This is a genomic window from Photorhabdus caribbeanensis (genome assembly GCF_018448885.1).
GTDB lineage: Bacteria > Pseudomonadota > Gammaproteobacteria > Enterobacterales > Enterobacteriaceae > Photorhabdus > Photorhabdus caribbeanensis.
The window spans coordinates 1,342-59,012 of sequence record NZ_RCWB01000030.1; the positions used below are offsets into that span (position 1 = coordinate 1,342).

A 57,671-nucleotide genomic window follows, 5' to 3' on the forward strand; every position below is an offset into this window, starting at 1 on the left:
GTGCCCACCGGGGTACTCAACCCATTCACCTTTCTTAGTTACTATAACCTTCGGCATTTTAGTTTCATCCAGCTTAGGTTTAAAGGTGATTTTCCATTCCGCTCCTGGCATTAATTTCAGTCGAAAAGGAAACGAATCTACATTGCCTTGTAAGGAAATACTGTTTGGATATCCTTCGACCATGTTCAAAACCGGGTAAATAACCGGGCTGAAATTTATCGTATTCAATGCACGGGTCTCAGAGGCTTCAGAATAATTTGTTCGCGCTGCATCGTTGATAAAAGCGACTAATCCTGTCCCAAAATAGGGTTCGGCACCTTTCATCAGATGACTAACATCGGTATAACCCACCGCCACAAATGCTCGATTAATTTTCCATTTACACCAGCCTCCACCACTAAAAGGTAATTTTGCCTGAAAATAACCAGTCTCTGGATCAGCCTTTACATCCAGGCTCAATCTGTTATAGGTTGGTACTTTATAAGGCGACATACCCGCATCAAACTGATATCTTAGGCAATCTTTTGAGATATACTCTGCCGACACATACGGTTTTGTATATTTTGGCATGACGCCTTCCACCGTAATCAATTGTTCTTTCCTGTCAGATGAAAAAGGAAATAACCAGTTAAAAAAGGTATCTCCAAATACCCAGTAAATAAAATAGAGAAATAATAATGACAGCGTTATTTTCAATATTTTCATACGGACATTTCCTTTTAATAACAGTATTCTCATGTTGGCCTTTAGACAAACTGGTAATATGACCTTAGTAGAGCGTTACTTTATGTAACGGGTATCTACCATTTGGGTATTTATTTCAATATGCCCACCGGGGTACTCAACCCATTCACCTTTCTTAGTTACTATAACCTTCGGCATTTTAGTTTCATCCAGCTTAGGTTTAAAGGTGATTTTCCATTCCGCTCCTGGCATTAATTTCAGTCGAAAAGGAAATAAATCCACTACCCCCTGTAAGGAAACTCTGTTTGGACGTCCCTCAACCATTTTCAAAACAGGGTAAATAACTGGGCTGAAATTTATCGTATTCAATGCACGAGTTTCAGAGGCTTCAGTATAATTTGTTCGTGCAGCGTCGTTAATAAAGGCAGCTAATCCCGGTCCCGAAGAAGGTACAGCATCTTTCACCAAGTGACTAACATCGGTATAACCCACCGCCACAAACGCTTGATTGATTTTCCATTTACACCATCCCCCGCCATTGAAAGGCAATTTCGCCTGAAAGTAACCAGTTTGTGGATCAGCTTTTACATCCAAATCCAATCCATAATAAGTCGGCACTTGATAAGGCGACATACCTGCATCAAACTGATATCTAAGGCAGTCTTTTGAGATATATTGCGCAGACACATACGGTTTTGTGTATTTCGGCACGACACCCTCCACCGTAATCAACTGTTTCTTCTCGTCAGGTGAAAAAGGAAAAAGCCCGTCAAAAAAGGTGTCGCCAAACGCCCAGTAAATAGAATAAAGAAATAATAAGAACAGCGTTATCTTCAATATTTTCATACGGACAGTTCCTGTTTATCACAGTAATGCTGTAAGGCCAGTTCTCCCTGTTCTTCCTGCTGGCTGACCATCAGTGATTTTATTAACTGCTTATCCATATCCAGAAAATAGAGATTTCGGTAGTAAACATTGTCAGGGATAAGCATCTTATAACTGTCCATTTTCGCCTTAAATTGACGCTGACTATCCTGATAGACCGTAATCTTATCCGGTTCGCATAACTCTCTGAGGCGCTTGTCAATATAACCCGCATATTTATACGAGCTATGATTAGAGAAACCGAATCCGCCTTTCAAATCAGCACTTCTGTTTTCAACAAACAGCTTGTCTTTTTCCTGTTGACTGAGCTGATTGAACAACGCATTCTGCCGCTCACCGGCCAGAGAAAAATCCTTTTCTGTTTCCTGATTTAACTCAGGAATTAAGTAGAGTTTTGTGGTGTTATCCAATATTTTTTCAGCAACACTGGTTATCAGGGAGATATTCCGGGCGGAAATCAGCCATTCCGGGCAACTGTTGGCTTGAAAAAAATGAACCACTTTACCATGATGAAGATAAATTTCTTTACTAGCTGTCGCCTGCTTAATTGCCTGAATAATCGGTGACGGTGACAACAATTTCATGATTTCCCAGTCATACCCCGCCGGCGCCCAATAATTAAAAAAAACATTATCCATATCCTGCTCAAATGGCACAGAAGGGATTACATCATCTTCATTAACATGACGATAGTGGATAATAGAAGATAATTCCTCTACCGCACTACGGGTTAATGTTCTTGGCATCCCGTAACTGTAGAGACAAGGATTGTGTTCTTTGAGTTGTGCGCTGTGCAATAATGCCAACGCTCCTCCCAAACTATGGCCACAAATAAATAATCGCTTGCTTGTAACCAAACTGGTGATATCTTGAAGCACTGTTTCAGTTTTAGCTTTAGTTTTATCACTGGGAACGATTAACCTTCCCCCCAGATTAAATGCCTCCCAAAACCCTTTATGCACTTTACCATGATGAATAAAATCACTGCACAGAGCTTTGTCATCATCGCAACTTAAAGCCAATGGCTGGAAGGTGGCATCAGTCAGGTAATTCTCCAGACTAGCCGTTCCCCGCCAACTAACAATCACATCTTTCTTACTGGCAACATAAAACAGTTTGGTATCACCCTGCTTGTTGTTCCCCTTTTGTGAATCAATAAACTCCACCCGGGTATAACGTTCACTAAACGGTACATCGTAAACTACAGGGGTAGCCGATGCCGTTTCCACCTGATAAGGCAGCTTCGAGACATCGACCATTTGCCGGTTAAAAAAGTGTAGTACAGAGCCTTCAATATCAACATCACCATCGGCATAGGCCAGCACGCTCATCAAACACTGGTTATAAGCATTAACAATGGAGTACTCTTTCTGATGATGTAGCAGTAAAACCCAAGCCCGAAAAGGGCATACTTCCAGTACATAACGTCGATTTAACGGATGAACCTGATAACCTTTTGGTTCTGAATTCGGGAAATGGTAGGGAGGTGGAATCTTTTTAGGATCATGCCAATCCTTAATCACTGGCAACCCATCACTAATCTGTCCGATAGTCACATAACGATATTGATGGCCTTCGGTTTCTGCTTTTGGTTTCACCACCGAAGCCTCTTCACCGCGTATTTCCCGCAATGGGCGCTGTTCCATTTCATCGGCCAACGATTGGGCGTGAATATACAATGTCACGGGATGAGCTGACAGCTCTTCTTCCCTGAGCACCCCAAAACCATCCGTCTTCCCTTTGCGCACATAATTCGGTAGTCCCTTGCTTATCAGGCTATAAGGCATATTGACCAAGGGTTTCCCCTGTTCATCCACCAACTGAAATTCCACCCAGTGTTTCAACAATCTACAATCTAAACATTCTCGCGGATCTAATGTACTCATCAGTGTTGTTTCCTTTACTCGCTATTACAATAACCGGTAAATTGACAAAACTTTGCGGCTTCCATATTCCGCCAGAAAATTAAACTGATTGATTTCTCCACCAAAAAAATAAGGCAGTAAAAATCCCATTACCATAGACAAAAAGCACCGCTTATGCCGTGAGTAATAATGCGTTGAATGATAGGAAGACAGAAATGTGTTCCCATCAATTAATCCCTTTGAATAAGGGAACAGGAGTTGAAATTTCCTTCATACTGTCCATATGATGGAACTGTAGGTTATAATTATTAAATCATCACAAAATAGCAAGAAAAAATTTCCATTTTTTTCATTTACAAAAAGTAACATTTGTAAGAAAGTGTTACAAATTCAATAGGAGTTGAGTTATCGTCAATCTTATAAAAGATAAATTTATAAAAATACCCTATTCCCAGACAAAGTAATTTTCGATATATAAAGCAGTCAGGTCTTAACTGACTTTTACTCAATGACTATAAAAAAACATCAAACATCCTAATTTTTAATTAAAAAAATATCTTTAATACTACTTATCATAACAACCAATAATATCATCTATTTAATCTTTTAATTAATCGATTGATTAAGAATTCAGTCTGCATTAAATACTGGAGATATTGGCTATCTTATCTAACCCATTATACTCCTGTGTTAACCGATTTTTTGTTAAACATAGAAATATCTTGATGATTAAATAGTCGTAAAAGTCATTCTATCGATTAATAAGATATTGATTTTGGATTATTTCACTTTCTCATTCATTCTCGTAGAGAGAAAACAGATAATCTGAGATGAGTTGCCATGTAGAATACAATTTACGTCGAAAGCACCGTCGGTTTTCAAGCAGGATTAAGAAACGAATAAAAAATAAACGCCAATGAATTCTCATTACCCTATTTCACGCACAAAAACCCGAATTAAGCGGCATAGAAACGAAAAAAACCAGCTCCATGCAAGAAACACTATCTACCAATAATTTACTGTAACCATTTTACATAATTTCCGCACGGAATAGGAATTAATAGCAATTCTGGTTTTCTAACATAATTATATTAGGAAATTAAAAATAGGAATCTTTCTGTTTTATCCTAACTATTCGTTATAATTATTAAAAATCAAAAATAACCATAAATTTATTATTCCAACATTAAATTAATATTCGATAAAAAAAGTAAAAAACAAAAATAACAATATTAAAATTAACCATCGATATAAAGATTTATTGTTATTGATACAAATCACAAACGCTAATTTTCTCATTGAAACCCAGCCATGAAGAAAATAAATTATATTTTAGTCAAATATGTCAGCATGTTTGGCAAAATTTAATTCTATAAAACATAATTTCGGAGGCAATACTATGGCTGATTGGTCAGGAAGTGTTCCAGCTAACGCTGAAAACGGTAAATCCACAGGACTTATTCTCAAACAAGGAGATATAATCTCTGTTGTTGCTCATGGATGGGTGAAATATGGCCGTGATAATGTTGAATGGGCAGCGCCTGATGGTCCTGTACCTAATAATCCACAACCGCCATCAATAGCCACACTCGTCGCTAAGATCGCCAACAAGAAGTTTACAATTGGCAACGGAGTACTTCATAAAACAGTTCCTGTAGATGGCGAACTAATACTTTTATTCAATGACGTACCGGGTACTTTTAGTGATAATTCAGGTGAATTTCAAGTCGAGGTCATAATAGAATCTCAGTATTCCCCGCTAAAGGAAATAAAATAAAAACTATATAAATACGTATTGCTAATATAATAAACAGTCCCATTGATATAATGCCAAGTGAAAAATCACATCATTTCACTTGGCAGACAAGAAAAAAGCCGCATTAAACAACAGCCTCATCATTATTATTACTGTTTCCTACAAATGGATGCTTACTATGTTTTTCTTCAAACGATATATAAATATCTACATCAAATAAAGAAAAAGATTCTATTTGGTCTATCGGTAATATATGCCGGAATTGATATACTGATAATGGTTCAGAGTTTAACGTTATACCTTTTCTACTATAAATATCCGTATAATCATGCTCGACCGTAAAAGATAAGCTGTCTTTATCACGGTATCCACTTATAAATGGTATAATCGATACCATTGCATCTGAATGGGTATGGAAATTGTAAAATTTCGCTTCATCAACCATCCCAACATACACCTTTCGAGATTTGAGAGTGACCATAACGAGAAGACCGAACTCCAAGGATTCTAGTAATAATTCATTTACAGAATCTTTTTTCGCATCATTCCTAATGGCTTTAATCCGGTACGTATAGTTTTCTGATCTGTTTTTAGCGATTGAGGCTTGGCTTATACTCATAAGAACCGTAGATATAACTACAATCCATGAAAAAAAGCTTGCTGTAGCGTATCTGAGTCCATTCAAATCTGTGGCAAATGTAAATGAGTGTATTTTGCACCAAAATATGCAGGTACATTCATAATGTACATTGCTAAATATAACAGAACATCAATAAATACAGCCATGACAAAGCCAGCGATCAGAAACCCCCCACCTTTTAAAGCTACTTGAAAGTAAGCATTCCACCCTTGCGCTTTTTGTAACTCAATTTTTGATGGTATGTCACTATCAATATATTTATAGCAACAGATCAAAACAAAGGTAATAAAAACAGGCCACATATTAGTTATTTTCTCTTTGATAACGCTTTTATATTATATTCAAAAGCCGCTATCACATCGCTATTCTTCCTGTTAATCATGACAGTACCGTCATTTCTGATCAACAACCTCTGAGAACAGTCTTCAGTAGCGGCACTTTCAGGTTTCATCAGTTTGGCAGTTTCCCTAATAATTTTATCAGGAGAAACATATGCCTTATCTATGAGTTTTGTAAATGATGACATAACCCCCTCTCCTTACTCTCTGTATTATTAATACATAATTTAATCATAACGACCAATAAACACTCAGTTTCTATACTAAGTTTACTTGCAAGTGATACTTGTATCAATCTGATAACATCATGTATGCACCAAGCAAAACACAATATTGATATACCCGTTATCTTCCAAGTTGCCTCTTTGTTGACTGCATTCGCTCACCCCGGTAACAGAGTTACCTATGCTCCCAGGGATTCACTCCCTTGCCGTCGCGATCCATCTTGAAATCCATAGGGTATATTTTTCTACCCAAGACCATATACAATCAATTGCATTAAAACTGTATATAACAACAGTATCACCTATGAGATCAACTGAAAAGAAGGTTTTGCCTATCAATAAAACAGGCCACGCAATGCGCAGCCGTTAATAAATGACACTACTGAGTTAAGTAATCAGCTTATTACTTTTCCCGAATGCCTTCGACAGAGATCAGTAATTCTGCTTCCTGTGATTTAGGCCCCAAATCTTTTTGGAAATTAAAATCTTTCAGTTTGATTTTACCGTAAGCGTCAAAACCTGCGCGGTAGCCGCCCCACGGATCTTTACCTTCACCCAGTAGTTCGGCATTTAGCACTACTGGCTTTGTCACACCATTTAAAGTCAGATCACCTGTAACAAGATATTTATTCCCCTCTTTTTTCACTGCTGTTGAAGTGAATTTTGCTTCAGGATATTTATCCGTATTAAAGAAATCTTTACCACGCAGATGCTTATCACGTTCAGCGTGGTTAGTATCCAAGCTGGCTATTTTGATCGTCACATCAACTTTATCCGCAGCCGGGTTTTTCTCATCAAATGTGAAAGAACCCTCAAAATCTTTAAATGTCCCATATAGCCAGCTGTACCCTAAATGCTGAATACGAAATTGAATAAAGGCGTGCTGACCTGGTATATCAATTTTATAATTGGCAGCTAATGCCGAACTTGCATTCAGTAACAGTGCGCCTGCTGTCAAGCCAAGTAATGTTTTCTTCAACATATTCTTCTCCATAATCGTCTTTTGTATTATTCAGGACGGAAACCTAGCATCCGCTTTAAGGTTGAATCACGGTCAATAAAATGGTGTTTTAATGCCGCAACCGCATGTAATAGCGATAAAATCACCACCGCCCAAGCAAGGTAAAGATGAATCATTCCAGCAATATCTGCCTGTTTGCCCTGACCAATTAATGTGGCCGGCACAGTAAACCAGTCAAAGACAGCAATTGACTGTCCATCAGCGGTCGAAATTAAATATCCACTAATCAAAATGCTAAACAGTAAGATATACAACAAAATATGCATTAAAACAGCACTGACTCTGATTAAGCGGCTATAACTGGCTAATGGCTTGGGTGGTGGAGAAACAAAACGCCAGATAACACGCACAACCATTACTATCAGCAGTATTATTCCAATGCTTTTATGAATTTCAGGCGCCTTGTGATACCACGTATCGTAATACCCCAATGTCACCATCCACAGCCCTAGCGCAAACATGCCGTACACAGCCAATGCAACCAACCAGTGTAGCAGGACAGATAAATGACCAAATTGGTTAGAAGTATTCTTCCAAAGCATAGTCGTTCCTTTTTAGATCAATGCTGATGAGCTTTTTGGGATTAATTAAATCATAAACGATATCAATTTCTTTTTTATTAAAAATTTCAACAAATAATTTGCAAAAGATTTTCAATTTTAATCAATAAAATTCGTTTAAAACAAAAAACATTAAATAACAATAAGATAGAAATAAATCACATTGGGAATAATGCCCAAAAAACATATAATATATATTTTTTTATTATATTTAATTTTGAATTTAACTAATGTAAAAATCAATTATCCTATTTTTTTATTTCTTTATAATTTTCCGTTTATAAGAAAAATAATCTGATGTGCTCGTACCTGAGGAGTCTAACGCAAACCTCAGTAGTCAGAAACGCCGAGTCCCGCCGCCTTTGAATCTATTATGCTTTTATGTCGTATGTTCATTATTGGAACAATAAAAGTGAATAAAACATGAGGAACATCACTATTTACGGTAAAAAATCTTACAGCATTAATCATGTAATAGTGGTAAAAATAACACCAATAAATTATCAAAAATGAGGTTTTTTATGTCAAATAGCATTTTACAAGCACTCACTTTATTGAAGTCAAAAAAATGGGTCGACTTGACGCATAGCTTCGATAAAGATTCTCCACATTTTTTTATGCTTAATTCAGCAGAGTTTAAAACACTGTTTGATTACAAAGATGGCTTTTTTGTTCAGCAATTTTCTTTTCCCGGCCAATATGGGACTCACATTGATGCTCCCTGCCACTTTGTTCCTAATGCCCGTTATGTTGATGAACTGGAATTAAAAGAATTGGTTTTACCTCTAATCGTGCTTGATCAATCAGAAAGAGCAAAACAGGACCCTAACTTTTCACTTTCTAAAGAAGATATTCTTAAGTTTGAAGAAGAATATGGCATTATTGAGGCAGGTACTTTCGTTGCGCTCCGAACTGATTGGAGTAAACGCTGGCCATCTCAGGAAAAAATGGATAATAAAGATGACTCGGGCAATAACCAAATACCTGGATGGGGGGTAGATGCCCTTAAATTTTTATTTGAGGAGCGTCATGTTAAAGCTATTGGGCATGAAACATTTGATACCGACTCCGCTAAAGATTTTAGAAAGAATAATGCCTTGTTGGGCGAAGATTATGTCTTAAAGCAAGATACTTATCAGATAGAGCTTTTGGCTAATTTGGACCAAGTACCTGTACGTGGCGCAGTCATTTTTAATATCGTGGCTAAACCTAAAAAAGCCTCTGGTTTTCCTGTTCGTTCATTTGCCATACTTCCATAACTACTGCTCCTTCCCTTATGCCGTATATTCGTTACGGCATGATAGCCACGATCATGATTTTTCGAGGAAATGCGTTTTTTATCTTCGTAACGTGGCGCAAAGCAACAGTAAAGTGGTATGTCATGTGTTGAATATGGTATAAAACCTGTCGTTTCTTCTTATGAATCATTTTGCAGAGGGTATTGTTTGCTACAATAATACCTATTCTCATTCGTCATTTAAGGTAACTAGGTGAATATTCAGGCGATTCTTTCAGAAAAAGTCAGCCAAGCGCTGATTTCAGCAGGCGCTCCAGCCGACAGCGAAGCTCACATCCGCCAATCCGCAAAAGCGCAATTTGGCGACTATCAGGCCAATGGAGTGATGGCCGCCGCGAAAAAAGTGGGTATGCCCCCCCGACAACTGGCAGAAAAAGTTGTTAACCTGCTAGATCTGCAAGGTATCGCCAGTAAAGTTGAAATCGCCGGCCCCGGCTTTATCAATATTTTCCTTGATAAAACGTGGATTGCAGCGAATATCGAAACTGCCCTGAAAGATGAGAAACTGGGCGTTACTCCAGCCGAATCACAAACTATTGTTGTCGATTATTCCGCCCCTAATGTCGCGAAACAGATGCACGTTGGTCATTTGCGCTCCACTATTATTGGCGATGCAGCCGTCCGTACACTGGAATTCCTCGGTCATAAGGTTATCCGCGCCAACCATGTGGGTGACTGGGGAACCCAATTTGGTATGCTGATTGCTTATCTGGAAAAAGTGCAAAATGAAAATGCCAGCGATATGGCATTGTCCGATCTGGAAGCTTTCTATCGCGAAGCGAAAAAGAATTACGATGAAGACGAAGAGTTTGCCATCCGCGCTCGTGGCTATGTGGTGAAGCTGCAAGGCGGTGATGAATATTGCCGTACCATGTGGCGCAAGCTAGTGGATATCACGATGGCCCAAAATCAACAAACCTATGATCGTCTGAATGTCACGCTGACTAAAGATTCTGTCATGGGTGAAAGTCTGTACAACGATCTACTGCCCGGTATTGTCGCTGATCTGAAACAGCAAGGATTAGCAGTGGAAAGCGATGGCGCAACCGTGGTTTACCTTGATGAGTATAAAAATAAAGAAGGTGAACCGATGGGCGTTATTATCCAAAAGAAAGATGGTGGTTATCTTTACACCACAACAGATATCGCCTGTGCGAAATACCGTTATGAAACTCTGCACGCTGACCGCGTTCTTTACTACATCGACTCCCGTCAACATCAGCATTTGATGCAAGCCTGGACCATCGTTCGTAAAGCTGGTTATGTGCCAGAATCCGTGTCACTGGAACACCATATGTTCGGCATGATGTTGGGTAAAGATGGCAAACCATTTAAAACTCGCGCCGGTGGTACGGTCAGATTGACCGATCTATTGGATGAAGCCATCGAACGCGCCAACACCCTTATCCGTGAAAAGAACCCGGATATGCCAGAAGATGAACTGAAAAAAGTGGTTGAAGCTGTAGGTATCGGCGCCGTGAAATATGCGGATCTCTCCAAGAGCCGCACCACAGATTACATCTTCGATTGGGATAATATGCTCGCTTTTGAAGGTAATACCGCACCTTATATGCAATATGCTTACACCCGTGTTGCCTCCATCTTCAAGCGTGCCGAAATTGATGAAAGCAGCCTGACATTGCCCGTTATCCTCAATGAGGAACGTGAACAAGCGTTAGCCACCCGCTTGTTACAATTTGAAGAGACCATCACCACCGTCGCCCGTGAAGGTACGCCACATGTGATGTGTGCCTACCTGTATGATCTAGCCGGTCTGTTCTCTGGCTTCTATGAACACTGTCAAATCCTCAATGCTGAAAGTGAAGAGTTGCGTCAAAGCCGCCTGAAACTGGCGCTCCTGACTGCGAAGACATTGAAGCAGGGTCTGAATACTTTAGGCATTGAGACGGTAGAACGGATGTAACAGGATAATCGCTGTTTTCTGAAAATTGGCGTGATCGGGCATATATATTTTGCCTTATCACGCCGGTTAGGCTTTGACCTATAACACAGCAGTACGTTCCCGCTTGGTGCTCAACTCAATTCTTGCATGGATGATATCTGCAACCACTTTTGGGATATGCTGGATAAAGAAGTGATCGGAATCCACAAGGTGAATATCAATCCCGCCACAAGTATAATTTTCCCACGCCAATATATCCTCTTTTGACATCGTTTTATCCTGTAGCCCATAAATCAAAATGAGTTCTGATACACTTTGCTTTGACAGCAAGTAACGTTTCATATGGTAATTGAGCGAGAAATCATTACGAATAACAGGAAAGAACACCGCCTTAAAATCTTCATCATTGATGATCTCATCATGTGTTCCACCGTATTTTACCAATAGCTCACTCAATTGAGTATCGGATAAATTAAACGGATCTTCTTTAAAACTGGTAATATGTGGCGCCGCTTCCGCAGAAATAAATACGTTTGCCGGAAACTGATTCTCATTATTTAATCGGTTAGCTAATTCATAAGCAAACAAGCCGCCGTTGCTGTGCCCAAATAAAGAGAATTGCTTACCATTAATCAGACGCTTCATTTCTTCATGTACTGCTTGCAAAATATTTTCCACATCTCGACTTAATGCTTCATCAAAACGGCTGCCGCTACCCGGTAATTGCAATGCATATACTACGATATTTTTTGCTAAACAGTTACTCAGGCTACGAAGAACTTCTGCTGAACCACCCGCATAAGGAAAACAAAATAAGATATGTTCCGTTTTATCTGATTGAATATGACTTAATTTTTCAAACCACATAAATTATTCCCTCCCAATTAAATCTGTCGAAATTAGCCGATTAATCTATACCCGTTATCTTTCAAGTTGCCTCTTTGCTGGCTGCACTCACCCCAGTAATATAGTTCTCTATGCTCCCAGGGATTCACTCCCTTGCCATCGCGATTCATCTTGAAATCCATAAGGCATATAACTCATGAATGACCGTCTGAACACTGAACAATGCTAATTATTTACTTTTAAGATAATTCAATGCTCACTTCCGCATTATTTACCTGCTTAATTGAATCTAACCAATCCGTCAATTTTTCTGACATAAATACAGCTCCTTCTCCCCTATTCATCGTCAAATAATAGCGCCTGTTTATTAATATTCATCTGCACCAGATCATGTTTTGCCAGATAATCAATAACTTCTCCATCAGACATAGTAGCCAGCAAACTGCTTAGTCCCAACATTTTTTATATTATTTGTCAAAAAATACGATCTAACACACATAATTAATTTTTCATTCATAAAGCGGGTTCAAAAAAAAATTAAATTGTAAATTTTAGCATATTAATAGTTTCAAACCGAAGAAATATAAACATTACAAAATAACTTGGCTAACAGATATAAATAATGAATAAATATAGCGGTAAATTTTAGAGAAAAATTAAATCATTAACTATAATAATCATAAAAAATTAAATAATAAATCAATATATTATTGACGCAAAAAACAATCTCCACCTGGCATTTAATGCTCTTTCTTAAAATAGGAATATATTATTTTTCCGATATAACATTTTATTCCTCCATAATATTTCATAATGTCATACAGAATTATTCAATTATGATGCAGATAAAAAAACGATTAAACTTCAATTAGCATCATTTAAACTTAATTCCTAGCCTGACGGGAAATTTAATATATTTATTAGCTGATATCCCAGTAATTTCAGAAAACTCAAGCACAGCTTGATTTCATAATAATTACCGGGATATCTCAATTTATTGAAAGCCGCGGTGAGAAAAATCTTTTAGCCGAAAACCCATCAGCACCAACGCAGCAAAATAGCTGCCTGCCCCGGCGATAACCACCACCATTAATCGCAACAGACGCATAGCCATATTCCCTTGCTCCCATGCTGGCATCAACCACAAAGTAACCGCCAATACGGCAATCATTACCGCAATTGCCACCACCAGTTTAGATAAGAACCCCCCCCAACCCGCTAACGGCTTAAAAATATTTTTCTTACGTAATTGCCAGTAAAGCAGACTGGCATTGAAACAAGATGCCAAACCGATAGAAAGCGCCAACCCGGCATGCTTTAGTGGACCAATAAAGGCAAGATTCATTAGCTGAGTCAGAATCAAAGTAGCAATCGCAATTTTCACCGGAGTTTTAATATCTTGACGAGAATAAAAACCCGGCGCCAACACCTTAACAATAATTAGCCCCATCAGTCCAAAACAGTAAGCAATTAATGCTTTTTGGGTCATTACTGCATCAAATGCCGTAAAATTACCGTATTGAAACAGGGAAACGATTAAAGGTTCTGCCAGCATACCTAAAGCAACAGCACAAGGCAGTGCTAACAAAAAACAGAGCCGCAGCCCCCAATCCATTAATTTGGTGTACTCCTCATGATTTCCACTGGTAAAACTTTTCGCCAGTGAAGGCAAAAGAATTGTCCCAAGCGCAACACCCAATACACCAGAAGGTAATTCCATTAAACGGTCAGCATAATACATCCAGGAGACAGAACCGGACACCAAAAATGAAGCGAAAATCGTATTAATAATTAATGAAATCTGGCTAACTGACACTCCGAGAAGTGCTGGCCCCATCTGCCGCATAACCCGCCATACGCCGCTATCACGGAAAGAAATACGCGGTAACACCAGCATGCCAATCTTTTTTAAATGAGGAAGCTGATATAAGAGCTGTAAAATCCCTCCCGCAACTACCGCCCACCCCAACGCCATCACCGGTGGATTACAATAAGGGGCGACAAACAACGCAAACACAATCATGCTGATATTAAGTAACGTCGGAGCGAAGGCAGGAACAGAAAATCGATTCCAGGTATTTAATATCGCGCCTGCCAATGAGGCCAGCGATATCAGAAAAATATAAGGGAAGGTAATTCTTAACAGATTTGTTGTCAGCGTAAATTTATCGACGGTATCGGTAAAACCTGGCGCAGTAACATAAATCACCCAAGGCGCGCTCAAAACCCCCAACACAGTAACAATGGCCAGAATTAACGTCAGCATACCGGAAACATAAGCAATAAACGTCCGGGTCGCTTCATCACCCTGTTGGTTCTTATATTCTGCCAAAATAGGCACAAACGCCTGAGAAAAGGCGCCTTCGGCAAAAATACGACGCAGTAAATTAGGCAGTTTAAATGCAACAAAAAAAGCGTCCGCTGCAACACCTGCCCCAAATATGCGGGCAATAATGGCATCCCGGATAAAGCCCAAAACCCGAGAAAACATGGTCATAGAGCTAACCGCAGCCAGCGATTTCAATAAATTCATCGTATTTATCTCAAAATCATGTTAGTTGATTTCCGAACTGCCGGTACGGCAGTGAACTGTTACATATTAACTTTAAGCTACTGACAGTTAAAGCATATACCCGTCATCTTTCAAGTTGCCTCTTTGTTGGCTGCACTCTCTCACCCCGGTAACATAGTTATCTATGCTCCCGGGGATTCGCTCCCTTGCCGCCGCGATGCATCTTGAAATCCATTGGGTATATATTGATAAAACAATAAAAAACCTTCTTAAAAAAATAAAATCCCTTTAGAGGAAATAAATTATTTTTGAATACCAAATCATGTACAGACTCAAATTATATGAATATTTATCTTCACTCACTCTTTATTTGTCTATTTCTTTCAATTCAATTGCCATTATCCAGAAAATATAAAATCTAAGTTGGCATTTATCAAATAATTATGAAACAGAACTTCAACACCGATTAAAAAAGCCAATCAGAATAACATCTATTTTTATGGAACCAAGAAACCATTAGAATTATTTTCATGATAATCAGTCAATAAATTACTTTATCACTCATTATAATTTCAAAAATAATAAGCTCTTAATTGCCATTTACTATAAGGAAAGGCAAAACAGAATTAAAAAGCCCTTTCAGAAAATGAGAGGGCTGATTGTCATATACTTAGCAGATTGTCCAACCGGACATTTTGGCTTACCCTAACGGTGTTACCTGTTTATTAGCATCTAATATCTTATTAGGGTCTACAGCTTTATTAGGGTCTACCATCAGAATAATTGTATTTGTTACCTGATTCTGAGATGACCCAGCATTGACTGCCTTCTGAGGCACTTCAGCGCTCACGGGTTTCTGAGGTAACTGGGCATTCACTAATTTCGGATGCAGCGTATACATCCCACCATTAAATGGATCAAATAACAGCCAACCAATTAAACCACCAAATAAAAAATTACCCCCAATGTACCAACCATTGGCGTTCGCCTTAATTGGTAACGTGACAGCCTCAGAATCCTCTCTAGTAAAAGTAACCAGATAGTCTTTCTTACCAAAATAACTTCCATCAGATTTTTCTAAAATCACATCTTGAGGCGTTTTCCCTTGAGCAACAACCCTACCTAACTCATCTTTGATAGAAAACATGGCCCCTGAAGGATTACTATCAACCTGAACATGCTGAGTTTTATCACCCACAATCGTAGCGCAACCGCTAGTAAACATTACAGCAGCCAAAGACAAGGCAGCAATATTATTCATGGTTAATTATTCACTTTGCTAACAAAAGCGGCGAGTATACATAAATTCACGCTTATGCACTAGAACTCATTAACTTTTATAAGCTGCCAATATAGCTAGCATTGTATTCAGCCTAGATGACGACACCTTACAACTAGCCTTACTACAGAAAGCTCAAATAGCCACTTCAAAAAACTCACCAACCGAAGTCAGTGCGTCAAATAAGTCAACTCATTAAAGCTTACTCAGGATAAAACTCTTGGGAAAAGATCTGATTTATATTCCAGATACATTCATCCGGGAACATATCCAATCCTGTTTCATCGGCAGCGGAAGAAACTGAATCAGCCCAAACTTTAGCAAACCAGTTTTCATCAGCAATTGTGCTTTTCAAGCTGGGTGTCTCTTTTATATGCAATGCCAGTGCTTTTCTCTGTTCCTTGATAGTTCGTTGCCAGCTTGAACCACGGCGCCCAGGTTGGAATTGCCATTTCAGAAGATGGGACAACAAAACTGCCATACGACTTGCTAGTTCACGTTTTTCACTCTTACCCACGTCCTCAATTTCCTCGGCAATATTAACTATATCTATCTCAGAGAATTTACCTGCACGCAATAATGCTGCTTGCTCATTTGCCCAAACGACCACATCAGTTTCGTAACGGGTATGACTCATAATTGCCTCCGTTAATATAAAGCTGCCTGTACAGCAGTTCACATTATAGTAGTCGTTTTTTGACTACACGGCAATTTCTAAGCTGCCTGTACGGCAGTGAACTAGGGCTATGAAAAAAGCAAAACTAAGGCACATTTCTAAGCTGCCTGTACGGCAGTGAACCAAGTGTTTTAAATGTACGCCGAATATCCCTATTTCTAAGCTGCCTGTACGGCAGTGAACGGACTCTCACGCTCCCAAGCCAAAGCATTCATTTTCTAAGCTGCCTGTACGGCAGTGAACTATTCGGCGCACTGAACCACCCCATGTCTTAGTTTCTAAGCTGCCTGTACGGCAGTGAACGGCAATAAAGCTGAATTTGCGCGGCACATGAATTTCTAAGCTGCCTGTACGGCAGTGAACCAATGGCAACACAGGATACAGTAACTTCTTTCTTTCTAAGCTGCCTGTACGGCAGTGAACTTGATATGGGCCGCGCATGTGGAACATGGCAATTTCTAAGCTGCCTGTACGGCAGTGAACCAGCACCCGCCGTTTAGATGTCACGCGATCATTTTCTAAGCTGCCTGTACGGCAGTGAACGCTGTTATCGCGAGATGATAGAATCAATGAATTTTCTAAGCTGCCTGTACGGCAGTGAACGTGGACGCAGTGCGCGGCCACGCACCGATCAATTTCTAAGCTGCCTGTACGGCAGTGAACTGATGGGTCTAATTGACGCTCTGCGCCTGACCTTTCTAAGCTGCCTGTACGGCAGTGAACCATCAGGAATGATAGGACAACTTACATCAAAATTTCTAAGCTGCCTGTACGGCAGTGAACTTCTCGATTCATTGAACAAATCAGGGTGCAGCTTTCTAAGCTGCCTGTACGGCAGTGAACGCCGCCAGCCAGCGAGGGATCATGCTCACATTTTTCTAAGCTGCCTGTACGGCAGTGAACACCAAACTGCTGTTACTGCTCGAATGAAATTATTTCTAAGCTGCCTGTACGGCAGTGAACAACGTTAGCGGCGCTGGACATACAAGAGATACTTTCTAAGCTGCCTGTACGGCAGTGAACTTTTAGACATTCTTAACGAAGATAAAGTGAATTTTCTAAGCTGCCTGTACGGCAGTGAACTTTGACCGTTCATAAATCTCAGGGAAGTGAATTTTCTAAGCTGCCTGTACGGCAGTGAACATTACCATCCATGATACAGAGCCATTGTCGCGTTTCTAAGCTGCCTGTACGGCAGTGAACCAGGGATTTTGCAACAAAAGACCGCAATGACTTTTCTAAGCTGCCTGTACGGCAGTGAACGCTTTGCGTCTTACTTTTCTGTAGGGGGCTGATTTCTAAGCTGCCTGTACGGCAGTGAACGTTATATATTAACGTTAACCTACTGACAGTTAAAGCATATATTTATTAAATAACGAAAAAACCCTTTTTTACAAGAGAAGTAATATTTCATTAAAAATCAATCAGTTAAAATTGACCATAAAAAAAGGGTCAAAACTAAGAAGAGTAACATCCTAAGCAATTGTCACCACATTGCTATTCAATGTTTCTATAACGAGTTCCATCCTTCTGTCACTTAGTCACATTACTTTTCACCACGGAACCAACAATCCCATCTAACAAGCGCGTCCCCAACAACATCAACTGAGTAACTATTCAGCGACATATTTGGAGCACACGCTATCAATTATAAATCGGGGCATTAGCTCAATGGCAATTCTCTCACTTATTTACCACAAAGGGCATAAGTTTATTATCTACTGTTCCTAAAGATTGCAAAAATTGAGTGATATTATTTTGTGCCGCCCTGTTAATTGATTCTCTACCTCTTATATAACCCAGCAAAGCGTAATTAAATGGTACAGTACCGTTTGACGATATATCTTCGCTATAAATTATACGACCATCGCTGCGATCAATTAATTCATACCTAGCTATTGCCTTTGTGGTCATAGATGTCCCAAAAAGAGGCATGTCAATTGCCAAAATCTTAACAGCCAGATTGACTTTCTTATTAGCATCATCTTTAAATATAGCCATTCTTCCCAGAGCTTCTTCAAGGGATGCTTTCCAGAACTGAGGAACTTCTTCCATTCCAGCCTGAATACCCCCTTTTTGTTCTTCAGGTCTTGCAAGCACAATTGTTATTGATTTTAGTTCCGCATCAATTTTATGGCCGCTGACCCCCACATTTGGTACCGAGAAATTAAGTGGTGGTGGAGTTTGGCACCCAGAAAGAGTTACTACTAAAAGAAATATTGCAAAAAGACGCTTCATTATTAGTTTATTCCCATCCCAAAAATATGGATTACTATACCGCTAAAACTTAGTATCAATTAAGGGTGTATTATACTTACTGAACTTATCCTTGAAATCATTTCAACTCAATTACGCCGTAATCTCATTAGCCACTGAAGACAGACAACCCAATAATCAACTTTTTCCACTCCACTTGTCATCTGTCAATGCGGTTAATACGTGATCTTGCCAGACTCCATTAATCATCAAGTATTTCTTGGCATAACCTTCACGTTCAAAACCCAATCGTTCCAACAATTTCCCACTACGATGATTATCCGGCATATAATTAGCCATAATCCGATGCATCCCCTGTTGACGTTGCATATAACGGATAGCTGGTTGTAAAGCTTCGTACATCATCCCTTTTCCCTGCCACTTTTCACCAAGCGAATATCCCAAATAACAGGCATGAAAAGCCCCACGCAGAATATTACTGAAATTGGCAACACCAATAACTTCATTTTCATTTGGATCAAGTAGCAGAAAATGAAAAGCCGCGCTCTGTCTTTGCATCTCTATGATTAAATTCAATCGGTTTATCCAGCCAGAAGGCTGGCAATGGCTTCTATCTCTGGTCGGCTCCCAAGGTTTAAGAAACTCGTGATTTTCTGCATAGTACTCAGCCAAACGATAAGCATCCCGCTCGTACACCAAACGCACCACCATTCGTTCTGTTATCAGACGAACTTTCGGTAAAGTGGAACGATAACCAAACATTATTTCTCCCTAACTATGTTAATTTATCCGTTAAAAATTTAAGCTATTTATCTGTAAAAAACAGCTTCCAGTCATTACTTTACAATAAAAAAATATTATCCATAATTCACTATCCTAATGTTTGAATTAAGTACAGAATATAAAGCAACCATATTGTCCTTTCTTCTTTACTACTCCAATGGTGAGCAATGTCACTGGTTTCACAAGCACGTAGCCTGGGTAAGTACTTCCTGCTATTCGATAACTTGCTGGTCGTTCTGGGTTTCTTCGTCGTCTTTCCTTTAATATCAATACATTTCGTTGAGCAACTGGGTTGGGCCGCGCTGATTGTCGGTTTTGCGCTTGGTTTACGTCAGTTTGTACAACAGGGTTTCGGCATTTTCGGTGGCGCAATTGCAGACCGTTTTGGCGCGAAGCCGATGATCGTCACCGGTATGCTATTACGCGCCCTTGGCTTTGCTTTAATCGCCTTAGCCACCGAACCGTGGATACTGTGGCTTGCCTGCATATTATCCGCACTGGGGGGGACCTTATTTGATCCTCCCCGGACCGCACTGGTCATCAAACTAACCCGACCGCATGAACGCGGCCGTTTCTTCTCTCTGCTATTGATGCAAGACAGCGCTGGCGCAGTTATCGGCGCACTGATTGGTAGCTGGCTGCTGCAATACGATTTCCAACTTGTCTGCTGGACAGGTGCCGGTGTTTTCGTTCTGGCAGCCATCTGGAATGCATTATTCCTCCCTGCCTACCGAATTTCTACTACCCGCACTCCCATCTGGGAAGGAATGGAGCGCGTTATTAAAGATCGCCGCTTCTTCACCTATGTATTGACGTTGACCGGCTACTTTATGCTGTCTGTCCAAGTCATGTTGATGTTCCCGATTATCATTAACGAAATCGCCGGAACACCCGCTGCGGTGAAATGGATGTACGCGATTGAAGCAACCCTATCGCTCACTTTACTGTATCCGATCGCCCGTTGGAGCGAAAAACGATTCCGGTTAGAACAGCGTCTAATGGCCGGGCTTTTCCTGATGAGCCTGAGCATGTTCCCAGTCGGTTTGATTGGTGAAATAAACACCTTGTTTGGTCTTATTTGTCTGTTCTATCTCGGTACCATCACCGCTGAACCTGCCCGCGAAACATTAAGTGCTTCACTGGCTGATCCGCGCGCGCGTGGCAGTTATATGGGATTTAGCCGTCTTGGGTTGGCTCTGGGCGGCGCCTTGGGTTATACCGGCGGTGGTTGGTTATATGATACCGGTCATGCGCTGCATATGCCGCAATTACCTTGGTTCCTGCTTGGGATTATTGGCTTAATCACGCTGTACGCCCTGCACCGTCAATTCAACCAACGTAAAATTGAATCTGCCATGCTGAGTGGCAGTTAATGAGGTAAAATCTGCCCTCCAAAATCAAAGGAGTCGATATGAGAAAATTTTTCTTGGGGGCAGTATTGCTGCTAGCAGGGCTAATCAGTGGTTGCGATCAGTTCAAAAGCGTCAGCATCAGCGAAGAGCTAATTAATGGTTATCTGGCAAAACACGTCCATTACCAGAAACAGATCGAGTTACATAGTATCGCCATCGCAGATATTGAATTAACAGAACTATCCAGCCAAATTGGCCGGGCGGAACCTGACAAAATAGCGTTAACCGGCCGTGCAAACGTAAATATTACCTCTCTGCTTGGCCTGGCAAAAGCTGACATGAAGCTTACCCTGAAAGCACAACCTGTTTTTGAACAGGAAAAAGGCGCTATTTTTCTGAAAGCATTGGAAATCGTTGATTACCAAATTACGCAGGAAAAAATGGAAAAACCGATTAATGCATTAGTTCCTTATCTGAATAAATCACTCAGCGCTTTCTTTGATACTCACCCGGTTTATGTATTGAAACCGGATCACAGCAAAGCTGAAGCAGCAGCTAAAACATTAGCAGAAAGGTTAGAAATAAAACCCGGCAAATTAGTTATCATGCTGACCGATAAATAACTTTCATCGAGATATCGCAAAAAGGCAAATAACTCGAAATTATTTGCCTTTTTATCATCTTAAAATTAAGACTCCAGCTCTTCTCTTAACGCTTGTAACGCCTCACGAGTCATCATTGCTAATGTCCGGTAGAAACCGGTTGTGGCATGGGCTTCCACTTTCCCCAGAAATTGCCCACACCACGGCAGAAGATATTCATCAAACAGCTCAATCTGCCCCTGAACCTCATCTTCTGCCGCCTGATCCTCTAGCCATGAAGCACCTAATAGCAGAGAACCAAACTGATCGACTGGCCCATCTGACAATGGCATGCCTCGTTCGGTCAGAAATTGACGAATATCGTTTTCACTCTCCCCGGTATAGTCAGAACGGCGGCTTGGTACACTAGCATTATCGCCATAAAACAGTGCCATATAATCAGTTTGCATTGCTGATAGATCACAGTTTTGTTGCAAGCGATCCAACAACGCATCTTGCTCCAATGGCCATGATTGCTTCAATTTACCTTCGACAATCACCGTCAGAAGTGGTTTCAGAATCGGGTCTTGCGGTTGACGATTAAATAAAGTCCCTAAAATACGGCAGACTATTGAAAATTCATTCATCTCAGTTTCCAAACAAATAGCAATTTTGTCATTATTGTCTCCAATAGCCGCCCCCACTGTAAAGAGACGTTATTAATATCCTAGTTTCATATCCACAACACTGGTTGGTAATTCCCCGTTTTCAATCCGTCGAATATTTTCACTAATTGTATCCATAGCGATATCGGGAATAGTAATAGCCGCAATATGTGGCGTCACCGTTATACGGGGATGAGTCCAGAATGGGTGCATCTCTGGTAGTGGTTCCTCAACAAACACATCCAATGCCGCCCCGGCGATATAACCTTTATCAATCGCCACCAACAGATCATGTTCTACTAAATGGGCGCCTCGTGCGATATTAATCAAATATGACTTTGGTTTTAGCTGGCTAAACAGCGATAAATTCAGGATACCACGGGTTTTTGGCGTATCGGGCAGCAAATTAATAAGCACCTTACTGCCGGAGAGAAAATCGCCCAATTGATCTTCACCGTGAAAACTAACTATGTTATTAACCTGTTTTGGAGTACGGCTCCAGCTACGTACAGTAAAGCCAAGCTCAACTAACGTCTCTGCAACACTGCGTCCCAGAACACCGGCGCCCAACACGCCGACGACAAAATCTTTGCGATCATGGGGTACGAGTTGTTTCCACATTCTTTGCCCTTGTTGCAGCTTATACTCATCCATGCGCCGCAAATAATGTAAAACCATTGCTACCGCATACTCTTGCATTTGCCGCCCCATCCCCGCATCTTCGAGCCGCATCAGTGGCACACCGGCGGGTAACATCCCTGGTCTTTGTTGCTCCTGTTTCAAAATGGCCTCTACTCCTGCACCTAAAGTAAAAATCCCTTTCAATTCGGAGCGATTTGCCAACATCTCATAGGGAGGGGCCCAAACCATTGCATAATCCGCATGCTTATTATCGCCGCGTTTCCATGCGCGGATATTAATATTGGGCAGTCGTTGCTGCATACCTTGAATCCACTGAGCAGCATCAAAAAAGGGGTGGTAAAAGATAATTTCCATGACTATTTATCCTCATCTTACATTTTCATACAGGGTTATCTGATGATTGAGTGTAGGTTGCAAGTCCCTTTGTTAATCATCATTACGAAAATTTTGAGAATGTTAAGTAGTTAACGAATTCATTTTTTTCTTATTGAAGGGCTTGTATCTATCCATTTCAGCGGCATTGATTGGATATCAATTCACCGAATTGACTCTTATTTAGCTAAGCAATCAAAAAACCAAAGAAAAGTATCAGAAGAGTGTTGACGCTTGTAATGGTTTTCCCTATAGTAGCGCCCCGTTGCAGCGACGATGTTAAACAAAGTTACTGGAATGAAAAAAGATGGTGAGGTGTCCGAGTGGCTGAAGGAGCACGCCTGGAAAGTGTGTATACGTGAAAACGTATCGAGGGTTCGAATCCCTCCCTCACCGCCAGAATTGAAGAGAAGCTCAGGTTAGATACCTGGGCTTTTTACTTGTATATACCCCCGATGCAGGGAGGGTCGAGAACCCTCGACTAGGGTTCGACAAAACGGCTTGCCGTTTTGGACCGCCAACGGCGGCCCGCAGGGTGAGCGCAGCGAATCCATCCCTCCCTCACCGCCAGATTCGAAAGAAAGCTCAGGTTTACCACCTGGGCTTTTTTACTTGCATATACCCCCGATGCAGGGAGGGTCGAGAACCCTCGACTAGGGTTCGACAAAACGGCCTGCCGTTTTGGACCGCCAACGGCGGCCCGCAGGGTGAGCGCAGCGAATCCATCCCTCCCTCTCCGTCACACCTTAGTTCAAATGATGTTGCGTAACAAGGAACACTTTGCTATAAGATTTCTTGTAGCGCAACACGGAGCGATAAGGAATGATAAAGAGTTTCAAGCATAAAGGACTGCGCCAATTTTTTGAAAAAGGTGTTTCTGTTGGAATTAACCCTCAACATGCAAACAAACTCCGCCAACGACTCGCTGTTATTAACGAAGCTGAGGATATAGGGGAAATCAATCTTCCCGGATACAATCTACATCCTTTAACGGGAAACAGACAAGGACAGTGGACAATTACCATTTCAGGAAATTGGCGTGTGACATTCGAATTTATCGATGGTGACGCGTACATCGTTAACTATGAGGATTATCATTAATGAAAATGTTTAACCCACCTCACCCAGGCGAAATTATTGCTGACTCTTTGGAAGAACTAGGTTTAGGAATTCGTGATCTAGCGCGAGCATTGAATGTTGCTCCATCTACGGCTCAACGTCTAGTATCGTGCAAAGCAGCAGTCACGCCAGAGATGGCAATAAAACTGTCGAAAGTACTTGGTAGCTCTCCACGGTTGTGGCTAAAACTGCAAGAAACTTATAGCCTTGATAAAGCAGAAAAGACAGTTGATATTTCCAAACTGACACCGTTATTTAAACCTATCTATGTATCTCATACCTAAAAGTCAACAACCCGAGCTCAGGTTTACCACCTGAGCTTTTTACCTGTATATACCCCGATGCAGGAAAGGCCGAAAACTCTTAACTCTTCTCAACTAAAAACAAAACCGTACGCTTCATATCATTTTGTTTTATATTTATGAGTACATTATCTTTACGCCAATATTCATCATGCCAATATTCGTCAAAATATTTTTCAAAACCCATACTTTCAACATATTTTATTAATTCTGATTTACTATTCAAATTCACATTCGAGAAAACAATTTTATTAATTATTGTTGACGTTCCATCAGGTGAATCATAGTATATGACATAATCATTTGAAATTAAGGGAATACTCTTAATTTCATCAAAGGTAAACATATTATAATAAATAAAATTTTCTTTCGTATATGACAAGTTAACATTTGCAAGCGACATAATAAAAACCAGAGCACACCCAATGAGGACGGATATAACAACAATTATACGTATAAAACTATTCAATTGAAATCCCAGCATATTCCACACCTAAATTAACCCCAGTCTGCTCGCTAATATGTATTATATTATGACCTGTTTTCATATCACTGATGGGTGATATAATATTTAAAAAACCAGGTAGAGACGTATAATAAGGTCTTGCATTATTTGGATATTTTTCAGGATTAGGAAACAATAATGGCTTAAAAATTTTATTTTTATATTTACCTATCGGCCCATAGTAATCCCATCGCTTAAATGCTTCCTCTTTACTTACTACGCCTAACTGAGATAAATAATCAATGCCATTTACAGCCCGATAAAAACCAAGTAAATTGGAAATTAAATCTTCACCACTATAACCACTATCCGTAACCCAATTAAAAGGAAAAGAATCTTGATAGGATTCAAATAAATGCGTTGTATACATCATAATAGTAAGAGCAACTCTCTTCTTATCATGCAAAGATAAACCTCGTCTAACTTTCCATCTTGTTATTTTAGATGTCCCATATTTACGTCCCTTCCCCATATATTGGACGTATCTAATAGTAAAATATGACTCTTTAGTATCATCACCTGCATTTATAGCAGCCATTAATTTTCTTGCGTCATCACCTTTAGCATGCCCCAAATCGATCCATCCCAATTTCTCTGTGTAAACCAGTCTTCCGTGTTCTATATCAAACCTTGTGGTCATTATAACACCTGTAATTTATAGTGAATTGTATAAAAACTTCGGTTCACGTACGGTTTCGTTCCACCTGTCAAACTATCACTTTCTGTAGAATATGATTATCCACTGTACCTGTAAAGTTGATCCATTTAGAACTAACTGATAAAACCCTGTTTTCTACCTATCTTTATTTTAGAACCAGTTATTCTTTTTTCAGCTTTTCTACTGAATTATTGGGAACCTGCTCAAGTTTCCCTACCGGTGAATTAATCTGCTTTTTGATAAGTGGCGGCTACCGTGTTATCACCTCCATCCAATGTTTGGGGTTAGTTCATAAAGATTTGGGCTTGCTACTTGTATATCCGTCATCTTTCAAATTGCCTCTTTGTTGGCTGCACTCACTCACCCCGGTAACAGAGTTATCTATGCTCCCGGGGATTCGCTACCTTTTCGTCGCGATACATCTTGAAATCTATAGGGTATATAAAAAAACCACCCGAAGGTGGTTATTGCCGTCTCAAACATCTTCATCCAGTTTTTCACGATCTAATTCCAGTAATTCTTGAAATTCCTTTAATCCCCTTAATTCCTGGATTTTATTCTCTAAATCTGGGATCGTATGAACATCTGGACTCGTATAAATCAGTCGACTGGTTTCTATGCCTTCTTTGCTACACATTATATGTATATCAACTAATACCGTATTATTATCATAACCTATAGACATAGTTCCATTGTATTTGAGCGCATTTTCAAACTCTTCTTTTGATGGATACGATGATTCATTTCCATACTTTTTCTCTAACGATTTGCTTACTGGCTTCACGAGGCGGCCAATATCAATCTCTAATCTTTTAAATTTTCCATTTAAAAAGAATGCCATTGCTTCCTGCTTTCTGTTAGCAAACGAAAAGTCAGAACATGAATAAAGTGATACTTCTTTTATTTGAGGGCTTCCCTCAAATTTTTCAAAATCACATAACCTCTTCGAAAGAAATTCTTCTTCTGTCATGCCAAACTTTGCATCTTTATACCCATCAACTGCCATTGCACCAAAGCTAATCATTCCCAATGCAAGCATAACTGCCAATTTTTTCATATTATCTCCTTTTGCTTAACGCAATGATAACAATGAGAACAGTGTTAAGCCAACCCCACAAACCTCTATCAAATCCCCAAATATGGATGTTTTGGCGAATTTTTTCGCTATGCTCCCGGGGATTCGCTACCTTCCCATCGCAATGCATCTTGAAATCCATAGGATATATCAACTATCAAATGCTTCGGTTAAGCTTAAAGCACACCCTTTCTGCGCCCTTGTATTGACGCGACGTAAAATCTCAACGAGTACACCAGGATATTGACCATATTCTCTGCTAATTATCCCGACATCATCGGTGACAATAAATGCGGGATAACTCGTTGACGACGCATCCATATAACTCATCAAACCCGGCGTTCCATCAGGTACCGGTTTCAATGTTTCAGGATCAAGCGCTCGCGCATATACCCACGGTGGAACACGTTTACGTTGCATCTCATCTTCAAAGAAACAAGTGTTGAGTTCAACTTGATTAAATATATCGCGAATCTGACTAATATCACTGAGATTGAAAGTGTCGAATAACAAATGATTAAAGTCGTCGCGTTTCAGGGATTCTTTTTCGTGACTTTTCCAGCCTCCCCCCGTTATGATATAAAGGCTTTTATCCCCAGAAAATGAGATATTTTTATCTTTCATATAGTGGCAGAGCAAATAAATAAAATACGGCGAACCGATAAGACAAATATCTTTTCCTTGATTCTTTATTCGCTCAAGACTATTCAATGTTTTAACAAAATCTATTCGTTCTTCTGTTACGGTAAATGTCGTAGGATATAACAATTCCACCAGGCTCATAACATATTTAAACCAGATGTTATGAGCATTAAATCTATCTGGCCCCAAGTTGACCAACTCCATTTGATGATCAAACCAACTGCCAACATATTTCATGCCATAACTCACAGAGCCTAAAAGTCTCTCAATACTTAATCTGTCACGCGCTACTTGGCTTTTTAAACCATTCGTGCCGCTACTGGTAAACCAACTTTCAATCTCATTTTCCTGAGAAGTTAATAAACGAGTAAACTTAAAGACTGATGTTGGAAATACAGGTATGTCATCAAGTTCCGTAATATTGTCATCTACTTTGTGTGCCTGACAGTAGCGACGGTATTCCTGGCAATGTTTATAATGATTACGAAATGCATCAAGCACGAGTTTGTTTCTGATTTTTTCCTGTTCATCGTAAGACCAAGCTAATGGATCGCTCGAAAAAATCAAATCATCAATTTCTGAGCTTGCTGTGATTTCTTGTTTATCAACATATGAAGTCATACCTGTTTTACTCCTCCAGATAATATTAGAGAGCATGGCCACACTGCGGTCATACTCTTTTACTACATGTGGTACTTCTTAATATTATCATTAACAATATTAATTACATTTTTTTGGTGCATCAAGTCATTCATTGGTTCAAAAGATAGCAATACACTTTTTACACCGCACTTTTCAATTGCCAGCTTAGCCGCAGTTATACATTCTGTATAATCTCCGATAGCGTTTTCTGCAATTATCTTTTCAAGTTTATTTTCAAAACTTTCATTAGGGTGCATTTCAAGAACATAATCACTGATAAATGCACGTGTCTCTTCTTTGGCTTTGTTACTATCTTCGTTATAGTTAACCAAGATCATTAACTGATGGTCTATCGCTGACAGGTCAACGCCATGTTTATCAGCAATGGCTTTATACCTCTCAGCATATTCATGTCTAATATCATTAGAATCATCCCACTTAAAGATGAGAGGTATGCCTTTTTTAGCAGCCCATTCTACAATGCGATGACTGGTTGCTGTTACATATTGCTTAGGCCCGCCTGGCGTATATACATGAGGATTGACAGATATTTTAGGGAAACTATAAAAGTCGTTATCTGGATTACAATAACCCGTTGTCAAAGCATCGTTAATAATTTCATAACACTCTTCAAATAATTGCTGTTGATATTTATCTGGGCGATTAAAAAAGTGCATTTCATCTTTCTTTTCGCAATCACTAAATCCTAAAACAAATCTCCCTTCACTCAACTGATCTAATAAACCCGCTTCCTCCGCTATTCGGACAGGGTGATGAGTTGTAATAATGTGATTCAATGAACCAATTTTAATTTTTTCTGTTAGACCGAGTAAAAAACCAGAAACAGTCAGAGGAGCACCAACAATACCATTACCTGAAAAATGATTTTCGTATACCAAAATCTGTTCAAAATTCAACTTATCAACATATTCGGTTATTTCCTGCATGCGAGCTAAACTTTGCTCTTGAACAGTTGTTGAATTGATGAAGTTAAGGAAGAACAATCCAAATTTCATTTCTTTTTCCTTAGCTAATATAATAGCGAACGTTGTTTTTCTTTAAGAAATGGCATGACATCAGACTGGAAGAGCTTCATGGAGGCAATAATTTCGTCTACTGTTCCATTAGCTTCAAACCCACAACAAATATTTGCTATTCCCGTGGCATCAATGTCTGTTTGGATTATGTCAATGCACTCCTTCGGGGTTCCTACAGGATTAATTTCATAACTGTAATCAATGCGGCGATTAGTATCTTTATGTCCTTTTAATACAAAGTCACGCCACTGCCCTTTATTGAAATCATAACCTTTTGTTTTATCTGAATCATCAAAAATGGTCGTGGCATTCACATAAGAATCATACCAATGCCCGAGAAAATTCCGGCAAATTTCTTTCGCTTTAATTGAGTCATGATCTACAGATGTTATATATGATAAACAATGGTCGATATTATGAATATCGTGCCCATGTTCTTGAGCCACTTCATTATAAAGCTCAATTTGAGCTCTCTTTTCATTAGTATTTATGATCCAACTTAAGATCATCGGCAAACCATGTTGAGCGGCCCATTCAGTAGTCGAGGCTGATTCAGCCACCACATAAACAGGTGCTCCACCTTTACTATATGCGGTCGGGTTTACTTTTACCTTATGGAACTTAATATGTTCATTGTCAGCTTCGACATATCCTTCCGTCATTCCATTCTTTATCAACCCATACCAGCACTCAGTTAAAGCGCGAGTATTATCCATATCTACACCAAATACACGAAAGTCTTTGTTGTAAAGCCCCCGGCAAATACCAAACCGAAATCGTCCTTTTGACATTTGATCCAATAAATTCACATCTTCAAGTTGGCGTACTGGATGGGCGGTGGGAAGAACAATAGCGGCAGTCCCTACATTCAATTTTTTGGTCGCGCCAAGTAAATACGCAGCAGCGACATAAGGATTACCAAGCAAACCAAACTCCGTGAAATGATGCTCCAGTAACCATACAGTATCAAAACCACACTCCTCAGAGATGCGGCCTAATTTAACCAAACGTTTCATTACCTCTGTTTGAGAAAATTGGGGGGGTTGGTATGTAAGCAAAAAGTTTCCAAATTTCATAGAGAGCCCTTATATTTGAGTGATAGAATTAACTATCTATCCCAATAGGTTTTAAGACAGCGAAATTGCTTGATTTTCAATCTCAATTTTCATTCGGCGTTCATTGACTGTCGCAATAGTTAGCTGTCCAAATGACGGTTCAATAATATCGACATCAATATCCAGACGATCATTATCCATTGCGATAGCGGCTTTTGTAACCGATTGATAAAAATTGCGCAGGACGACTAAGTTTTCAGCCAAGTCATGCGAGCCTCCTAGCAGAGAATATATCTTGCATCGATTACTACGAATATTTGATAACAATGTGATAACTTCATCTTGCTTTACCCAATTGTCATTATTTGCAGTAAAAGCAATTAACGGTATATCAAGATACATCATGTCATTAATTGTAGAAGTTAAATCTTCCCAGCCAAAATCAAGGCAATCTCTCGCAAAGATTTCAGCACCCAATTTATGGCCTTCAAAATCCAAATTATTCGGCAATTCATCAATGGGTAAACTGAGATAATCAAATCCTAACGCTCTTTCAAGAGTATATCTTAAATTAACAACACCGACGGCGGTAATTAAAAACGCAACATTGATTTTAGATAAGCTTGCATAAGCTATCCGCGCAGATAAGCTTGAAGCCAACATACCGAAGTTAGTTATTTTGCGTGTCGTTAACCAATCAATTACTGCTAATAAACTCTGTTTTCCTATAGACATTGTAAATTCATCAATTGTCCCTGAGCTCAATCCAACGTGGTGCAGCGAATCATAACGGATCACATGAAATCCATTTCGCGACAAATACTCTGCCAGACCAGCAAAATGATCCATCCTTCGGGCAAAGCCAGACGCAATAACAATGGTATTCTTTCTCTTTAGGCTATTTTCCTCTGGCAGCGTTTCCCAAATATGAATTTTTTTATTTCCTTCAACGCAAATAACATGGTCGATGGTTTTATACCTGGATGCATTTTCCATACTTTTTACCTATTACGGGACAAACACAAGGAACTTATCTTCTTCCAGGAATCGCGTCTGTTCTATTTCAACCGCAACATCCTTAGCAGTATAGTTAGATGGCCTTTCATGAGAAATATATGTCACTAATCGTTGTAATGGTCTCATCCCATCATGAGAGCCACCAACTCGAAATATATTACTCATTCCTGCTTCTACAATTCTTTCTGCGCCTTTTAATGCTAACTCATCTCGATATTTAAATGCTGACTCCCAAGGAAAAATAGATATGGTTTGCGTCTTATTTTTTTGAATATAAGGCAATATTTGCTCAATATTATCGACGTGATGAAGGTACACACATCTGCCAAGTGGTTGATTAAATTCCACACCCGCACTCGACTCAATAACCATCCAGCGCTGATGAGCATCAACCTCCACTTTTAATCCAGCAAATAAGCTTTCTTTTTGGACTAAGGAATAGGCCGCCTTTTCGTCAAAATCTTTTTTGGCGTTTGGTAATATACGCGCATACAAGTTAAGTTTTTCTATCAACGCTAGCTTAAATTCCTCATAATGACTTCCCATGTAATATATGTTTTGGGCAGAAAAACAAGCTTGTTGATCGTAAAAACAGACATCATGAGCCGCGCCTGTCGCAGCAGACATTAAATCATCAGGATTATCAATAATGCAAAAACTCTTCTTATGACCAAATTTAATCACATCAGCATAAGGTGGCGCATGCTCTACAGCCCAATTAATGGCCTCTCTCCCGCCCCAAGCAACAATAACATCCGCATGTTGCATAATTTCCTTTGCAAGTGATATATCACCTTGGTGCGGCCAATATACAACAGACAAAGAGCGTGTTATCGGATGATTAGGGTCTACATCGATAAAACTTAACGCTAATGCATTAGCGGTAAAAGGATCAGTTGACGATGCTTTTATAATACATTGATTCTTGGTTAAAATGGCACGCAATATAGACATGATCCCAGATAATGGGACATTACCCGCCAGTAAATGTACAGACTTACCTTTCGGAAAAGCCTTAATATAACTTTCATCCTGAGGCAGCCATTCATCCATAATATGACGAGAACCAAGCTCATTGTTTACAACATCATAAAGACCACCTTTAGAACATAAGATCATAGATATCCAGTTAGCTTCTAACTTAGCCATTGCTTCTGAATATCCCATATATTTTTTTAAGTCACGAATGTATGTCCTGCGCCTTGAATATTCTTCATTTTTCCATCTTTGCCCTACCGTATAGAGAAAATTGACAATGTTATGCAGGCGTAATTTATTATTTTCATTATAATCAATAATGTTTTTTACATGAGAATTATTCAATATTGGTAGGTAAACACTATTATCACCAAAATTAATGGATTGCATTAAATCATCACTCTCGGGAAAGGTTTCAACCTGACCGTTAATAATGAATGAAATTTTTTTAGTCATATTAGCCATCCATTTAATAGGGTAATTTCAACTTAAGTTGTCGTTTAACCATCTTACAAACTGGTCATACCAATATCTGCTTCTTGTATTTTTGTGTCACGACGATGTAAATAACAAAATATCCAGAAAACAGGACTCCGATTACGGGACATCTGACCTGTAACTTTCGTCAGAATATGGTAATACTCTGAATTTTTTACTCAAATCTGTTAATGTGACTAGGCGTATCATCAATATAATAATCTCTCCCCTAGTTTTAATTCCTGTTAAAATAGCAAAGGAAAATTTTCATATCAACAAGATTTGTTAATGAAAAGTTTAAATTAAAAGAGTCGCTATTCTTTTATGAGTGATAATATTTATGAAAATTATTAGCCTGCTTATGCATTCAAGATGCTTTATGCTATTTTTCAAATACCAACAGAATATATCGAATAGCAATACCACTTTTCACCGATAAACTTCTAGAAGAAAAGCTCCAGTTCAAAATATCTGTGCTTTTTAATACCTAAGCTTTTTATTTGTATATACCTATACCCAATGGATTTCAAGATGGATCGCGACGGCAAGGAAGCGAATCCCCGGGAGCATAGATAACTCTGTTACCGGGGTGAGTGAGTGCAGCCAACAAAGAGGCAACTTGAAAGATGACGGACATAATATGCAGGAAAGGTCTATGCCCTTCCAATTAAAGCAATAAATTTAGCTACTTTTTGAGGTATGTTGCGGCTTGTCGTACAGCATCATAGTAGCTGGCTGGTAGTATCCCCATATGCGGCGTAACAGGAATTGGCAATGTACGCCAAGCTGGCGCAATTTCAAACCAGTTAGAATCATAAAATAGTTTCACTTCATGGTTTAAGTTGAATTTTGTATCGTAACTAAGACCAGTCAGTTCAAAATCAATGTCCGTTGTCTGGATAAGAAATTCGCCAGGGTAAATCTGATGGGTTTTCTGCGAGGTGCCGTAAACCACAATTACCGCGTGATCAGTAGGGGATACAGCGACTACTAGCGCTGGTCGAGGTTTCGGTCCCGGCGTCCCGACATTTTCAGGAAACCGGCACCACACAATGCTGCCGATAGTAGCAAGGGGAGTAAACCTGATAGTTTTGTGTTTCTGTGCCATCCGTTGCCTCTCGATCAGAACAGGCGTTGAGTAAAGTTATCATCCGCGATGTCGCTAGCTGCGCTCACCTCACGGATGGTACAGATCTGTTCATCATTCAATGGTCCGTCATCTTTCTCGTAATGCGGTAGGTAGCGATCTGCAAAGTTGCGCAAGGCAAGGTGTGCGATTTCAGTTTTACTCATACCAGTGACTTTAACCAGTTCATCGAGCGTCCCGGCGCTAATCCCAGTGGGCGTATCCTGATTACGTAAGCGGATCAAGAAACTGGCGGTGGTTTTTCCTTGGATATTGTGCATGGTGTGTTCTCCGAGTCATGCCAAAACAATTCATGTCAAAAAACAATGTATATCAATTCTATATCATGATAGCATATTGATATACAATACCAAATCCCCATTATTCACTCAACGTAATCAATTACTCTTCATTTTCCCAACACCAACAAAGAGACTCAAACTCAACCTTTATACCGATATAACTCTCCCCACATCATATTAGTTATTTGCTCAATATGATCAAAACGCCCGGCTATTTTTTCCAATACTTGAGGTGATAATGTGGCCTCAAATTTCAACGCTAAAATAGATAAAGCTTTCCAGTGATCAATCAATTCCGTGCAACGTTCAATCAGAGAAGGCGCAATATTAGCTCTGATTAAAGAATGTTTTAACAAATTCAAATTGGGTATCACATATAATACGCTAATATGATCAAACAATCTTTTGGCCGCCCGACAAGCTTTTTCCTCTGCCTGTTGAAACGCATTTAGACATAATCTACCATAATTTTTCAACGCGTCATAATATTCAGGCAAGGTATTGAATAATTCGGCCTGACGAGTCAGTAATTCCCTTACCGGCATAATTTTTCGTTCTTTCAGTGAATCAACAATATAAAAATTACCCATATGATCATAAGTTTCATTGGGCACTTTATCAGAAAGCGCTAAATAAAATTGCTCAGATGGCATCCATGCTTCACAAGCATAGGATTCCCGATCAACTACCAAAGAATCAAAGATACGCACTTGTGAATAATCATCCGTAATAGCGGAGATCAACACAGCATGCAGGTATTCCGGTTTATTGGCATAAACCTCAGAATAAGATAAATGCGCCGAATTAACCCAAGCAACGACGCCTTTCCTCTGACATAATAATTCATATAGTTGACGATCCCAATGGGCGTAATCTATCGGTAATGAAATTATATTTGCGCCCAAAGTCGCCGCTCCAGTTAGCCCAACGGTTTCAACTGAGAAGGTATATTCAGGCATATTTAGCGCATCATACCCACTACGAAATAAATAACCATTGCCAGCTTCAAAGATCTCTGCCTCAAAAATCTCTTTACCTTGTAGATTAAGTAATTTTGTCAGGCTACCGGTAAAACAATTTATTGCGACATTATTTATCACGATATTTGCGTATGATTTATCCGTCACATTTTCCATGAGTATTTTATCACCTCGATACAATGGACTAATTTATGAATAGTAGACCAGATATGTTGCGCTCTGTAATCACTGTTATTTTCCCTCCAATATTATTGCGGCTGCTTGTGCTATATTTTCGACAAGTAAATCAGGTTCATAATTTAAAGTATGTGCTAACAGCGCCAAAAGTAATCTCTCCATTCCGAAAGCAATACAGGCGGAATGCATAGCACGATCACTAGCACGACTGGTAATATTGAAGTTGGTGGTAAATAAATCCCGATGTAAATTCCGGGAACCAACGCTAACATTATATTTATCAAACCAGGGAATCAGTATTTCACACTTGACGCCCATTGATAACTGTACTTTACGAGTCACTTTAGAATGCTCGCCATAAAATACATCACTGGCTTTTTCCACCGCAAGAGAAGGAAACAGTAAGCGTAAGAATTTAACAGCTTGCCCAAATATCATTTCACAATGTGTTTCTACTTTTTCCTGTAGCCCGACCAATATTAATTCACGCATGGTAAAATTCCCCATACGGGTAGGCTCATCTTTAGTCGGTTCATATCGATGACACTGCCCTTTAGCCGTAAAATATTCCAGTTCCCAATCATGAGTACTTTCTGCTAAATGAGAAAAAGTATGATAGCAAGTCGATGGGCTCAATACCCATGCATCCCCACTATTTTCACTTATGACCTCGTGAGTTAAATGGGGATAAACATGCAATGGATTGCTAGGCAATTTATCAAAGAAACTGATACGCTCTAATGTGGATCGAGGTAATAATGTGGTACATGAGTGTGAAGTAACAGATATTCCCTTACTTAAAACTTGCAAAAGTGTCTCATCAAGGAACTCAGCAGCCGCATATAAACTGTCAGAGAGCCGGTACCCGACAAGGCCATTCTGCGATTGCACAATTGATAGCAGCTTACGCTGTTGAAGTTCTTTTATCATATTTTTATCTTACCTTTGCTGATCGGATAGCTACGTTATGCTTCCCAGTAAACAATCTCTGTTTTGCCATATAGAAAGGATGTGTTTCTATATCATCAAATATCATCTCCAGACATTTTTCTCAGATGATAAAGAAACACATTTGAGCCCAAAATCAATTAACTGATATTTTAATCAGGATGCTAACAGGTTATTCTTTCCATACGACAAACCCCTCAATATAAAGCTTGTCCAGTGAAGTTTTCAAAAACGTCTCTACTGCAACCTCTGGCGACATAATAAGCGGCTGTCCCCTAACGTTAAATGAAGTATTCACCAGACAGCCATAACCCGTTTTCTTCTGTACCTCTTTCAATAATCGCCAAAAAGTTGCGTTGAGAGCACGTTCAACAAGTTGAATACGCGCCGTTCCATCAGCATGGACAATACCGGATACCGGCTCCATCATGTCTGGTTTTACTTTGGCGGTGCAAAGCATATATCGAGTCGGCATTAAATTACGTGTCTCAAAAATAGTGTCGCAATCCTCATCTAAAATTGCCGGAGCAAATGGACGGAAAGCTTCACGGAATTTCACGGTGCTATTAATTCTATCCTTTATTCTTTCACCTGCCGGCAGAGCTAAAATCGAACGGTTGCCAAGTGCTCTTGGGCCAAATTCCATTCGATCATGGAACCAGGCAATGATTTTATCTTCTGCGATATCTTGAGCCGCAGCAGCAAAATACTCATCATTCAATCCCAAATAACGCCATTTCATGCCTGCATTGCCACCATGTCGAAATAATACATTACGGACTTCATCGGTGGAGAAACGAGGACCGAGATAAGGATTAAAGCAAGGATCTGCGCCATTGTGGTATCCACCAGCGACAAAAAGCGCTGCGCCCAAGGCTGAACCATCATCACCTGATGCCGGTTGAACAAAGACGTTTTCCACACCATCAAGCTGACAAAGGGCTTGATTTGCTTTGCAGTTTAAGAACGATCCTCCAGCAAAGCAGAGTGATGTTTCACCGGTCTTTTGCAACCAATAGGTCACTAGCTGTTTCAGCAATAGTGTGAATTTCTCCTGTAATCCGGCAGCAAAATCTTGATGAACATCCAGCAAAGAGTCATCTTCATTTCTCGGCATCAAACCAAACATATCGCTCAGTTGTGCCATTGCAGCGGGAAAACCATATTCCGCATTATCAAATGCTTGCGGTAGCCAGTTTATTTGTATCGTTCCGCTCTCTGCATCGAATCGAGCCAATTTATTGAAAATATCGCGATATCGCTCAGGATTACCATACGCGGCAAGTCCCATGACTTTATATTCATCACTATTAAATACAAAGCCAAGGAACCGGGTACAGATAGAATAAAATGAGCCTAATGAAGAACTAATTGGCTGGCTGTACAATTTCTGGAATTGCTGGTCTTTAGCAAGATAAACACTCAGGGATTCTATTTCACCCATACCGTCTGAAATGACACACAATGCAGACGGGAAGCCACTGGGATAAAAAGTTGACGCCGCATGAGCCAGATGATGATCTACCCCCTGAAAACGTGATTCAATATTCTGCCACCCCTCGGAAGCCAACGCATCAATCACGGTTTTTCCACTAAAAACCTCTTCAAACATTTTCTGATTCGACATGAAAAAACGGCGATATTTATCATAGTTAAAACCGTGGGCAATAACCTCTATATCATCTTGCGTAAGACCGGCTTCCGCTAAACAGTAGTTAATGGCATTAGCAGGAAACCGGCCGGTTCCTTTTTCTCCAGTAAAGCGCTCTTCCGCAGCCGCTGCAACAATTTTCCCATTAACTATCACACAGGCCGCACTATCGACGCCCTGACAAATGCGCTCGTCTAATTTACCTATACCTGGGTAATTTTCTCGCATAAAATGTTGAGAATTGGGAAGGCCACTGATACCTAATATAATCATTTTCTTCACCTCCAAATTGTTATTTTTCTTTCATAAGAATTAGACTATGCGCTGCTTTACACTGATAGCCCATTTTGCATTACGAGGAATCAAGTCACCTTGCCAAATAAAGTGATGGCATTATTACCACCAAAACCAAATGCATTATTTTGTATATATTTTAAATTATTCTTCATCTCCATTTGACGAGTGATTAAATTAAATTGATATTCAAAATCCTCCGGTAAGATATTTGTTGGCGGCATAATTTGATCTCTCAAAGATAAGCAAGCACTGACCGCGCCAATTGCTCCCGCTGTCGCCATCATATGCCCAATAGTGCCTTTAATTGCTGAAACCGCCGAATTGGGGAAATATTCAGAAAATATCGATGCTTCTACTGCATCATTAGCCTTAGTTCCAGTACCGTGTGCATATATACCATCTATATCTCCAGCTTCCACTCCTGCCAAATCTAATAATTTTTTATGGCACTGAGTGACACTGTTAATATCAGGGTTGGTTGGATGTAATGCGTCATTATTACTGGCAGTAGCAATCAATTCAGCATAAGGCGATTGATATTCGCCAATGTGTTTTCTATTCTGCAACACCAAGAAAGCGGCACCCTCAGATATCGTAATAAAGCGCCTTAATTTCGAAAATGGACGACACTGTTCCGCACCTAATGCATTAAGCATGTAAAAACCTGACCACACCTTTTTTGAAAAGGCGTCTCCGCCGCCAATGACGGATGTTGAGACAATGCCCGCATTCATCATGCGTAGTGCTGTTTCAAGCGCAATATTTGCTGACGCACAAGTATTATGGATCGTCATGGAAGGCCCGAATGAACCAATTGCACGGGCAACATTATCGGAAACAGCATGACTCGAATAGATATTGGCATGCCAATTTACCGGTATACCTTCAACTAATTGATCAAGAATATCCGCCTCAGCTTCATTATTACCCACACAGACTAAAGCATTACGCAATTCAGCACACCCAGGCTGTAATCCTGCATCCGCTATCGCCTGAAGTGCGGCATCGACAGCATACAAAGAAGAATCAGGAACCTGTGCGCCAGTACATTTCGGCGCTCTGGCTTTTATATCCAGACGCCGTTCAGCCGAAATTCTTCCAGAGATAAAATTTGGCTTCAAAGAAGGATAAATCGGTTCCAGTCGAGTAAAATTTGACTCGCCAGCACATAAATTTTTCCAATAACTTTCGACGTCTATACCAATTGGAGTAACGACGCCAAGACCTGTAATATATATTTTATCCAACATCGTTCTCCTTCTTCTTAATTGATACTGCGTCAGTTATCCAAAGTAATTTTTCCCCGTCACGATATGCCCTGGCATCCCAACACATTATTGAGCCAAATCGAGTTACTTTGGTTTCAATAAACACAGGAGAATTAATATGTTCAATATCAGGATTAAAGGCCAACTCACCAAATTTGGCAAAAACATAATCGCCTGCGGTTGAAATACTCTGTTGTTGACGCTGCAAAATTAATGCTAAATTCCCCATTGCCTCGACAAGAATAATCAAAGGGAAATAGTGATATTTTTGCAAATAAGCCGCTTCACCGCGCAATGATTTCATATCCAGGCTGCAATTCGCTCTGTTTAATCCATCATTAACATAGACTATTTTCGGCAAAAACCAAAATTCGGGTTCACGCAATGATGGTGATAATAGAGAAGATGCGTAAAAAATTTTTTTACTTTCACCTCTCGCATCTTTACCAGAATAATTCAGGAGAAAAGAAAAACAGCATTGCTCCGATACCATTGCAGAAATTTTATTTTCCTCTTGGCGGTATTGGATATTTTCATCAGGACGTATAAATTGATGAAAAAATAGATTTCTTAAACTGATAAAATCGGCAGATGTATCAGCCATCTCTTTACAGAAAGCGGCGACTGGCAAGATCCCTGGAACAACAGGATTACCGGGAAAATGATATTTGAATATTTCATCTTGAGATGAAAAAACATGGTTAATACGATTAATCATCATTGTGTATAACCCTTACGCCTGAAGCATTCATGTTATCGATTACAATAAATACAACAGCATCTCCTTGTTTACTGTGTTTAATCGCTCCCATAAACTCATGAAACAGAAAAGCGCTGTTATATTGTTGATATTCAATTGCGTTATTATCTTTAACAACATGAATTAATGCGTCATTCTGATCCAACGTATTGTATGTAAATATCTTCGTATCCGGTGATAAAATATCACACCGTTTTTTTATCTCTTCCGCTGTTAATCCAAAGAAAAAATCTGCTGTAAATTGTTTTCCACTCAATAACGTTGTACACATCACACCAGAGGATACTGACTTCTGATTGCTAATTTTCTTTCGTATATCATCAAGTGCTTCTGTGCAATAAACATCACCGAAAAAGAGGTAGCTGGCACCTACTGATCTATTATGCAAATTAAGCAATGCTTGCATGAATACCATTACTGGGGTTTTACTGCCTGCATTTAATGTACAATTTCCTCCCGTCACCTTCTTATCAATGTTAATAAAGGTTGAAGCTGAACTGGTGGTAGCATAAGGGAATTGTTGAGCAGATACCGTTTTATCATTGTTCATGACCTGCCGCTGAAAACGAAGCATCGCTTCAAGGTTGCCATATTCTGTACCCACAATTACCGATTCATTTTCTGCATTTCGATCTTCTGCAATAAACTGATTCGCCAAGTAGGTACAAATGCGGCTAAAATCGTCACGAAAACGATCACCTTTATTGCTTACAAATTCAGAAATATCAGCAGGAAGAGAAAATTCCCCCTCTCTCTCATTCCGAAATATATTCGGGTAAATAGCTAAATTTCCCACGTTAAAAGTTAACATTTTCCCTCAACTTATTATTTGAAAAATAGAGAGTTTTCAATTATTGATTAAGTTAACCCGGTCATTGCAGGTTATTTTTTATTTCCTCCCATAACTCACCTACAGTTTGAATACGGGCAAGCGCATCTTCAGAAATCTCTTTGCCAAAGGTTCGCTCAACTGACAAAATGACATCAATTAACTTTAATGAGTCAATACCGAGATCACTCTTCAACAATTTATTCGACGTTATTTTAAAATCAGAGTCTAACTCAGCAACATTCACCAAAATACTCGCTAATTCTTCATTAACCATATCAATATTATCCATATCACATCCCCAATGATGTCTATTCAAATCTAATGGTTTAAAGATCTATTTATACCAAGTATATAAATTTCCCTGAATCGTTTCCCCCGTACATACATCGAAAAACGCACTCCGATTAACTGTCAGCAACAATTATGCCTACTGGGGTAGACTCTCATTTACCCAGGGAAATAATTCAAACCGATATAAAAACAGAGATATCTGATAATCAGTTTCGGCTCCTATTCCAAATAGCGTAACCAAAATTGGAATAATAACCAATAACCTTTTCTCATTAAAGCGATTGGCAACATTAGGCCAGGTGAAGAAATACATTTATCATAAATCCAACCCGATATTCCAGCTAATTGATGAAAACATGATTGTAGATCACGATTTATGATATTGTTATTAACCACATAATCCCCCATCAATGCAAAGAGATGTCCCTGTGATATAGGTTGATGTACTCAATATCCCCACACAAAAACTGGCAATTTCATCAACATCTGCCATTCGTTTTAATGCGGTGCTTCTGGCGAATTCCATCTTCTTTTCTGGAGAAATATGACGCAACATACCACCATCAACATATCCCGGCATTACAGTGTAAGCCCTAACATTAAAACGACCGTAGTCATTAGAGATATTTTTTACCAATGCATTCATGGCTGCTTTCGAACAAGAATAAGCAGTGGCGCCTGTCTCCCCACGTAAACTTGCTGTAGAAGAAACAAATTGCATCACGCCATTACGATTCTTCATAAAATGCGGCAGCAAATATTTTGCTACTCTTGCGGCACCGAACAAATTGACATTAAAAACATCATGCCAACCCTCAATATCCTGAGCATGCAATAAGCCATCCAATGACATTGCCGGCGTATAGATAACCGCATCAATACATTTCATCTTCTCAATTGCTATGCTAATGGCTTCTCTCACGCTGTTATCCGACATAACATCTAAATGAATTTCTTCATTCCGCGGTTTGCGTGAAGTACCTAATACTTCATAGCCGCTCGCAACCGCATGCCGACAAATTGCATCCCCAATTTCACTTGATGAGCCAATAATAAGTATCTTGCTGTTATATTTATGCATTTAAATATTCCTACCTTATCTAAAAGTTATTTTCCAACAGTAATCCCTACTTTAAAATAAAGCATTCAGAATAAATATCATCTAAACAAGAAAACATTTTTAACTTATATTCTTTTAACAAATATATTTTTAGCTTACCTATTTTCAACTCATTTAATCCATCTAATTCTATGAGTCACCCTAAATAATAGGAGGAGTTCTTATGCCTGTCAAATTATTAATCTAATATTTAAGCGATATCAAAGCATTGGTTAAATTGCACCCAGAAATTAAATGAAAACCATCATGCGTAAAAATATCCAACATAGCTAATTTAATCCACTCATAATCAATACATGTGGTGAATGCATAATTAATTATTTAATTTCCTAACAATAACAATTAAAAATTAATTCTGTTAATTTATTATAAAGATAAAACATTATAATTAATAGAATGAACATATAGCTTCAAGTTTAAAAATATTAATTAAATTATTTATGAAGTTAATTCAATAATATTCACTAATAAGAATAGAGACTTAATAGAATCGGTTTCAGCCTATTTTATGGTGATAAGAGCACTATTCTCCCTTTTACTTTTCACTTTCCTGACGTTAAGCTATTAACATTAAGTTTGATCTATAGCGCTATCGCTTTGAACTAAAAGCACTATTTTTACAATTCGGTTTGCAATTTGGTTGTAACAACCTTATTGCTTTTTCCCTCTATATTTTTGGTTTATGCACAGATGAAAACTCGTAGAATGAACGGCATACGGCCGTTTAGTGCTGTAATTGATGCTTGCTGGAAAGATCCCTACTCTTTTACTCGTTTAACTAAAGATATTATTGCCGGTATTACTGTCGGTATTATCGCCATTCCGCTCGCTATGGCGCTAGCAATCGGGAGTGGTGTCCCGCCGCAATATGGGCTTTACACCGCCGCTATCGCCGGGATGGTAATCGCGATAACCGGCGGCTCACGCTATAGTGTTTCCGGCCCTACCGCCGCCTTCGTTGTTATTCTTTATCCAGTCTCTCAACAATTTGGCTTGAGCGGTTTGCTCATTGCAACATTAATGTCAGGCATTATTTTGCTGGTGATGGGATTAGCCCGCTTTGGTAAATTGATCGAGTATATTCCTCTCCCCGTCACTCTCGGTTTTACTTCTGGAATCGCGATTACTATCGCAACCATGCAAGTAAAAGATTTTTTTGGTCTGCAATTGGAACATATGCCAGAGAATTATATCTATAAGGTTGCAGCACTGTTTCAAGCGCTGCCAACGCTGTATTTGAGTGATACGCTGATTGGTTTGACAACGCTTGTCGTTCTGATTTATTGGCCTAAGCTTGGGCTGAAATTACCCGGGCATCTTCCCGCCCTCATTGCAGGAACTGCTGTAATGGGGCTCATGAACTTATTCGGTCAACATGCTGCTACCATTGGTTCTGAATTCAGTTATATATTGAACGACGGTACACAAGGGCAAGGCATTCCCCCCATTCTGCCGCAACTTGTTTTACCGTGGCATTTACCTGATATGGGTTCACCTCAAATTGATATAAGTTGGGCAACGGTTTCAGCACTATTACCCGCCGCCTTTTCAATGGCAATGTTAGGTGCCATTGAATCACTGCTTTGCGCCGTGGTTTTAGATGGTATGACCGGTAAAAAGCATCACTCAAACAGTGAATTGATTGGTCAAGGATTAGGAAATATTGTCGTGCCATTTTTCGGTGGTATTACGGCCACCGCCGCAATCGCCCGTTCAGCCGCCAATATCAGAGCTGGCGCAACATCGCCGGTTTCAGCTATTGTTCACTCTCTGCTCGTGTTATTGACTTTACTGGCACTGGCCCCCATGCTCTCCTATCTTCCTCTAGCCGCCATGTCTGCCTTGTTGCTCATGGTCGCCTGGAATATGAGCGAAATACATAAAGTTATCGACCTCATGCGCCGTGCGCCAAAGGATGACATTATTGTGCTGGTACTTTGTATGTCGCTCACCGTACTGTTTGATATGATCATTGCTATTACGATTGGTATCGTATTAGCTTCACTGCTGTTTATGCGTCGAATCGCCAATATGACTCGCATCAGTCAATTGCCACAAACCAATGTCGATAAAGGTCTGCTAGTTGTTCGTATCAATGGCCCACTATTCTTTGCCGCCGCTGAACGTATCTTCACCGAATTAAAGGAAAAAAGCGTCAGCTATCAAACAATTCTTATGCAGTGGGATGCCGTTCCTGTGCTGGATGCCGGTGGGTTGCACGCTTTTCAACGCTTTATTGATGAAGTGGGTAAGGATAAATATATTGCTGTTTGTGATATTCCATTCCAACCTTTAAAAACACTGGCCAGAGCTAAGATCCAATTGGTTGAAAATCACCTTAGCTTCCATACGACATTGCCACGAGCAATGGAAGAATTAAATTTCAATGGCAAAATGGATAACGGAAATTACCAGATAAAAGCTTGCTAGCTCTGTTGCCAATAACTCTTTTTCCAATCACTTTTTTTCTCATAGCTCTTTTTCTCATGATTAATTGGCGCTGTAAACCAGCGCCAAATCTATTCATCACCAAATCCCTTCATCATTTGATGTCATAACATCAAAAAGCCATTTTATTTACTGGTATCCAGTTGAGGGAAACTTTTCACCACTTCATCAATTGCTTTCATCTGGCTCAAGAATGGCTCAAGTTTTGCCAACGGCAATGCTGATGGACCATCACACATCGCATTCGTAGGATCAGGATGGGCTTCTAGGAACAGGCCAGCAATACCGACTGCCATTCCCGCACGCGCCAGTTCAGCAACCTGAGCACGACGGCCACCGGACGCCGCCCCAAATGGATCGCGGCATTGGAGTGAATGGGTGACATCAAAAATTACCGGATGCCCCCCCGTTGCCTGAGCCATAACATTGAAGCCCAACATATCCACCACCAAATTGTCATAACCAAAGTTGCTGCCACGGTCACACAAGATCACCTGATCGTTGCCGCCTTCTTTGAATTTTTCCACAATGTTCCCCATCTGACCTGGGCTGATAAACTGGGGTTTTTTGACGTTTATCACCGCGCCGGTACGCGCCATCGCCTCAACTAAGTCAGTCTGACGCGCCAAAAATGCAGGCAGTTGGATGACATCAACCACTTCCGCCACCGGCTGTGCCTGTGCCGGTTCATGCACGTCAGTGATGATTCTCACACCGAAAGTTTGTTTCAGCTCCTGAAAAATCTTCATTCCCTCTTCCAGACCAGGGCCGCGGTAAGAGTGAATGGATGATCGGTTTGCTTTATCAAAGGAGGCTTTGAAAACATAAGGAATGCCCAATTTTTGTGTCACTGTGACATAGTGCTCACAAATACTCATGGCCAAATCCCGTGACTCAAGGACATTCATACCACCAAAGAGAACAAACGGTAGATCATTAGCGACCTTGATATCACCAATATGAACCACTTTCTGTTGCATACTTATACCTTCCGTTAGGGACTAATAAATTAATGAAATAAATCAGTGCAAAACAATATTTCAATGCAAAGCAATATTTCAATGTAAAACAATATTTCAATGTAAAACAATGCCTTGCTGCTTAATGGCGTATATTTGCATTCTGACCATTTCTGCCACCGGGTCCTCCGGGCAGTGCTCCACAAAATAATTTAAATCAGAAACCGCAATATGGTTACAATCAAGTTCCGCATAAATCAGCCCCCTATCACGTATTTCATAGGGGTTATCGGGATCAAATATCAGCACCGCTTCACTCGTCTTCAATGCCAATTCCATCTGCCCTTCGTCCATCAATGCGACTTTTATCGTATCCAGCACTTTACGTACAATGCTGGCATTATCAGCTCCTTGCAAATCATCTGCTGCTAATTTAGCTGTCTGGCTAATATTACCCTTAAGCCAGATATCGAGCACATATTCACTTAGCTCCTCACCATTGATTGGATTAATAAACTTGACTGTTTTATCTGGATAATCAACACGCAAAATCAATTGTGTTGGAAAAATAACCGGCATAATCGGCAGTTCTAAAGCCTGAGCAATATGAATAAGAATTGCCCCTAAAACAACAGAGGAACCTCGGCGGGTTTGCAGTACTTTATCCAGCCATAATGTATCTGACAGGCAATAAACACCACTAGCCCCGCCGAATTTCCAAGTTTGATAAAAAAGCCTCAGTAATTTTTCCAGTCGTTCTTCTATATTTAACTGCGAAGATATTTCACGTCTGGCTTCATCAATCAATGTCTGAAGCTGCATCTCCACTGAATGCTGAGGAAAATCAGAACGAAGGGTTCTGGAAATTAACAGGATACCGCTACTTAAAGATGCGTTATTAAATTCATAATCAGCTATGGCTTTCATCACTTTCCCACTGACCCAGAGTTATTCGCTCATTACCGCCATAATCCCGAAAAGTGGCTACCTGCCGATAACCACTCTCAGAAAACAGGCTTCTTACAACATTTCCCTGTTTCCAACCATGCTCCAATAATAACCATCCACCAGGCAACAAAAAACGGCGAGATAGATCAATAATGGTATTCAGATCAGCCATTCCCTGTTGCGCCGCAATTAATGCACTATCCGGCTCAAACCGAACATCACCTTGAGAGAGATGTGGATCGGTTTCATCTATGTAAGGCGGATTACTAACAATCATACCAAACTGTTGATTATTCAACGAAGAGAACCAATCGCTTAATAAAAAATCCACATTTTGTATTTTGAGTTTTTCAGCATTGCCCTGCGCTAGCATGACCGCATCAGGATTGATATCAACCCCGGTAATCTGACAATCAGGACGCTCACTGGCGATTGCCAGCGCAATTGCGCCGGTTCCCGTTCCCAAATCCAAAATGCGGCAAGGTGTCAGCGATAGCCGTGCAAGCGCCTTTTCTACCAGACATTCCGTGTCAGGACGCGGGATTAACGTGGCAGGAGAAACATTTAATGGCAACGACCAGAATTCACGCTCACCTGTAATGTAGGCAATAGGTTCACCTTTCACCCGGCGAGCAAGTAACGCCTCAAGCTGGCTGAACTGCTCCGAAGTTAGCTGCGTTTCCCCGAATGCCAATAGGTAAGTCCGGGAATGGCGAGTGACAAACCCCAACAAAATTTCTGCATCTCGTTTAGGACTACCACTTGCCGATAACTGTATTGTGGCCTGTTTAAGCCAAGATTGATAATCCATCAATCTTGCTCTGACAAAGCAGATAATAGATCAGCCTGATATTCATTAACGATCGGCTGAACAAGCATATCCAATTTGCCTTCCATCACTTCATCAAGACGGTATAACGTCAAGTTAATACGATGATCCGTTACTCTCCCTTGGGGAAAATTGTAAGTGCGGTTGCGATCTGAACGATCACCGGAACCTAATAAGTTACGACGCTCAGAAGCCTCAGCTTCTTGACGCTTACGAACTTCCGCCGCATGAATACGCGCAGCCAATACGGACATCGCTTTTGCTTTGTTTTTATGCTGAGAACGCTCATCCTGACACTCAACCACAATACCGGTTGGAATATGAGTGATACGGATAGCGGAATCTGTGGTATTAACGTGCTGACCGCCCGCCCCAGATGAACGAAACGTATCAATACGCAAATCATTTGGGCTGATATCAGGCAACTCAGCTTCTGGGACCTCCGGCAAAACCGCAACGGTACAAGCAGAAGTGTGAATCCGCCCTTGGGATTCAGTTTCCGGCACCCGCTGAACACGATGACCGCCCGATTCAAATTTTAAATGGCCATAAACCTGCTCACCGGAAACTTTAGCAATAATTTCCTTGTAGCCACCATGCTCGCCATCATTAGCACTGATAACCTCAACTTTCCAACGACGGGATTCAGCATAACGGCTATACATACGAAACAGATCCCCGGCGAAAATAGCCGCTTCATCACCACCGGTTCCGGCACGTACTTCGAGAAAACAGTTACGTTCATCATCAGGATCTTTCGGCAACAATAACAATTGTAGTTGCTGCTCTAACTCTTCATTGCGGACCTTAGCGTCCCTGATCTCTTCCTGTGCCATTTCCCGCATTTCAGGGTCATCAAGCATTATTTCGGCTGCTTTAAGATCATCCTGAACCGCACGCCAGTCCTTAAAACAGCTCGTCACATCAGTCAGTTGAGCATATTCCCGTGACAAAGCACGAAAACGTTCCTGATCAGCAATCACATCGGCATCACCGAGATGAGCCAAAACTTCCTCGTGACGTTCTTGCAATGCTTCCAATTTAGCAACAATAGAAGGCTTCATTCTTGGTTTCAGACCCTATTCCGAGATATGGTTAATTATGTTCCAGCCCCAGGCTGTCACGTAATAAATTAAGGCGCTCCAGATCACCATTGCTGGCGGCTTGCTGGAGTGATTTGGTAGGAGCATGTATCAGACGGTTCACCAATTGATGAGTCAATTGATTAACGGCCTGTTCTACGTCAGCTCCCTGATTGATAGCAGTCAGTGCCTTAGCTGTCATTTCGGCCCGCACTCGCTCTGCCTGATTACGATACTCACGGATTGAATTTACGGCGCCCTGCGAACGCAACCAGTCCATAAAATAACGGCTTTCCTGCTGAACAATACATTCAGCCTGAACTGCCGCCGCTTTGCGCTGCGCAAGATTCTGCTGAATAATTGCTTGTAAATCGTCAACACTATAGAGATAAACGTTATCCAGTCTCTCTACATCAGGCTCTATATCACGGGGAACCGCAATGTCAACAAGCAACATCGGTTGGTTACGACGTAACTTTAAGGCACGTTCAACCATCCCTTTACCAATAATCGGCAAAGGACTGGCAGTCGAGCTGATAACAATATCCGCTTCTGCTAAACGTGTGTCAATTTCAGGCAAGGTGATCACTTCCGCCTGAACTTCATTAGCCAACACTTGTGCCTTCTCTTTCGTCCTGTTAGCAATCATCATATGGTGCACGCGATGCTCTTTCAAATGACGAGCCGCCAGTTCAATCGTTTCTCCGGCGCCTACCAACAAAATATTTAGTTCAGAAAGTGATTCAAAAATCTGCCGCGCCAGGGTACAAGCGGCAAATGCAACGGAAACCGCATTTGAACCGATCTCTGTTTCCGTTCTTATACGCTTAGCAACAGAAAATGATTTCTGAAACAGTCGCTCCAGTTCACGCGATAAAGAGTGGCTGTGTTGCGACTCGGCAAATGCTTTCTTCACTTGCCCAAGAATCTGAGGTTCTCCAAGCACCAACGAGTCCAGCCCACTCGCCACTCTCATTAAGTGGCTGACAGCTTCATTATCACAATGCCAGTAAATACTGGATCTTAGATCTCTGGGATTTAGCTGATGGTATCCACACAACCAGTCAATTAACTGCTCATACAGATTATCTTGCTGTTCTACGCTGAGATAAAGCTCCGTACGATTACACGTTGACAATACAACCCCCCCTTTCACCAGGGGATGCTGGAGGAGGTTATCAAGCGCTTCCCCAATCGTGCCCGGAGAAAAAGTCACCCGTTCACGCAGGGATACAGGAGCCGTTTTATGGTTAATACCAAGTGCTAACAAAGTCATATCAACTTCATTGAGTTATCAGCAGGGGGACGGTTCATCGTAAGAAACATTCTATAATTGATGAAATCATCACCCTTAATAAGGACTCTTATAAACTGTGCATTCTACTTGATACCTCAGAGCAATAAAAGACAATCAGCAGTGTCTGATATCATTATTCAGAACATTTTTTTGAAATTTAACTGGATTAATACCTCATTCTTCATTATTAAGTGACGTAAAAGTTTTCACGTTATTAAACCGAGATTGCCGATGAAACCAATACAGAAATTATCACTATTCCGTCTATTGCCACTCTCTTGTGTACTGTTGACCGCCTGTACATTAACGCAACCTGGCGGAACGGGTTCGGCAGACTCTCCCCAATGGCGAACACGTACCCAACAGCTACAGCAATTAAATCAATACCAAACGCGAGGCTCTTTTGCCTATCTGTCTAATGAGAAAAAAGTTTATGCCCGCTTTTTCTGGCAACAATATCATCCTGAACGCTACCGTTTATTACTGACTAACCCGCTAGGCAGCACTGAATTAGAACTAATCGTTCAGCCTGGCATGACACAATTAACTGATAGCCAAGGTAAAAAATATTTTAGTGATAACCCCGAAGAGATAATTTATCGGCTCACCAATATGGATATTCCATTAGATAATTTGCGGCATTGGATAACCGGTCTCCCCGGTGACGCCAAAAACTTTAAACTGGATGCTAACTATCTATTGAAAACCGTCAATTACCAGCAAAATGGCGCGACATGGCAGGTTAATTATCAATCCTACGATACCTCAACAACCCCCGCCCTTCCCAATCGCCTGGAACTGATTCAAGGGGATCGTCGCATCAAATTGAAAATGGATAACTGGACCACAAAATAATGACATTAACTTGGCCTTCGCCGGCAAAACTTAATCTATTTCTCTATATCACCGGTCGTCGCGCTGATGGTTATCATCAGCTGCAAACGCTATTTCAATTTCTTGATTATGGTGATGAAATTACCATTATCCCTCGTCAGGACAATGAAATCCGTTTACTAACACCGGTAGAGGGGGTGGAACACGATAACAATCTGATCGTTCGCGCCGCACGTCTATTACAATCCTACAGCGATAAACACCATACCGGGATTGCCCATAAAGGCGCTGATATCCATATCAACAAACGTCTGCCAATGGGCGGTGGATTAGGCGGAGGTTCATCCAATGCCGCTACCGTACTCATTGCCCTGAATTATCATTGGCAAACCGGTTTGACAGACGAAACACTGGCAACCCTTGGCGTGAGTCTTGGCGCTGACGTGCCGGTCTTTGTCAAAGGACACGCCGCATTTGCAGAAGGTATTGGTGAAATTCTGCACATAGCCGAGCCGGCAGAAAAATGGTATCTGGTTGCACACCCCGGTATTGAAATCTCAACTCTGCGCGTCTTCACAGATCCGGAATTAAAACGTGATACGCCAATTCGCCCTCTAGCCGCATTATTAAAGGCTCCGTACGTAAATGATTGTGAATCTCTTGTAAGAAAACGTTTTCGTAAGGTTGAACAGCTTCTTTCATGGCTGCTAGAATACGCGCCGTCACGCCTGACCGGAACCGGTGCCTGTGTATTCGGTGAGTTTGAATCAGAAGCATCGGCCCGTAAGGTGTTAAATCAAGCCCCTGAGTGGTTGCAGGGTTTTGTTGCGCGTGGCGTTAACAATTCACCTTTGCACAGTTTTCGCTCTGGGATACCCGTGTTATTGAACCAATGAATAAATATTTGTTATTTACATTGGTCAACAATATCTCTCTGGACGCAAGCCTGAGGTCTTTCTCGTGCCCGATATGAAGCTTTTTGCTGGTAACGCTATTCCTGAACTAGCACAACGTGTTGCCAACCGCCTGTACACCAACCTTGGAGACGCGGCTGTCGGCCGTTTCAGCGATGGTGAAGTCAGCGTGCAAGTTAATGAAAATGTGCGTGGTGGTGATATTTTCATCATCCAGTCCACTTGTGCACCGACTAACGACAATTTAATGGAATTAGTCGTTATGGTTGATGCACTGCGTCGTGCTTCCGCAGGACGTATTACCGCAGTAATCCCTTATTTCGGTTATGCTCGTCAGGACCGTCGAGTCCGTTCAGCCCGTGTGCCAATTACCGCCAAAGTTGTTGCGGATTTCCTGTCCAGCGTTGGTGTAGACCGCGTACTGACCGTTGACCTGCATGCTGAGCAGATCCAAGGGTTCTTCGATGTTCCGGTTGATAACGTATTTGGCAGCCCAATTCTGCTGGAAGATATGTTACAGAAAGAGTTGGAAAACCCTATCGTTGTTTCCCCGGATATTGGCGGGGTTGTCCGCGCTCGTGCTATCGCTAAGCTGCTGAATGATACCGATATGGCCATCATCGATAAACGTCGGCCACGCGCTAACGTTTCTCAAGTGATGCATATTATCGGTGATGTCGCTGGCCGCGATTGTGTGCTGGTTGATGACATGATTGATACCGGCGGCACCTTATGCAAAGCGGCGGAAGCATTGAAAGAACGCGGAGCAAAACGGGTATTTGCCTATGCTACTCACCCGATTTTCTCCGGCAATGCTGTGGACAACATTAAAAACTCGGTGATTGATGAAGTGGTTGTCTGTGACACCATCCCATTGTCTTCTGAGATCAAGGCGCTCAATAAAGTTCGTACTCTCACTTTGTCCGGTATGTTAGCTGAAGCGATCCGGCGTATCAGCAATGAAGAGTCAATTTCTGCAATGTTTGAGCACTAATAAATAAGTTGTACTCATAATATTGCTATTTAAGAAAAAACCCGTTGTACAAGAGATTCAACGGGTTTTTTGCTTATCTGGAATATACTTTTCCATTAGCACAAACTATAACTAACTCTATTGTTGTTATGGATACCGATGATCACTACGACGATAACGCTCATCATAGTTTCTTAACCACCAATAACGATCTGCCACACCTTCCCGGCCTCCCACACCGGCGCCAGCTAACCAAACAAGCGCACCAATAAAAACACCCAATAGCGCTGCTTCAGATAAAAACTCAGGCCAGCCAAAACCGAAGATGTGAGGCAGTAATGTATAAGCCAGGCTACTCACTATGGTGAACATACCGACGCCCATTAATACATTACCGACTATGAAAGCACTTTGACGTTTCATATGTTACCTCCAACACTCTTCGTGAATACACACTCTCCGTGAACACTAAGAACCTATAATTCAAAAGTTAACGTTAATTGACTCGATATAACTATAAAGCTTATTTATAGTATAGCCCTATTTCACAAAAGGTCATTGCGGGCGCGATCACAACTAAAGGAGATTTAATAGCAACGCCCTAATCATTGTAAGAAATAACATGAAGAAATAATGAGTTAGTAGCCTGAACTTCACTTAAAGAAAAGTTCAGGTTTTTAACTAAATATTGATATATAACAATGATAGTTGTGAAATTCCATCCAGGTTATATATTTTTAATCAATGATTCCTACCGGGATAATAAAAATCATCTTATTTTCACACTGCATGATAACGGCTAAAAACAGGGGGTTTGTCTAATTTTTCAATGTGTAACCATCAATCAGCATCCCCAAATATCCAACGCCTAATATAGCCCTGGGGTTAATTCTATCCACGTTTGAGAATATACCCGCCCATCAATACAACTTATATACACCGATGCGGATTCATTCATGGGAGGTACATGATTATGAGGCGAATACCCCCGAGTATAAGAAGAAGAAACTCTAAAGCTAAAATAGCCATCTTTATCGGTAGTCATATGTTTGTCTTGATCACTCAATGACAGATAAAATCCCATAGATACTGATATAGTTACATTAGGTTCACCTACGCCATTCTTATATAAATATCCAGCTATAATACCGCTTGAAAATGAAGACAGAACAGCCGGAGATTTTCCAATCTTTAACTGATATGGATTATACGTGAAACACATAGCTATAGCCTTTGCAACATCTCCCGCTTGTGCCATTAGCATCACTTCACCAGCACTATTAGATTGTATTGACACCGTTATTTTACCCTCTTTATCTGTCATACCCGACGACGGAACTACTGTTGCCCCACTATCTGCATAGAAGGTTATTTTTTGGTTTTTCATTCCGTTACCAAACCGATCATGTGCCGTTACAACTACCTTATTCTCATCGGTACTATTAGTCCATGCATTATTTTTTTCTAAGTCAAGATTAAGCGCTGCCACCACTTGGGGAGCAACAGTAAACTCGACCTGTAGAGGAGGGGCTGCTATTTGAGTATCATCTTCCAAGCAAGCATATACATTCCCTCGACATGGAGTTAAATCAGTAGAGATTATTTCAACTGATACCTTACCCAGAACTCCTGTACCTTTGATAATTTTACGATCATTATTCTCTTTAAATACCATAGATTGATTATCTAACGTGAAAATTATATTCGCCCCTTGCAATAAATAACCATCCTGGATTGCGCTTACACCGATATCTATCGGTTTATCCGCAGTTTCCGTTTTTTCACTTGATAGCCAATTTAATGTTTTAGCCTCTTTTGGTGCTTGTTCGTCATTCATTTCATTCTCCTAATTTATCACTATCATGTATATTTATATACCGAATGAACTTCAAGATGCTTGAGCCGTCAGACATAAAAACATTTAAACTCAACAACATAATCGTTTTTCAAACATGCACTTTGAAGTATCTTGAGTATATATGTCATCATCGATTTAAAATTAAAAAAATAATTTCAAGTTGATAACATTATACTAATTAACAATATTCCTTACGCTAAACAAAAGGAAAGTGTTTAAAATTAATAGAAAATTGAATCGACTTATCAGTATCGGGTAAACTTATTATCACATTATTTTTTTCTGCTTTGGTATTAGTTATATGGAAAGTTGTACAACCATCTTTACTAATCGCAACCTGCAACTCTCTTTCATTATCACCATAACCTGAAATTATCGCGGAGCCATCAGTACGAACAAGTAATCTTTTACCGGAATAGACAGTACGGTCCACAATCACATAACCACTACAAACACTTACACCATCAGCAGGTACTTCCGAGGTAAATGCATAAGCTTCGCAAATATCTTTTCCATCTCTCCAATCGCTGAATATTGCCTGCCCTACACCCGGAGTTATAGTTCCATCCTCCGCAGAAACAGTACAGCGAAAACTACCCGTTTCCTCAGATTGCAAATGGAAATAAGCCAGCCCGAAACTATTAGGGGCAAACTGATATTTTGCCCCACCCCCTTCAACAATACTTCCTGATTCAACACTGGCCGATAATCTCTTTCCTGGCGGCCCATAAACCACAGCTAAATTTTTCGGGTTTATTCTGGGATATTCATTAGATACCATCGGCGCGCCTTCACTAATTGATATCATGGCAGATGACATATCCATTAATGACAATATCACTGAACCTGGAGCAGAACTATTATTACCAACCTCATAATACCCTGTTCCCATGCCCTCTTGCCCCAAACAAAGCACATTTTCCGCCGGCACCACTAAAGAAACATAACCCTGCTTAACATCCTCATCACTGACTGTTATTGGTTGTGCATCCCAGGCGGCCCTCGCAATCGGCTCATAGTCAAAATTATGCCCTTGCCAGTGGAATATGACGCTATCGCCTTTCCGCATCTGCTGATAACTAATATGCACATTTAACCCATGATGTTGTTTAAGAGATGAATAGTGAATCACGCCAGATGTTGAATCTGGATAAATTGATGGTAATAATTTTATCGATGGGGAATTAATAATTTTAATAACAGCCGGTTTAGAGAAATTTTCATTCTCGAAATCATCGGCTGATGTATAAGTCACATTATAGCAACCATCCGGTATTTCAGAGAACGGAATAGTTACAGTAAAAAAATCAAGATTAACATTCTGAATATAATAGGGCCGAGAAAATATTCCCCCAACATTTACCACGATCATATTCCCGATTCTTAGCCACTCATGATAAGGTACTTTGATAATTAAATCTTGGTTCTGTTGAACAGAAACATCAATCAGGCCATCGTGATCTGCTTGCGGCAATTCTGGCGACGATAAAGAAATAAATGTATTGTCGTTATTGGTAATCATATTTCACCTCCCATTGGAGTCGGTCTGAACGATAAAACAAAATTGACTTTATCGCCTGAATCTGAATCAGGCGCTGTTAGCCAAACATTAACTTTACCTACTGTGTTGCTAATCACATTCACTGTCGCACTACCATCCTCCTTTAATGGAATATCTGCCCAATCTTTATTATAACCATCGATGAGGGCATTATTATTCACTCTTATACGGATTTGATTAATATCATCATTATGTTCACGATCAATAAAAAGATATATCGAGCAAGGCGTCTCCCCATCTGCCGGAGCGCCTGTAGTATAATTATAGGCGGTAAATACTATAGCTTCATCAGACTGACGATAATTACCAAAAGTAAGCGGAAAAGACATTACTTTATTGATATCCTCTTGCGGGGCAATCACCACAAAAGCCGAAAATTCTTCGCTATTTTTAATATTTTTATGTTCAAACGGAGAACGAACATAAAAATGTCCTTTTCCAGTCTCATCTAACGTCAATATGATCTGATCTAGATTAATGTTATCGTCTACAATGAAAGCACCGATAGATGTCGTAGCATAGAATTTATGCCCAGGCAAACCATATATAGTCACAATATTTTGAGGGTTAAGATTAGGATAATTGGTTAAATCACTTTTTGCCGCGTTTTCTGTGATAATCACACTTGATATGCCGTTATTCATACTGTCACCATTAACTCCATGATTTATTAATTGAAAATAAAATGATAACGCTTAATAAAATATTAAAGCTCAATCGGTTAAATTTACTGTCCGGGAAGAACCGTATCAATGCGTCCATACCAAATCTTAGAGTCCTTTGTGTTTTCACTATATTTCATGCCTACATTATAAGTGATATAAACTGCTCCTGGCGCACCATCACTATACGAATCTACATTAGTAAAAGGCGCTTGACCAAGCTGAATAATCGCCTCCCCAGCCGCCACTTCGTCGGCAGTTACCATATGAGGATCAAGAGAATAAAGTTTCGAAAATGGATTCTCATTTACAATGCCGTTAACGTAAACATGTACCTTGATAACACTATTTACCACTATTCCATGATTTTTACCCACAACAATATGAGCATCCAGTCCCCCGCCTAAAATAGTTTCAAGATTGATTCTGACTTTCTGCCCAAGTTCCTCCTGATCTTTATGAGTGAAAATTCTGGGTACCTCTAATGTACGCTCAATTTCAGGTGGCACATTCGGTACTGCCTTTGTCAAATTAAAATAGCGGACAGATGACTTAGTTGTTTTCCCCGTCTTATCAGTTACATAATAATATAACTGATTATCGCCAACACTTGGAATACTGGCATACGGAACTAAAATAAACGGCTTATCCAACTGGCACAACTCAGTGATTACCGCAGACTGGCTTTTTGTTTCCTTATCACCTTCTCTAATTATTAAGAAAATTTGATCCAGTGATTTAGCAGATTCATAGAATGGGATAATCACATTAAAACCCGTTCTCCTATTTCCTAGCGGTGGTGTTAATTTATCACCAGTCAACTCTGCAATATTTGGAGCCGGAAGCGTTGGATGAATATTCTCTGTAATCATCAAAATGCTTGATGAAGCATTTTTTAAAACATATGGCAGTTTTGTCAACATATTCACCGAGTAACTTCCCTCAGATT

55 protein-coding genes, 1 tRNA gene, 2 other RNA genes, 1 pseudogene and 1 CRISPR repeat array (1 of these 60 running past the window's edge) are annotated in these 57,671 nt (G+C 40.2%); of the genes and pseudogenes, 14 read left to right on the forward strand and 45 right to left on the reverse strand.

The genetic code is table 11. The features are described 5' to 3' along the window. The 3 genes from EAE90_RS17540 to EAE90_RS17550 form a co-directional block, all read right to left on the reverse strand. On the reverse strand, positions 1–705 hold a 705-nt coding region (locus EAE90_RS17540), incomplete at its 3' end, for a hypothetical protein (protein WP_214054553.1). 75 nt (positions 706–780) lie between these two features. Then, positions 781–1,530, reverse strand: coding sequence for a hypothetical protein (locus EAE90_RS17545; protein WP_214054554.1), 750 nt, complete (start codon positions 1,528–1,530; stop codon positions 781–783). Beyond that, a complete protein-coding gene (locus EAE90_RS17550; RefSeq protein ID WP_214054555.1) occupies positions 1,527–3,455 on the reverse strand; it encodes a lipase family protein in 1,929 nt (642 codons plus the stop codon). Before EAE90_RS17550 ends, EAE90_RS17545 begins: the two co-directional genes overlap by 4 nt. A gap of 1,378 nt (positions 3,456–4,833) precedes the next feature. Between EAE90_RS17550 and EAE90_RS17555 the strand changes: the two genes are divergently transcribed. After that, the gene (locus EAE90_RS17555) at positions 4,834–5,211 is read left to right on the forward strand and encodes a LecA/PA-IL family lectin (protein WP_214054556.1); all 378 of its coding nucleotides are present in this window, start codon (positions 4,834–4,836) and stop codon (positions 5,209–5,211) included. Positions 5,212–5,314: 103 nt separating this feature from the next. Here the strand turns inward: EAE90_RS17555 and EAE90_RS23940 are convergent, their stop codons facing one another. The 5 genes from EAE90_RS23940 to EAE90_RS17575 form a co-directional block, all read right to left on the reverse strand. Further along, positions 5,315–5,809 carry a hypothetical protein gene (locus EAE90_RS23940; RefSeq protein WP_246550887.1) on the reverse strand — a complete coding sequence of 165 codons (495 nt, stop codon included), beginning with the start codon at positions 5,807–5,809 and terminating at the stop codon, positions 5,315–5,317. 62 nt (positions 5,810–5,871) lie between these two features. Further along, positions 5,872–6,132, reverse strand: a complete 261-nt coding sequence (locus EAE90_RS23945; RefSeq protein WP_246550889.1) for a hypothetical protein — start codon at positions 6,130–6,132, stop codon at positions 5,872–5,874. Positions 6,133–6,137: 5 nt separating this feature from the next. After that, positions 6,138–6,356, reverse strand: coding sequence for a hypothetical protein (locus EAE90_RS17565; RefSeq protein ID WP_214054557.1), 219 nt, complete (start codon positions 6,354–6,356; stop codon positions 6,138–6,140). 439 nt (positions 6,357–6,795) lie between these two features. Continuing rightward, positions 6,796–7,374 (reverse strand): YceI family protein, encoded by a 579-nt coding sequence (locus EAE90_RS17570; RefSeq protein WP_214054558.1) that lies wholly within the window; start codon positions 7,372–7,374, stop codon positions 6,796–6,798. 26 nt (positions 7,375–7,400) lie between these two features. Continuing rightward, the gene (locus tag EAE90_RS17575; RefSeq protein WP_214054559.1) at positions 7,401–7,955 is read right to left on the reverse strand and encodes a cytochrome b; all 555 of its coding nucleotides are present in this window, start codon (positions 7,953–7,955) and stop codon (positions 7,401–7,403) included. A 539-nt stretch (positions 7,956–8,494) separates the two neighbouring features. Here EAE90_RS17575 and EAE90_RS17580 point away from each other — a divergent pair. Both EAE90_RS17580 and argS read left to right on the forward strand, forming a co-directional pair. Beyond that, on the forward strand, positions 8,495–9,232 hold the full coding sequence (locus tag EAE90_RS17580) for a cyclase family protein (RefSeq protein WP_214054560.1): 738 nt from the start codon (positions 8,495–8,497) through the stop codon (positions 9,230–9,232). 231 nt (positions 9,233–9,463) lie between these two features. After that, a complete protein-coding gene (gene argS, locus EAE90_RS17585; RefSeq protein ID WP_214054561.1) occupies positions 9,464–11,194 on the forward strand; it encodes an arginine--tRNA ligase in 1,731 nt (576 codons plus the stop codon). A 78-nt stretch (positions 11,195–11,272) separates the two neighbouring features. Here the strand turns inward: argS and EAE90_RS17590 are convergent, their stop codons facing one another. From EAE90_RS17590 to rimJ, 7 genes and pseudogenes are all read right to left on the reverse strand, one after another. After that, complete coding sequence (locus EAE90_RS17590) at positions 11,273–12,040, reverse strand: thioesterase II family protein (protein ID WP_105398795.1); 768 nt, start codon at positions 12,038–12,040, stop codon at positions 11,273–11,275. A gap of 315 nt (positions 12,041–12,355) precedes the next feature. Beyond that, entirely contained in the window at positions 12,356–12,478 is a 123-nt protein-coding gene (locus tag EAE90_RS24305) for an RNA-binding protein (RefSeq protein ID WP_258165895.1), read from the reverse strand. Between the two features lie 535 nt (positions 12,479–13,013). Next, entirely contained in the window at positions 13,014–14,552 is a 1,539-nt protein-coding gene (gene murJ / locus EAE90_RS17595; RefSeq protein WP_214054562.1) for a murein biosynthesis integral membrane protein MurJ, read from the reverse strand. 841 nt (positions 14,553–15,393) lie between these two features. Next, positions 15,394–15,792, reverse strand: a pseudogene (locus tag EAE90_RS17600) (hypothetical protein); the annotation flags it as partial. Positions 15,793–16,012: 220 nt separating this feature from the next. Beyond that, positions 16,013–16,447, reverse strand: a complete 435-nt coding sequence (locus EAE90_RS17605) for a DUF29 domain-containing protein (protein ID WP_214054563.1) — start codon at positions 16,445–16,447, stop codon at positions 16,013–16,015. A gap of 74 nt (positions 16,448–16,521) precedes the next feature. Beyond that, a CRISPR array of direct repeats spans positions 16,522–17,809; the repeat unit is 28 nt; unit sequence TTTCTAAGCTGCCTGTACGGCAGTGAAC. Between the two features lie 360 nt (positions 17,810–18,169). Beyond that, positions 18,170–18,724, reverse strand: a complete 555-nt coding sequence (locus tag EAE90_RS23950) for a lipoprotein (RefSeq protein ID WP_246550891.1) — start codon at positions 18,722–18,724, stop codon at positions 18,170–18,172. Positions 18,725–18,880: 156 nt separating this feature from the next. Further along, on the reverse strand, positions 18,881–19,465 hold the full coding sequence (rimJ, locus tag EAE90_RS17615; protein ID WP_214054564.1) for a ribosomal protein S5-alanine N-acetyltransferase: 585 nt from the start codon (positions 19,463–19,465) through the stop codon (positions 18,881–18,883). A 188-nt stretch (positions 19,466–19,653) separates the two neighbouring features. Here rimJ and mdtH point away from each other — a divergent pair, with 188 nt between their 5' ends. Both mdtH and EAE90_RS17625 read left to right on the forward strand, forming a co-directional pair. Beyond that, the gene (gene mdtH / locus EAE90_RS17620; protein WP_214054565.1) at positions 19,654–20,859 is read left to right on the forward strand and encodes a multidrug efflux MFS transporter MdtH; all 1,206 of its coding nucleotides are present in this window, start codon (positions 19,654–19,656) and stop codon (positions 20,857–20,859) included. 38 nt (positions 20,860–20,897) lie between these two features. Then, positions 20,898–21,461, forward strand: a complete 564-nt coding sequence (locus EAE90_RS17625; protein WP_214054566.1) for a lipoprotein — start codon at positions 20,898–20,900, stop codon at positions 21,459–21,461. Positions 21,462–21,526: 65 nt separating this feature from the next. Here EAE90_RS17625 and EAE90_RS17630 read toward each other — a convergent pair whose 3' ends face one another. Together EAE90_RS17630 and ghrA are read right to left on the reverse strand one after the other, a co-directional pair. Then, positions 21,527–22,066 (reverse strand): TorD/DmsD family molecular chaperone, encoded by a 540-nt coding sequence (locus EAE90_RS17630; protein ID WP_214054567.1) that lies wholly within the window; start codon positions 22,064–22,066, stop codon positions 21,527–21,529. A 72-nt stretch (positions 22,067–22,138) separates the two neighbouring features. Beyond that, positions 22,139–23,080, reverse strand: a complete 942-nt coding sequence (gene ghrA, locus EAE90_RS17635; protein WP_214054568.1) for a glyoxylate/hydroxypyruvate reductase GhrA — start codon at positions 23,078–23,080, stop codon at positions 22,139–22,141. 327 nt (positions 23,081–23,407) lie between these two features. Here ghrA and EAE90_RS17640 point away from each other — a divergent pair. The 5 genes from EAE90_RS17640 (at position 23,408) to EAE90_RS17660 (ending at position 24,501) form a co-directional block, all read left to right on the forward strand. Then, positions 23,408–23,497: transfer RNA gene (locus EAE90_RS17640), tRNA-Ser, on the forward strand. Positions 23,498–23,544: 47 nt separating this feature from the next. Further along, positions 23,545–23,668: non-coding RNA, RtT sRNA (locus tag EAE90_RS17645), on the forward strand. A 48-nt stretch (positions 23,669–23,716) separates the two neighbouring features. Beyond that, positions 23,717–23,840: non-coding RNA, RtT sRNA (locus tag EAE90_RS17650), on the forward strand. Between the two features lie 80 nt (positions 23,841–23,920). Further along, complete coding sequence (locus EAE90_RS17655) at positions 23,921–24,199, forward strand: type II toxin-antitoxin system RelE/ParE family toxin (RefSeq protein ID WP_214054569.1); 279 nt, start codon at positions 23,921–23,923, stop codon at positions 24,197–24,199. Then, positions 24,199–24,501: a HigA family addiction module antitoxin gene (locus EAE90_RS17660; protein WP_214054570.1), complete on the forward strand. Its 303-nt coding sequence runs from the start codon at positions 24,199–24,201 to the stop codon at positions 24,499–24,501. The genes EAE90_RS17655 and EAE90_RS17660 overlap by 1 nt, the downstream gene beginning before the upstream one ends. A gap of 79 nt (positions 24,502–24,580) precedes the next feature. On the opposite strand, the gene EAE90_RS17665 is transcribed toward EAE90_RS17660, so the two are convergent. From EAE90_RS17665 to EAE90_RS17750, 18 genes are all read right to left on the reverse strand, one after another. Next, positions 24,581–24,922, reverse strand: coding sequence for a hypothetical protein (locus EAE90_RS17665; RefSeq protein WP_246550893.1), 342 nt, complete (start codon positions 24,920–24,922; stop codon positions 24,581–24,583). A gap of 58 nt (positions 24,923–24,980) precedes the next feature. Further along, complete coding sequence (locus EAE90_RS17670) at positions 24,981–25,664, reverse strand: hypothetical protein (RefSeq protein ID WP_214054572.1); 684 nt, start codon at positions 25,662–25,664, stop codon at positions 24,981–24,983. A 493-nt stretch (positions 25,665–26,157) separates the two neighbouring features. After that, a complete protein-coding gene (locus EAE90_RS17675; protein WP_214054573.1) occupies positions 26,158–26,739 on the reverse strand; it encodes a hypothetical protein in 582 nt (193 codons plus the stop codon). Between the two features lie 168 nt (positions 26,740–26,907). After that, positions 26,908–28,020 (reverse strand): long-chain-fatty-acid--protein ligase LuxE, encoded by a 1,113-nt coding sequence (gene luxE / locus EAE90_RS17680; RefSeq protein ID WP_214054574.1) that lies wholly within the window; start codon positions 28,018–28,020, stop codon positions 26,908–26,910. Between the two features lie 62 nt (positions 28,021–28,082). After that, positions 28,083–29,057, reverse strand: coding sequence for a luciferase subunit beta (gene luxB, locus EAE90_RS17685; RefSeq protein ID WP_214054575.1), 975 nt, complete (start codon positions 29,055–29,057; stop codon positions 28,083–28,085). 14 nt (positions 29,058–29,071) lie between these two features. Further along, complete coding sequence (luxA, locus tag EAE90_RS17690) at positions 29,072–30,154, reverse strand: luciferase subunit alpha (RefSeq protein WP_214054576.1); 1,083 nt, start codon at positions 30,152–30,154, stop codon at positions 29,072–29,074. 51 nt (positions 30,155–30,205) lie between these two features. After that, a complete protein-coding gene (locus EAE90_RS17695; protein ID WP_214054577.1) occupies positions 30,206–31,129 on the reverse strand; it encodes an acyl transferase in 924 nt (307 codons plus the stop codon). A gap of 12 nt (positions 31,130–31,141) precedes the next feature. After that, complete coding sequence (luxC, locus tag EAE90_RS17700; protein ID WP_214054578.1) at positions 31,142–32,584, reverse strand: long-chain-fatty-acyl-CoA reductase LuxC; 1,443 nt, start codon at positions 32,582–32,584, stop codon at positions 31,142–31,144. 706 nt (positions 32,585–33,290) lie between these two features. Further along, positions 33,291–33,713: a type II toxin-antitoxin system PemK/MazF family toxin gene (locus EAE90_RS17705; RefSeq protein ID WP_214054579.1), complete on the reverse strand. Its 423-nt coding sequence runs from the start codon at positions 33,711–33,713 to the stop codon at positions 33,291–33,293. A 14-nt stretch (positions 33,714–33,727) separates the two neighbouring features. Continuing rightward, positions 33,728–34,012, reverse strand: a complete 285-nt coding sequence (locus EAE90_RS17710; RefSeq protein WP_214054580.1) for a hypothetical protein — start codon at positions 34,010–34,012, stop codon at positions 33,728–33,730. Positions 34,013–34,173: 161 nt separating this feature from the next. After that, entirely contained in the window at positions 34,174–35,169 is a 996-nt protein-coding gene (locus tag EAE90_RS17715; RefSeq protein ID WP_214054581.1) for a hypothetical protein, read from the reverse strand. Between the two features lie 75 nt (positions 35,170–35,244). After that, positions 35,245–36,120: a class-II aminoacyl-tRNA synthetase family protein gene (locus EAE90_RS17720; RefSeq protein WP_214054582.1), complete on the reverse strand. Its 876-nt coding sequence runs from the start codon at positions 36,118–36,120 to the stop codon at positions 35,245–35,247. Positions 36,121–36,310: 190 nt separating this feature from the next. Then, positions 36,311–38,062: a carbamoyltransferase family protein gene (locus EAE90_RS17725; RefSeq protein WP_214054583.1), complete on the reverse strand. Its 1,752-nt coding sequence runs from the start codon at positions 38,060–38,062 to the stop codon at positions 36,311–36,313. A gap of 89 nt (positions 38,063–38,151) precedes the next feature. Continuing rightward, complete coding sequence (locus tag EAE90_RS17730; RefSeq protein WP_214054584.1) at positions 38,152–39,336, reverse strand: beta-ketoacyl synthase N-terminal-like domain-containing protein; 1,185 nt, start codon at positions 39,334–39,336, stop codon at positions 38,152–38,154. After that, on the reverse strand, positions 39,326–40,075 hold the full coding sequence (locus EAE90_RS17735; protein WP_214054585.1) for an ApeI family dehydratase: 750 nt from the start codon (positions 40,073–40,075) through the stop codon (positions 39,326–39,328). The genes EAE90_RS17730 and EAE90_RS17735 overlap by 11 nt, the downstream gene beginning before the upstream one ends. Next, a complete protein-coding gene (locus EAE90_RS17740) occupies positions 40,065–40,925 on the reverse strand; it encodes a hypothetical protein (protein ID WP_214054586.1) in 861 nt (286 codons plus the stop codon). The genes EAE90_RS17735 and EAE90_RS17740 overlap by 11 nt, the downstream gene beginning before the upstream one ends. A gap of 61 nt (positions 40,926–40,986) precedes the next feature. Beyond that, positions 40,987–41,235 carry an acyl carrier protein gene (locus tag EAE90_RS17745; protein WP_049581814.1) on the reverse strand — a complete coding sequence of 83 codons (249 nt, stop codon included), beginning with the start codon at positions 41,233–41,235 and terminating at the stop codon, positions 40,987–40,989. Positions 41,236–41,625: 390 nt separating this feature from the next. Further along, positions 41,626–42,318: an SDR family NAD(P)-dependent oxidoreductase gene (locus tag EAE90_RS17750; protein WP_214054587.1), complete on the reverse strand. Its 693-nt coding sequence runs from the start codon at positions 42,316–42,318 to the stop codon at positions 41,626–41,628. A gap of 729 nt (positions 42,319–43,047) precedes the next feature. Between EAE90_RS17750 and dauA the strand changes: the two genes are divergently transcribed. Continuing rightward, positions 43,048–44,787, forward strand: coding sequence for a C4-dicarboxylic acid transporter DauA (gene dauA / locus EAE90_RS17755; protein ID WP_214054588.1), 1,740 nt, complete (start codon positions 43,048–43,050; stop codon positions 44,785–44,787). A gap of 143 nt (positions 44,788–44,930) precedes the next feature. On the opposite strand, the gene kdsA is transcribed toward dauA, so the two are convergent. From kdsA to hemA, 5 genes are all read right to left on the reverse strand, one after another. After that, positions 44,931–45,785, reverse strand: a complete 855-nt coding sequence (kdsA, locus tag EAE90_RS17760; RefSeq protein WP_214054589.1) for a 3-deoxy-8-phosphooctulonate synthase — start codon at positions 45,783–45,785, stop codon at positions 44,931–44,933. 96 nt (positions 45,786–45,881) lie between these two features. Then, positions 45,882–46,691, reverse strand: a complete 810-nt coding sequence (gene sirB1, locus EAE90_RS17765) for an invasion regulator SirB1 (protein ID WP_214054590.1) — start codon at positions 46,689–46,691, stop codon at positions 45,882–45,884. Further along, the gene (gene prmC / locus EAE90_RS17770; protein ID WP_214054591.1) at positions 46,675–47,523 is read right to left on the reverse strand and encodes a peptide chain release factor N(5)-glutamine methyltransferase; all 849 of its coding nucleotides are present in this window, start codon (positions 47,521–47,523) and stop codon (positions 46,675–46,677) included. The genes sirB1 and prmC overlap by 17 nt, the downstream gene beginning before the upstream one ends. After that, positions 47,523–48,605, reverse strand: a complete 1,083-nt coding sequence (gene prfA / locus EAE90_RS17775; RefSeq protein WP_214054592.1) for a peptide chain release factor 1 — start codon at positions 48,603–48,605, stop codon at positions 47,523–47,525. The genes prmC and prfA overlap by 1 nt, the downstream gene beginning before the upstream one ends. 31 nt (positions 48,606–48,636) lie before the next feature. Further along, a complete protein-coding gene (gene hemA, locus EAE90_RS17780; RefSeq protein WP_214054593.1) occupies positions 48,637–49,899 on the reverse strand; it encodes a glutamyl-tRNA reductase in 1,263 nt (420 codons plus the stop codon). A 252-nt stretch (positions 49,900–50,151) separates the two neighbouring features. Between hemA and lolB the strand changes: the two genes are divergently transcribed. From lolB to prs, 3 genes are all read left to right on the forward strand, one after another. Next, positions 50,152–50,775 (forward strand): lipoprotein insertase outer membrane protein LolB, encoded by a 624-nt coding sequence (gene lolB / locus EAE90_RS17785; protein ID WP_214054594.1) that lies wholly within the window; start codon positions 50,152–50,154, stop codon positions 50,773–50,775. Further along, positions 50,775–51,650, forward strand: coding sequence for a 4-(cytidine 5'-diphospho)-2-C-methyl-D-erythritol kinase (ispE, locus tag EAE90_RS17790; protein WP_214054595.1), 876 nt, complete (start codon positions 50,775–50,777; stop codon positions 51,648–51,650). The genes lolB and ispE overlap by 1 nt, the downstream gene beginning before the upstream one ends. Before the next feature lie 64 nt (positions 51,651–51,714). After that, positions 51,715–52,662 (forward strand): ribose-phosphate diphosphokinase, encoded by a 948-nt coding sequence (gene prs, locus EAE90_RS17795; RefSeq protein WP_214054596.1) that lies wholly within the window; start codon positions 51,715–51,717, stop codon positions 52,660–52,662. Positions 52,663–52,788: 126 nt separating this feature from the next. On the opposite strand, the gene ychH is transcribed toward prs, so the two are convergent. From ychH to EAE90_RS17820, 5 genes are all read right to left on the reverse strand, one after another. Then, entirely contained in the window at positions 52,789–53,064 is a 276-nt protein-coding gene (gene ychH, locus EAE90_RS17800; protein ID WP_214054597.1) for a stress-induced protein YchH, read from the reverse strand. 445 nt (positions 53,065–53,509) lie between these two features. Then, the gene (locus EAE90_RS17805; protein ID WP_214054598.1) at positions 53,510–54,478 is read right to left on the reverse strand and encodes an Ig-like domain-containing protein; all 969 of its coding nucleotides are present in this window, start codon (positions 54,476–54,478) and stop codon (positions 53,510–53,512) included. Between the two features lie 217 nt (positions 54,479–54,695). After that, positions 54,696–56,021 (reverse strand): hypothetical protein, encoded by a 1,326-nt coding sequence (locus tag EAE90_RS17810; protein WP_214054599.1) that lies wholly within the window; start codon positions 56,019–56,021, stop codon positions 54,696–54,698. Beyond that, positions 56,018–56,704: a hypothetical protein gene (locus EAE90_RS17815; protein WP_214054600.1), complete on the reverse strand. Its 687-nt coding sequence runs from the start codon at positions 56,702–56,704 to the stop codon at positions 56,018–56,020. The genes EAE90_RS17810 and EAE90_RS17815 overlap by 4 nt, the downstream gene beginning before the upstream one ends. A gap of 83 nt (positions 56,705–56,787) precedes the next feature. Next, positions 56,788–57,671 carry the 3' portion of a hypothetical protein gene (locus tag EAE90_RS17820; protein ID WP_214054601.1) on the reverse strand. The gene runs 637 nt beyond the window's last position, so 884 of the gene's 1,521 nt are visible here — the last part of the coding sequence; the start codon falls outside the window, past its right edge — the gene reads right to left on this strand; it ends in the stop codon at positions 56,788–56,790.

What these genes read in the sequence shown, in the direction of transcription:
- EAE90_RS17545 (WP_214054554.1), bottom strand. Translation starts at nt 1,530, where the DNA reads ATGAAAATATTGAAGATAACGCTGTTCTTATTATTTCTTTATTCTATT.
- EAE90_RS17550 (WP_214054555.1), bottom strand. Translation starts at nt 3,455, where the DNA reads ATGAGTACATTAGATCCGCGAGAATGTTTAGATTGTAGATTGTTGAAA.
- EAE90_RS17555 (WP_214054556.1), top strand. Translation starts at nt 4,834, where the DNA reads ATGGCTGATTGGTCAGGAAGTGTTCCAGCTAACGCTGAAAACGGTAAA.
- EAE90_RS23940 (WP_246550887.1), bottom strand. Translation starts at nt 5,809, where the DNA reads ATGAGTATAAGCCAAGCCTCAATCGCTAAAAACAGATCAGAAAACTAT.
- EAE90_RS23945 (WP_246550889.1), bottom strand. Translation starts at nt 6,132, where the DNA reads ATGTGGCCTGTTTTTATTACCTTTGTTTTGATCTGTTGCTATAAATAT.
- EAE90_RS17565 (WP_214054557.1), bottom strand. Translation starts at nt 6,356, where the DNA reads ATGTCATCATTTACAAAACTCATAGATAAGGCATATGTTTCTCCTGAT.
- EAE90_RS17570 (WP_214054558.1), bottom strand. Translation starts at nt 7,374, where the DNA reads ATGTTGAAGAAAACATTACTTGGCTTGACAGCAGGCGCACTGTTACTG.
- EAE90_RS17575 (WP_214054559.1), bottom strand. Translation starts at nt 7,955, where the DNA reads ATGCTTTGGAAGAATACTTCTAACCAATTTGGTCATTTATCTGTCCTG.
- EAE90_RS17580 (WP_214054560.1), top strand. Translation starts at nt 8,495, where the DNA reads ATGTCAAATAGCATTTTACAAGCACTCACTTTATTGAAGTCAAAAAAA.
- EAE90_RS17590 (WP_105398795.1), bottom strand. Translation starts at nt 12,040, where the DNA reads ATGTGGTTTGAAAAATTAAGTCATATTCAATCAGATAAAACGGAACAT.
- EAE90_RS24305 (WP_258165895.1), bottom strand. Translation starts at nt 12,478, where the DNA reads ATGTTGGGACTAAGCAGTTTGCTGGCTACTATGTCTGATGGAGAAGTT.
- murJ (WP_214054562.1), bottom strand. Translation starts at nt 14,552, where the DNA reads ATGAATTTATTGAAATCGCTGGCTGCGGTTAGCTCTATGACCATGTTT.
- EAE90_RS17605 (WP_214054563.1), bottom strand. Translation starts at nt 16,447, where the DNA reads ATGAGTCATACCCGTTACGAAACTGATGTGGTCGTTTGGGCAAATGAG.
- EAE90_RS23950 (WP_246550891.1), bottom strand. Translation starts at nt 18,724, where the DNA reads ATGAAGCGTCTTTTTGCAATATTTCTTTTAGTAGTAACTCTTTCTGGG.
- rimJ (WP_214054564.1), bottom strand. Translation starts at nt 19,465, where the DNA reads ATGTTTGGTTATCGTTCCACTTTACCGAAAGTTCGTCTGATAACAGAA.
- mdtH (WP_214054565.1), top strand. Translation starts at nt 19,654, where the DNA reads ATGTCACTGGTTTCACAAGCACGTAGCCTGGGTAAGTACTTCCTGCTA.
- EAE90_RS17625 (WP_214054566.1), top strand. Translation starts at nt 20,898, where the DNA reads ATGAGAAAATTTTTCTTGGGGGCAGTATTGCTGCTAGCAGGGCTAATC.
- EAE90_RS17630 (WP_214054567.1), bottom strand. Translation starts at nt 22,066, where the DNA reads ATGAATGAATTTTCAATAGTCTGCCGTATTTTAGGGACTTTATTTAAT.
- ghrA (WP_214054568.1), bottom strand. Translation starts at nt 23,080, where the DNA reads ATGGAAATTATCTTTTACCACCCCTTTTTTGATGCTGCTCAGTGGATT.
- EAE90_RS17655 (WP_214054569.1), top strand. Translation starts at nt 23,921, where the DNA reads ATGATAAAGAGTTTCAAGCATAAAGGACTGCGCCAATTTTTTGAAAAA.
- EAE90_RS17660 (WP_214054570.1), top strand. Translation starts at nt 24,199, where the DNA reads ATGAAAATGTTTAACCCACCTCACCCAGGCGAAATTATTGCTGACTCT.
- EAE90_RS17665 (WP_246550893.1), bottom strand. Translation starts at nt 24,922, where the DNA reads ATGTCGCTTGCAAATGTTAACTTGTCATATACGAAAGAAAATTTTATT.
- EAE90_RS17670 (WP_214054572.1), bottom strand. Translation starts at nt 25,664, where the DNA reads ATGACCACAAGGTTTGATATAGAACACGGAAGACTGGTTTACACAGAG.
- EAE90_RS17675 (WP_214054573.1), bottom strand. Translation starts at nt 26,739, where the DNA reads ATGAAAAAATTGGCAGTTATGCTTGCATTGGGAATGATTAGCTTTGGT.
- luxE (WP_214054574.1), bottom strand. Translation starts at nt 28,020, where the DNA reads ATGACTTCATATGTTGATAAACAAGAAATCACAGCAAGCTCAGAAATT.
- luxB (WP_214054575.1), bottom strand. Translation starts at nt 29,057, where the DNA reads ATGAAATTTGGATTGTTCTTCCTTAACTTCATCAATTCAACAACTGTT.
- luxA (WP_214054576.1), bottom strand. Translation starts at nt 30,154, where the DNA reads ATGAAATTTGGAAACTTTTTGCTTACATACCAACCCCCCCAATTTTCT.
- EAE90_RS17695 (WP_214054577.1), bottom strand. Translation starts at nt 31,129, where the DNA reads ATGGAAAATGCATCCAGGTATAAAACCATCGACCATGTTATTTGCGTT.
- luxC (WP_214054578.1), bottom strand. Translation starts at nt 32,584, where the DNA reads ATGACTAAAAAAATTTCATTCATTATTAACGGTCAGGTTGAAACCTTT.
- EAE90_RS17705 (WP_214054579.1), bottom strand. Translation starts at nt 33,713, where the DNA reads ATGGCACAGAAACACAAAACTATCAGGTTTACTCCCCTTGCTACTATC.
- EAE90_RS17710 (WP_214054580.1), bottom strand. Translation starts at nt 34,012, where the DNA reads ATGCACAATATCCAAGGAAAAACCACCGCCAGTTTCTTGATCCGCTTA.
- EAE90_RS17715 (WP_214054581.1), bottom strand. Translation starts at nt 35,169, where the DNA reads ATGGAAAATGTGACGGATAAATCATACGCAAATATCGTGATAAATAAT.
- EAE90_RS17720 (WP_214054582.1), bottom strand. Translation starts at nt 36,120, where the DNA reads ATGATAAAAGAACTTCAACAGCGTAAGCTGCTATCAATTGTGCAATCG.
- EAE90_RS17725 (WP_214054583.1), bottom strand. Translation starts at nt 38,062, where the DNA reads ATGATTATATTAGGTATCAGTGGCCTTCCCAATTCTCAACATTTTATG.
- EAE90_RS17730 (WP_214054584.1), bottom strand. Translation starts at nt 39,336, where the DNA reads ATGTTGGATAAAATATATATTACAGGTCTTGGCGTCGTTACTCCAATT.
- EAE90_RS17735 (WP_214054585.1), bottom strand. Translation starts at nt 40,075, where the DNA reads ATGATGATTAATCGTATTAACCATGTTTTTTCATCTCAAGATGAAATA.
- EAE90_RS17740 (WP_214054586.1), bottom strand. Translation starts at nt 40,925, where the DNA reads ATGTTAACTTTTAACGTGGGAAATTTAGCTATTTACCCGAATATATTT.
- EAE90_RS17745 (WP_049581814.1), bottom strand. Translation starts at nt 41,235, where the DNA reads ATGGATAATATTGATATGGTTAATGAAGAATTAGCGAGTATTTTGGTG.
- EAE90_RS17750 (WP_214054587.1), bottom strand. Translation starts at nt 42,318, where the DNA reads ATGCATAAATATAACAGCAAGATACTTATTATTGGCTCATCAAGTGAA.
- dauA (WP_214054588.1), top strand. Translation starts at nt 43,048, where the DNA reads ATGAAAACTCGTAGAATGAACGGCATACGGCCGTTTAGTGCTGTAATT.
- kdsA (WP_214054589.1), bottom strand. Translation starts at nt 45,785, where the DNA reads ATGCAACAGAAAGTGGTTCATATTGGTGATATCAAGGTCGCTAATGAT.
- sirB1 (WP_214054590.1), bottom strand. Translation starts at nt 46,691, where the DNA reads ATGAAAGCCATAGCTGATTATGAATTTAATAACGCATCTTTAAGTAGC.
- prmC (WP_214054591.1), bottom strand. Translation starts at nt 47,523, where the DNA reads ATGGATTATCAATCTTGGCTTAAACAGGCCACAATACAGTTATCGGCA.
- prfA (WP_214054592.1), bottom strand. Translation starts at nt 48,605, where the DNA reads ATGAAGCCTTCTATTGTTGCTAAATTGGAAGCATTGCAAGAACGTCAC.
- hemA (WP_214054593.1), bottom strand. Translation starts at nt 49,899, where the DNA reads ATGACTTTGTTAGCACTTGGTATTAACCATAAAACGGCTCCTGTATCC.
- lolB (WP_214054594.1), top strand. Translation starts at nt 50,152, where the DNA reads ATGAAACCAATACAGAAATTATCACTATTCCGTCTATTGCCACTCTCT.
- ispE (WP_214054595.1), top strand. Translation starts at nt 50,775, where the DNA reads ATGACATTAACTTGGCCTTCGCCGGCAAAACTTAATCTATTTCTCTAT.
- ychH (WP_214054597.1), bottom strand. Translation starts at nt 53,064, where the DNA reads ATGAAACGTCAAAGTGCTTTCATAGTCGGTAATGTATTAATGGGCGTC.
- EAE90_RS17805 (WP_214054598.1), bottom strand. Translation starts at nt 54,478, where the DNA reads ATGAATGACGAACAAGCACCAAAAGAGGCTAAAACATTAAATTGGCTA.
- EAE90_RS17810 (WP_214054599.1), bottom strand. Translation starts at nt 56,021, where the DNA reads ATGATTACCAATAACGACAATACATTTATTTCTTTATCGTCGCCAGAA.
- EAE90_RS17815 (WP_214054600.1), bottom strand. Translation starts at nt 56,704, where the DNA reads ATGAATAACGGCATATCAAGTGTGATTATCACAGAAAACGCGGCAAAA.